Here is a 56969-nt window from a genome sequence, read left to right on the forward strand (position 1 = left end):
CCCCAGGTCGATACCTACAAATCTCTTCTGTTCCATTTTTTACCCCTTATATGATAAAATGGAATCAGGAGTAAACGCTGGTAGTGGTATACCGTGCTCCTATCCGAGGTCGTGGGGAATGCCCCCACGCCTCATTATGGCGTACGGCGGTCGGCTTTGATTAATCTTAAACCCGAAGTAAGCGGCTGCCATTCACGCAGTGGCTTCTTCACCAGTAGTTAGAACCTTCCGCCGGCTCTCTGATTCCGTCAAACCAGAGTACCACTTTTTCCCAGCCTTTTATATCATGCCATCTTAAACGGTTTAAGGATGATCCGACTTATGTTCGTGAAGTATTTGGTTATAATTTCTTCAGAAAGAACGGAATTTGGACTGCTCCTCGTGCAGGTTATACACGGCTTTTCATCAATATTATAGAAGAAGACGGAAAACCAACTGAACTTGATTACGGCGTTTATGCAATGATTGAAGAAATCAACAAGCAGTTTTTGAAAGAGCGTTCAGAAATTACTCCGCAAATCGGAACAAAATTTAACGGCAATAAAGGAAATCTGTGGAAATGCTGCTGGCAGTCGTCATACGGTGCTTCAATGGCAACTGATTTTGATGCATACCGTTCATTTGGCGTTGAAGAAATTTTCCTTGATGAATCAAAAAGCATGCGCTATGACTATGATTTGAAGACTAACAAAGATGACTTGATTTCTGCACGCAATGAATTCATTGATTTTATTTATGAACTTAATAAACTTTTTACGGCTGAAGAAATAAAGGCTTTCTATAAAAAAAGAATGGATGTTGATTTGTTCCTTAAAACTTATGCCTGCAATGTTCTTTTGGGAATGGATGACGACTATTGGAACAACATGAACAACTACTATTTCTATTTTGACAAAAAAGGAAAGTGTTATTTCATTCCGTACGATTACGACAATATTCTTGGAACAAACTGTACTAAAAACGACGACACTGCAACAAGAAATCCTTTAGAATGGGGAAGAGACGGTGCAAAGGCTCCGCTTATAGAAAAACTTCTTTCTGTTCCTGAATACAAAACAATGTACATCGGTTATCTTCTTGAATTAAGTGAAGAAAGTTCTTTTATAGATGGAAGCAAAACTGAAATTCAGAGGTTGCAGGCAATGGTAGAAGATTATGTTTATAGTTCTGATTTGACATATACCAATACATCTTCTTCCATTGAAGATAATACTGCATCTTGGTGTACAAACTACGGAAAATATAAACTTCTTTCAGACGATGACACAAATTATTTCAAGACCAAGGCAAATACAGTAAAAGATTATACAGCCTCACAAGTTACATTTAACTTTAATGCTTCAGACGGAACGATTGTAACTTTGATTGACAAAAAGGGTATTCCATATTATGACGGATATTTTGCAGTTGGTTCAGTAGGTACTAGTATTGATGAATTTTATAGTGATATTTATAGTGAAGTTTATGAATTTGAAGGTTGGTATGATGTTGCTGATGGCGGAACTCTTGTTTATACTATGCCTTCTGGTAAAACTACATTGTATGCTCATTGGAGTCCAAAAGATGTTTATCAAATTACATTTAAATTGAATGGCGGAACAAGTTCTTCTTCTATCACAGATGGTGAAACTCAGTCTTTATATGATGGTGATTATCTTCCTAATTTTGGAATTACAAAAGAAGAAGATAATGAATTCTTTATCGGCTGGTATGATGCTGCTGACGGCGGAAATCAAGTTGAATTTGCAACATCTGATATGACAGTTTATGCACATTATCATGAGTTTCCGTATAAATACTGGACTGATAACTCTTCTGTAACTCATCTTTCTTTTGCGTTTAATCCAGAAGATTTTGGTTGGTCTGCTAAAGAAAATTATACCGTTATTCATGCCTGTGAATTGTCCGGCTGGAATAAATCAACAGTTGTGATGACAAAAGGTGTTGACGGAATATACCGATGTGAGTATACAAGTGATGTTTATCCTGAGATTTCAGCGATGTGGCCAGGTTATAAATTTATTATTGTAGGAGAAAATTCAGAATATATATGGATAGGTGCGTATGATGGTTATAAGTATAGGTCTTATCTGACAGCCGGAGAAACTTATGAAGATGAGCCTAGTTATAATTTCTTAGTCAAGGAACTTATGTCTAATGATAAGTAATTATTAAAAACTAATCCACAAAAAACGCCTGTATCTACGCAAAATGTTAGGTGCAGGCGTTTTTGTTTCAGAATTAAAAAACTCCGTTAAAAAAAATCGGCAGTCCGTACGGACTGCCTTTTTTACGTATGTTTGTTTCTATTCGATTACGGCGATGATGTCTGCCATTTTCAGGATAAGATGGTCTTCTCCGTCGATTTTTACCTGTGTGCCGGCATATTTGTCATACATAATTCTGTCGCCTGCTTTTACGGTGATTTTTTCCTCTTCAGTTCCCGGTCCTACAGAAACAACAGTTGCTGTCTGTGTTTTTTCCTGTGCAGCTTCCGGAATGATGATTCCGCTTGCTGTTTTTGTTTCTGCTTTGTCGTTCTTTACAAGAACACGGTCTGCCAATGGTTTTACTGTCATATTATATACCTCTGTTAGTGTTTATTTGTTTTTGTTTGCCTTTAAATATAAGAAAAAAACAGTACAGTCGTCAAGAAAAAAATATATTATGCTGGTTAAATAATCGGGGAATTTTGACGCAGGTTTTCCGTCAATGACAGCAGCTGGGTAAAAATTACTCACAAAAAACTTCTTCCTGAATTATTATTTTTATTTCCGCCTTTGTTTTATTTAATCAGCATTTTTGTTTTTCAGATGGAAAAATGCTAAATCGTTATAAAATAATGATTTGTTCTTAAGGCTGTAAAAAAATCCTGTAAAAAATCCGCTGTTCTAAAAAGTTGGCACGGAACTTGCAAAATAATAGGTATAGCATATTTTTACAGGAGGCTTGCTAGTATGAAAGATGATGATGTTTTGGGAATGTATCTGCGTGATATAAACCGTATCCCCCTTTTGAGCCGCGAAGAAGAAACTGATCTGGCAGTAAAAGCAGCTGCCGGCGATAAAGCCGCTAAAGATAAAATTGTACGTGCAAACCTGCGTTTTGTCGTTAATATTGCAAAGAAATATCAAAATCACGGACTTGATTTGACTGATTTGATAAGCGAAGGAAATATAGGTCTTATGACAGCCGTCGAACATTTTGACGTAAACAAAGGCTATCATTTTATTTCTTATGCTGTCTGGTGGATTCGCCAGACAATCTTAAAAGCCATCTGTGAAAAGAGCCGCGCTATCCGCCTTCCGCTGAACCGTGCAAATGAACTTGTACGCATTGAACATGCGCGAAAACTTATTGCCGGCAACAAGACTGAAGACCAGGAGTTTGAGGAAGTTGCCGAAATGCTGAATATGGACAAAAAACACGTCCGCGAAATGATAAATATTTCCCGCGAAATGGTAAGCTTTGATGCACCAGTAAAAGGTTCTGACCGCGACGATACTACGTTCGGTGATTTTGTTGAAGATTCCTATTCTGACGCTCCTGATACCGGGGTAATGACAGAGGCTTTTGAAAATGAACTGAATGACGTTATAAGCACCCTTAAGCCGAATGAGGCAGCAGTTCTCAAAATGCGCTACGGAATCGGAGTTGAAAAGCCGATGTCCCTTCGTGAAATCGGCGAAGTCTGCAATCTTACAAAAGAGCGCATCCGCCAGATTGAAAAGCATGCGCTTGTACGTATGCAGCACCCTACAAGAAAATCCCGGCTTGAATCGTTTGTTGCCTGATTTTTGCGTAATTCGTCCGCGCTTGCGGACAGTCCGGTATGCAGCTTACGGGGCAACTTTTGTCCGTATGTAGTCGAATGCGTCTGTCCGCGCCTGAACAAGTATGTCGTGGTCGCGTACGATGTCTGCAATTCCAAGAGTAAGGTTTCCTGCCTGTGCGGTTCCGGTAATTTCGCCGGGACCGCGAAGTTTTAAATCATATTGTGCGATTGCAAAACCGTTCGTATTCTGCCGCATTACTTTCATCCGTTCTATGCCTGTTTCCGTTATTTTACTGCTGTATATCAAAAAGCAGAACGACTGTTCCGCGCCGCGCCCCGTGCGTCCTCGCAGCTGGTGAAGCTGGGCAAGACCGAATCTGTCTGCCTGTTCGATTACAATGCATGTTGCGTTTGGAACATCTACACCTACTTCAATAACCGTTGTGGCGGCAAGAATTTGTACTTTACCTGCGCGGAATTCCTGAAGCGCCCGGAGCTGTTCTTCTTCCGGGATTTTTGAATGCAGCAGTGCACAGCGGTATTCCGGAAAGACGTTTTTTGAAAGATTTTCAAACGCTTCTTCCGCACTTTTAAGTTCCTGCGTAATGTTTTCGCTGTCTATCGCCGGGTATACAAAATATGCCTGACGGCCGGCTTTAAGTTCCCTGCGGACTGCTTCATATGCATTCTGTTCGTTTCCCTGTTTTACAAGATACGTTTTTATCGGTTTTCGTCCGGCAGGCATTGTCCGTATGGTGGAAATGTCAAGGTCGCCGAATGCAGTGAGCGCAAGCGTCTGCGGAATAGGAGTTGCACTCATCATAAGAAGGTGCGGCTCAAACGACACGGACGGCTGTTCTTCCGTGTGCCTGCCTTTGTCGATTATAGACTGGCGCTGGATTACGCCGAAACGGTGCTGTTCGTCAATGACGGCAAGCTGAAGGTCTTTATAGACAACCTGTTTTGAAAAAAGCGCGTGCGTTCCGATTACGATGTCTATTTCTCCGGCTTTAAGCGCTTTTAAAAGCTGCGTTCTTCCCGATGCCTTTACGTTTCCTGTAAGAAACGCCGTCCTTATGCCGAGCGGTTCTAAAAGGCGCGCGGCGTTTTCTGCGTGCTGGCGCGCGAGTATTTCTGTAGGTGCCATAACGGCACACTGACCGCTCCAGTCCTTTACGCGAAGGCAGGCGAAAAATGCCACAAGCGTTTTTCCGCTTCCTACATCTCCCTGTAAAAGCCGCTGCATTGTAAACGGCGTTTTACGTGCGCCATTTCCTTTTGTAAGAAGTTCGTTACGCTCTACGTATCCGCGGTCAATATCCGCATTCATCTGAAGAATGACGGCGCGCTGGTCGGGTGTAAGCATAAAAGTCAGCCTGTCATAAAGCTGTTTTTGTGAGGGTGAAAGTGTTTTTACAAAATGTGCTGTTTCATCTGCATCTGGTTTCTGCGCCGTATTCTGAACGTTCTGGAATGACGGTGTCTGTTCCGGTTCGTCAAGCCGGGCGTCAGGAACTGCACCTTTGTGCCTGTAGGCACGCAGGGCGATTGTGCTTTGAAAGTTGAACAGTTCTTCGTAGATAAGCGTCTGTCGCGCCTTTTGAAGTTCCTGCGGCGTTTCCGGCTGGTGGATGAATTTGATTGCCTGTGTTTTTGGTAAAAGTTCTCGTTTTTCAATAATGTGCGCCGGAAGTTCCGTTTCAATTCCCCTGTCGTACTGGCTTATTGCCGCCGCAACTGTTTTGCGTACCTGTTTTTGCGTAAGTCCTTCCGTAAGCGGATAGACCGGAACAATGCCGGAATTCGGGAGCGGCATATTCTCAAAATCGCTGAGTGCGCCTGATTCTGCAAGTTTTGTAACGTCAAAAGCTGTGCTTTGAATTTGCCCGTATTTTACGGTGAACGTTCCTGTTACGACGATAATACAGCCTACCGGAAGCGATTTTTCAAGGAACGCACGGTTAAAGCAGATGAGTGCGGCGGATGCCGTTCCGTCAGAAATAATCAGTTTAAGAGTCCGCATTTTTCCGTAACCGAACCATTCGTGGGCAGTTACTGTTGCGGCGGTGTGTACTTTTGCTTTTTCAAAATCAAGAATCGGAATGTGCTTTCGCCTGTCTTCATAGTCACGCGGATAAAATGAAAGGATGTCTGCAACGGTGAAAATGTTTAGTTTTGAGAACAGCGCGCTTGCCGCAGGACCTACACCGGGAAGTGACGAAACCGGTGATTTTATTTCCGAAAGTTTCATTTTGCCTAGAACGGTATTTTTGAAAGAAGTCCGATGAAGATTTGCATAATAATTCTTCCGCAGGCAAGCGCAAGTATTACCTCAATGATTGCAATTCCCAGCGCTTTTTTATAGCTTACCGGTTTTGAGCCTGAAATGATGCCTGCAATCTTGAATACAAGAGGACTTATCGCACTGTCAAAATATGACCAGATTGAATTGTAGCTTGTGCTGTTTCTGCTGAAAATCAGAACGCAGTAGCGAATGATGATTGTAATCAGCAGGATGCCAAGAAGCGACGAGAATACCGACCAGATAAGTGCCACAAGATAGGCAAGAATTCCGCCGATGTAAATTCTTCCTGTCTGCGCCGTATTTCCCAGAACGGAAGAAAGCAGTGAAAGAAGTCCGATTGAAATCATCGGGGAAAAATCAAGTCCTCCTATTCTTAGCGGAAGCCTTGAAAACAAAGTCAGGTACGGATCGCAAAGCGTAGAAAGAAATCTTCCGAATGCCGAATACTGTACTCCGGGAATCCAGGTAATGATTATTCTTATAAAGCACAATGTCGTGTACAAAGAAACAAGAGCCGCAGCTGTCTGAAATATTGTTTGCATTGAATCCATCCTTCTAAAACGTTTATGAACATTTCTTATTCGCACCAGACATCTTTTACAAGAGGCAGGTCTTCTATTTGGGAAAGAACTTCCTTTGATGAAGAAACTGTCAGCTGGCTGTTTGCCTTTACGATAAACGGGCCTGATGCTGTGTCTATATGAAAATATAATGAACAATTACCGTTCTGAGCAAATAAAAAATCTTTTATTTTTGAAACTTCCGCTTCTGACTGAAAAGAATTTTCTATTTCAATGTGAACTTCCTTTATGGAACGTTCTTTCAGCACGGACGGATCTTCTATGCTGTCTACAATAAAGGAAGGCTGTTCGCGCGAACCGTCAACTTTTCCCTTGAATGCAGCGATTTTTCCGTCCTGAACCTGCGTTTTCAGCGTTTCCCACGTTTTTGAAAAGAACGTAAGATCCATTTCTCCGTTGTAGTCGGAAAGTTTCGCAAACGCCATATCAGTTCCTTTTTTTGTCCTGAACGGATGAAGTCCGTGTACAAATCCAAGAACGGTGTATGTTTTTCCGGTGTTTCGCATCTGCCAGGATGACTGTCCGCTTGCGGCAAGAGCCGCTTTTTCTGCCTGAGATTCCTTTGCGGCCCGGTCCATGTTGTTTGAGGTAAGCGTAACGCAGTTTTGTATTACTTTTTTGTAATCATCAAGCGGATGACCCGATACATAGCAGCCGATTACTTCCATTTCATCATTCAGTTTTTCCATTGTAGGAAGGTCATCAAGCTGGTTAAATACAAAATCAGCGTAGACTTTTTCGTCCGTATCGCCGAACAGGTCGCCCTGTCCGTTTGTGGAACCGGAGATTTTGTCCTGAACGTAGCGGACGGCTCTGTCCATATCGTTAAGAAGCGTAGGGCGGTTCTGTCCCAGCTTGTCGAATGCGCCGGTTCGTATGCAGACTTCAATCGCCTTTGAGTTTATGACGGCACGCTTAAGTTCCTTGCCTTCGTCATTTTTTGAAACGACCTGAAGCGGAACGACGCGTTCAAGAAAATCCATGAAGCTCTTGTAGTCGCCGTGTTCCGTTCGTTCCTGAACGATTGCTTTTGCAGCTTCTTCTCCCATTCCTTTAAGTCCCATAAGCGCAAAGACGATGTGACCGTCTACGACGTCAAAGCGTACGTCAGATTTGTTTATGTCCGGCGGGTCTACAGGAATGCCCATACGGCGCGCTTCTGCAATGTAAAACGGAACTCCGTCTGTAGAAGTAAGTTCGTTTGTAAGGTTTGCTGCCATAAATTCAGCAGGGTAGTGGCATTTTAGCCATCCTGTGCGGTATGCAAGAACGGTGTATGCCGCTGCGTGCGATTTGTTAAAACCGTAGCCGGCAAACGGAACCATGATTTCAAAAATATCGGCTGCGTGCTGTTCGGTAAAGCCGTTTTTAAGCGCGCCTTCGATAAATTCTTTCTTTTTTCCCATAAGGACTTCAGGTTTTTTCTTTCCCATAGCACGGCGAAGCATGTCTGCACCGCCTAAAGAAAATCCTGCTATTTTCTGGGAAACCTGCATAACCTGTTCCTGATAAACCATAACGCCGTAAGTTTCTTTTAAAAGTCCTTCAAGGCACGGGTCAGGATAGTGTACGGTTTCAGGTTTCCATTTTCCGTCAATATATTGAGGAATGTAGTCCATAGGACCAGGACGATACAGTGCGTTCAAGGCAACAAGTTCTTCAATGCATCGCGGCTGTACCTGACGCAGGATTTTCTGCATTCCCGGCGATTCAAACTGGAAAACGGCTACGGAATCTCCGCGCCCGAACATATCAAAAGTTTCAGAGTCTGTTTCGCTTACGTTTTCCGTTTTGAAAACAGGTTCGTCAGGCTTTTTGTGCTTGTTGATGATGTCTTCTGCATAGCGGATAAGCGAAAGCGTTTTTAATCCAAGGTAGTCGAATTTTACAAGTCCGCACGGTTCGATTATGTCCATTGTGTACTGCACGGCAACTTCCCCTGTCTTAGGGTCTTTGAAAACCGGTGCCCAGTCTGGAAGGGCTGTAAGTCCGATTACCATACCGGAGGCGTGAAGACCGGTGTTTCTGTTTACGCCTTCAAGCTTGAATGCAAGGTCAAAAAGCCGTTTGTACCGCGGCTCGTCCTTGTACGGAATGAGTTTTCCTCCGTCTGGAAATTTCTCTGTTGGTTCACTAAATGCATCCTTTAGTTTTGCTTTAGGATTGTCAGGAATGCATGCTTTAAGCATGTTTACTTCGCTTAGAGGAATGCCAAGTACGCGTCCTACGTCTGCAATGCATTGTTTTGGCTTAAGCGTACCGAACGTAACGATATGTCCTACCTGAGGATCGCCGTACAGTTCACGGGTGTGCTGGATGATAGTCTGGCGGTAATCGAAGTCCATATCAATATCAAAATCCGGCATAGAAACGCGCTCAGGATTAAGAAAGCGCTCGAAAATCAGGTTGAACCTGAACGGATCGATGTCCGTAATTGTCATGCAGTATGCAACAAGCGAACCTGCGCCGGAACCTCGTCCCGGACCGATAGGAATTTCGTGTTCTTTTGCCCAGTTGATGAATTCCCATACGATAAGGAAGTAGCCGGAAAATCCCATCTTGAAAATGATTGCAAGCTCGTATTCTGCGCGCTCGCGTATTTCCGGCGTAATTTCCTTGTAGCGCTGGCGAAGTCCTTTTTCTACAAGATGACGTACAAAATCGTCCTGGTTCTGTGAATAATCTTCATGACGCTGGAATTCCTTAGGAAGTTCAAAACGCGGAAGACAGCCTTTGAGTTCCGGCGTTGTATACTGATGAATGGTAAGGTTGCACATATTTGCAATCTTTATTGTATTTTCGTAAGCTTCAGGGTGGTTAGGGAACAGACGGCGCATTTCTTCTTCTGTCTTGAAGTACCACTCCGTGCGTCCGTCGCCCATTGTCTGATGCGGTTCGTCCAAAAGACGCTTGAATCCTATGCAGCGAAGTGCATCCTGAGCTTCCGCATCGTCCTTGTTGCAGTAGTGGATGTCGTTTGTAACTACAAGCGGCAGGTTAAGTTTTTCGGCAAGTTTTATCATTTTTTCCGCTGCAATTTTCTGGTCAGGAAGGCCGTGATCCTGAAGTTCTATATAGTAGTGGTCAGGACCGAAAAGGTCTGCGTATTTTCGTGCAACTTCTTCTGCCCATTCGTCATCATCATGAAGAAGTGCCTGCGGAACCTGTCCCTGAATGCAGGCAGAGAGGCAGATAAGTCCTTCGTGCCGTTCTTTAAGCATTTCAAAGTCGATGTTAGGTTTTCCGTAATGCAGTCCTTCTGTGTAGGCATTGCTGCAAAGCCAGCTCATGTTTTTGTAGCCGGTTTCGTTTTCGCAAAGAAGAATAAGGTGATAATATTTTCCGCCGTATTTTGTGCGTTCCTGGACTTTATGGTCAGTTTCCGTTACGTAGAATTCGCAGCCGACAATCGGATTTATACCGTTTGCGTGGCAGATATGTTCAAAATTCAGCACGCCGAACATATTTCCGTGGTCAGTAAGCGCAAGGGCCGGCATGTTAAGCTCCTTTGCGCGTTTTATGAGCGTTGTGATTTTAGAGGCACCGTCCAGAAGCGAATAGTCTGAGTGGACGTGAAGGTGTACGAATTGAGAAACGGGAGTTCCCTCCGGCGGATCGTCAAAATGCGGTATGTCTGCCATTTTTTACCTCTGCAAAACTTTATGAAAACAGTGTACAGGAAAAAATGAATATCCTCAAGGAAGTGAGGATTTACATTTGAAGCAATTACTCAGCACTTCCCGTCAAATTGCCGTAAGTCATTGATTTACGGCATGACAATGTTCATGCGGTAAAATTTAAGAAAATTTGATAAAATTACCTTGTTTTTATTGACAAAAATCCGGTGGTCTATTATATTATTGGAACATTACATTCCCCGATTGTGTAATGGTAGCACTTCAGATTCTGGTTCTGACTGTGGGGGTTCGAATCCTCCTTGGGGAACTAAAGGCTGAACAGCTGTTTCAGCCTTTTTTTTGTGGAATTCCATATTTTACAGTGTTTGTCTGGTTCCTTCGTCTATCGGTTTAGGACGCGACCCTCTCAAGGTCGAGAGACGAGTTCGACTCTCGTAGGAACCGTAAAAATCCTTTCGTTTGCTTCAAGCGAAAGGATTTTTTGTTTTAACGGAAAACGTCTTTTTTGTTCCTGCAGAAATCATGCGCTGTAACGATGCTGTGATTTACTGTTCGCTTATCATTGCCTTTGCAAGCTGGTCGGCGCAGGAAGTGCCTTTCATTCCGCAGATGTTTCCGGCGCATTTTGCGTTGATTTCTTCTGCCGTCATTCCGTCCAGCAGTTTGGAAATCATTTTTAGGTTTCCGTTACATCCGCCGTTAAACTGAATGTCATAGATTTTTCCGTTTTTTGCCGTAAATGTGATTGTTCTTGCGCATACTCCGTGCGTCTGATAGGTGTGTGTGCCGTCTTTCATAATGCGTTTTTGCTGCTTTTGTGCAGCATCCTCCGTCTTTTAAAAATCAAAAGCTATTCCGATGTAGCCGTTAAATGCAAGGTTCAGAAAATTATTGTTATTCGAATAATACCATTTGCCGGACTCTTTGGAAAGTTCAAGCCAGTATGGATCTAAAGAAAGCGTAAATCCTGCCGCCGCGCTTATGAAATGCCACAGCCGCACTTTTGCCTGCAAATCGCTTCCAAAGCCGATGTACGTATTGTTGTAATATGTTCCGTTTTTTGAAACTGAATTATTGTACAGGTGGAACGCAGGACCTCCCTGAATGCAAACTTTAGGTGAAAGTTCGGCAGCGGCGGCTATTCCGATATTTGTGTCTAATGAAAAATCGTCCTCAAAAAGAAGGTGGACTGTTTCAAAAATGCCGAAATGATTTTTGAAAAGGAAAAGATTGTAGTTTGAAAGCGTGATGCTTGCGGAAGGTGATTTTTCCATGCGGTAAGATTTTGTGCCGTCTTTTGACCAGTACTGCAATGCTGTATTTATATTGAAGAAAACGCCTGCGTCACTTTTTGCGTACAGACTGAACGAAAGAAACATAATTAGCAGTGCCGGAATTGTTTTTTTCATATCAGTAGTGTAGACAGATTTTTCCTGTTTGTAAATGATGATGAATTGCTGTATAGTAATATGTATGGATACAGTATTTACATCTTACCTGGAAAAAATTGAGGAAGCGCTGCATTCGTATCTTCCTGAACATACAAATCCTTCGTGGCAGAAACAGTCTTTTTCTGAACTTTCTTCCTGCGTCAGCGAAGCGCATCTTGAAAACCTTATAAAGCCGTGCCGTTCCCTTATGGACTTAGGCGGAAAGCGCTGGCGTCCGCTTCTTATGGTGCTTTGTGCAGAACTTTCTGCCGAATGCGGAAAAAAAACGGAACTTACTGACGGCGGAATTTTTGCTCTTACTCCGCTTGTTGAGTTTGTTCATACGGCAAGCCTTATCCACGATGATATAGAAGATTCTGCAGAAGTCCGCCGCGGAAAACCGTCTGCCTATATTCAGTACGGTCTTGATACGGCACTTAACGCCGGTTCCTGGCTTTATTTTGAGGCGGCTGTGTGCATAGACTCCCTTTCCTGCCCGGATGCGTTTAAGAACAGCCTGTATTCGCTTTATGCGCAGGAACTCCGCCGCCTTCATTTAGGTCAGGCGATGGATATTTACTGGCACAGAAACCCAGAGCTTGTGCCGTCTTTGGAAGAATATGCGCAGATGGTTCACTGTAAGACTGGAACGCTTGCAAGTCTTGCCGTTCAGACAGGAATTATCGGCGGCGGAGGAACGCGTGAAGAAGCTTCCCGTGCCGGAAGTATTGCTGCCTGTGTGGGCGAGGGATTTCAAATTCTTGATGACGTTCAGAATCTTACTACGGGAAATCCGGGTAAAAAACGCGGCGATGATATTGTTGAAGGGAAGAAAAGCCTTCCTGTCCTTCTTCATATAGCAGAAAATCCTGGTGACAAGGCTTGTATTGCCGAATGTTTCCGGAAAGCCGGTAAGGAAGGAATAGAAAGTCCTGCGGTGGAAGAGTGCATTGCGCTTTTAAATTCGCGCGGTTCTATAAAAAAAGCAGCGGAAAAAGGAAAGGCGTGCATTACGGAAAATGCGGAAAAACTTGCTTCCGTTTTTGGAAATTCCGGCGCGGAAAAAAGTGCTGTTCTTATAAAGAAACTTTTTGCGGATATGATTCCGCAGTAATCAGGCAGAAAAAGCCGGTTGTTGCGGCAAGGTTGGTGTTTTATGGTAGAGCGGGTTGATGTTTTAAATGAAAGGGCTATTCAGCTTGCACGCGCCGGCTCTGTAAAAGAAGCGCTTGCGTGCCTTACACGCGCCATTACAATAGAAAAAAACAACTATCTTTTGTGGTTCAATCTTGGAATTACGTACCGGGATGCCGGAAATCTTGCAGAGGCGCGTAAGGCTTTGGAGAAGGCGTACGAAATCTGCGAAGAGGATGAAGATGTTGTAGAAACGCTTGCGCTAATCTGCTTTGATATGGGAAACTTTGAGGACGCGCTTGTATATTGCCGCGAAGGACTTGATTTTAACGTTCAAAATCCGCACCTGTGGAATACTACGGGAGTTGTGTATTTTAACCAGAAAAAGTATGAAGATGCAGCAGAAGCGTTTGAAACGGCAGTCATGCTTAATCCGTATTATTACGATGCGCTTTTTAATTTGCGCGATACGTACGAAGAACTTGGAAATAGTAACGGTGCGGCGGATGTTGCAGCGCGTATGAAAGAAATTGAAAAGGCTGGTGTAAAATGAAAGGCGTTTTTGTCGTTACGGAAGTCAATGAAGACAGGATTATGGTTTCGCCGTATCAGGAGGGCGGTTTTTCTACAGGGAAGACTGTCCTTTCACGCATAGAAGTTATGAATCCTAAACGTTTTAATATTGAAGAAGGAACTAAAGTTTCCATAGGATTTTCAAAAGGACTTGAGAACGTTCAGGGAGTATGCACGCTTGTTTTTCCGGTTTTGTGCTGTGCACTGGGACTTTTCCTTTATCCGAAGGCGGTTTCTGCGTTCGGTATGGAGTATTCGGAAATTGCAAGGTTTGTTTTCGGGGCAGTTATGTTTCTGTGTGCGTTTGCAGTCGTAATAAAACTTACGCGCTGCTCCTACACGGTTATTACACCGCGAATTACGGGGCTTTGCTGATTTTTGCGCGTATTTTCAAACTTTACTTTTTTACCGTTATTGTATCAGACGGTACATAAATCCGTCGTCCAAAAGCATTCCGTTTTCAAGTTTTTGTGAAAGAAGGACAGTTCCGTCATTTCCGATATTTACTGGTTTTTCGCTGCAGTTTACGATGACTTCGATTTTTTCGCCGCCGTTTTCTGCCGTTTTTGTATAGCGGATAAGCCGTTTTGTACCGTCAGCATTTTCGTTTCCGTAATTAAACTGAATGATGCTGCTTCTGAGTGCCGGATGCGTTTTCCTTAGCAAAATCAGTTTTTTCATAAATGAAAGCGTTTCGTCAAAACGACCTGCCTCTATTTCTTTCCACGGCATACACCTGCGGTTATCAGGGTCGTTTCCGCCTTCAAGCAGTATTTCCGTGCCGTAGTAAATGCACGCCGTTCCCGGAACGGAAAAAAGCAGTGCGAGTGCCTGTTTTGCCCGGTCTGCGTTGCTTTCAAAACGTGTAATCATCCTCATTGTATCATGGCTGTCCATCTGATTGAAAAGGACTCTGTTTGTCTGCCGGCTGTACATTGAATAGCAGCGGTTTATGGCAAATTCAAAATCTTTTGCATTTGTATGACTGTCTTCGCAAAAACCAAGGATTGCATTCTGCAGCGGATAGTTCATTACAGAGTCAAATTCGTTTCCGCGAAGCCACGGCTGTGCGTTGTGCCAGATTTCTCCTATAAAGTAAAAGTCTTTTTTTAGCGCAAGCATTGCCTTCCGCATTTCCTGAACAAAAAGATGCGATACTTCATTTGCAACGTCCATACGGATTCCGTCTATGTCATAATCCCTGACCCATTTTTCGCTTACGCCGATAAGGTATTCGCGGACTTCTGGATTATTCGTGTTCAGCTTGGGCATAAAGTCTGCAAAGGCAAACGAAAAGTATTTTTTATCCCAGGAATTGTGCATTTTCCAGTAATCTTCATGAAGTTCAAAGTTAAAGTCGTTTATCATAAACCATGAAGCGTATTTTGAGTTCTGCCGGTTTTTAAGTACGTCCTGCCATGCAAAAAAATCCCAGCCGCAGTGATTGAATACGCCGTCAAGAACGATTTTTATTCCGTGTTCGTGAGCTTTTTTTACAAGTTCCCGGAGAGTTTCGTTTGTACCGAACGATTCGTCAACTGTAAGATAGTCTTTTGTGTCGTATTTATGCTGGGAACGAGCCTGATTTATAGGCGTCATATAAATTCCGGTAATTCCAAGCGACTGAAGATAGTCCAGCCGGTCTATAATTCCCTGAAGGTTTCCGCCGTAAACATCGTTCCACCCTGCCTTTTCACCGTATTTTCCCCACGGCTTAAGACCTTCCGGCTGAAAACTGCTTTTTCCCCGGCAGAAGCGCGACGGAAAAATCTGGTAAAATACGGCAGATTCTGCCCATTCGGGAGTACGGTTTACGTCTGCCGGATTCATCCACGGAAAGGTAAAGCAGCCTGTAAAATCCCGAATCCGGCTGAACTGTTCTTCCGTGTAAAAGCCAGTTTCAAGGAAATACGCCGTTTCGCCTTGAGATTCCATCGAAAAGAAATAACGGCAGCGTTTTGCAGGCGGAGTTACCGTCGCGCTCCACAAAAAATGTTCCTGAAGTTCGCGGCGTTCGGTCATTTCCACACAGTTACTTTTCCATATAAATTCACCGTCGTGCCTTTCGCCGTTAAAAGGGTCTGCCCAATGCAAAAAGACGCGCTCAACGTCTTTTCCAGTTTTAATAGTAATTTCCAGATTGTTGTTATCCAGCGGATAACAGAAAGCATCAAATGCCTGATGATAGATAGCAGATAAATTCATTCAATTACTCTACCATTATTTTTGGTAAACTTCTATAAAAAAAATCCCGAAAATCAAGATATGGCGAATAATTACGAAAAACCTGACTTCTGGTCACGGAAAGCATTTTCTGAAGGATATCCGGCGCGTTCGGTGTATAAACTTCAGGAAATTGACCAGCGTTTTGGAATGATAAAGAAAAACGGCACGGTGCTTGATTTAGGTGCTGCGCCTGGCAGCTGGACTACGTTTCTGCTGCGTAATATCGGCGAGGGCGGAAAGGTCGTTTCCTGCGATTTAAATCCGCTTGCAAAATCTGTGCGGGCTGATAACCTGACTTTTTTGCAGGGAGATTTGAATGATGCGGAAATCCGTAATAAAATCCGTGAACTGGGGCCTTATGACCTTGTTGTGTGCGATGCAGCGCCCCTTACCACTGGTAACAGGACTGTAGATACTGCACGTTCCCAGCAGCTTGTAGAAATGGCTGTCTGGTATGCAAAGGCAATGCTCAAGCAGGGCGGTAATTTTGCGGTAAAGATTTTTCAGAACGGAGACCAGCAGATGTTCCTTAAGGCTCTGCGTGAAATTTTTACGACTGCAAAAGGATTTAAGCCGGAAGCATGCCGTGCAGAATCTTTTGAAACGTATTTAGTTGGAATTTCTAAGAAATAAAGGTATACTATGTTGCAATTTGAGAGATATAAAAATAATTATTTCATAACAAAATTGAAGAATTTTTATTATATGATTTTTAGGACTCGTGTAAGACGGATTATCATAACATCTCTGGCGGCGTTTGCAGTCGGTACAGGCGTAACATCACTTTCTCTTATTGCAGTAGATAAATTCAGCGTAAAGAACGGCGTGGGCGGTCTTGAAACTGCCGGTGTTCCAGAATTCAAGGAATCAGATTTGGACAGGGCAGAAGCCCTTTCTTCTGCGGGGGAACTGTCTGAAATTTCTGCGGACTTTGTAAGCGATGCCGGTGCAGATAACCTTGATTCTGCAGCTGCCGTTTATTCACAGGATTCTTCTTCCGAAGAACTTGAACTTTGCTATTACACATACCGCGTAAAAAAAGGCGATATGATAGGCTTTATCGCCGATTCGTTCAACATTACGCAGGATACTATCATAAGCGTAAACAACATTCATCAGTCGCGCCTTTTGCAGATAGGGCAGTACCTTAAAATTCCTTCTATGCCGGGAATTATCTACACCGTGCGTAAAGACGGCGAAACGGCAGAATCCATTGCAGAAAAATACGAAGTCAGTGCAGAAAAGTGTGCAAGGGTAAATTCGGTTGCCGTAAGTGCAAAACTTCCTGCCGGTGCTGCCGTTTTTGTTCCTGACGCACAGCTTGACTGGGTTACGCGCCAGGAAATTAACGGAGATTTATTCCATAAGCCGATTCGGGCGCGCTACTGGCTTTCTTCCTATTACGGATGGAGAAGTTCTCCGTTCAACGGAAAGCGCTCCTACCATTCTGGCGTTGATATGGCATGCCCTACGGGAACTTCCGTATATGCGGCACTCGGCGGAACAGTAACGTCTGCCGGATTTAACAACGTATACGGAAATTACATAATCATTACGCATCATTCCGGCTATAAAACTCTGTACGGTCATCTTAGCGCAATTCTTGTTACGCGCGGCCAGTACGTAGACACGAATACCCGCATTGGACGTGTAGGAAGTACAGGAATGAGTACAGGCCCGCACCTTCATTTTACTGTTTATAAATTCGGAAAGACCGTTAATCCTTTGGGATTGTGGAAATAACGGTTTATGAGCGTACTTTTTGTAAATGCCTGCGTCCGTTCCGGGTCAAGAACGAACCGTCTTGCGCGTTATTTTCTTGAAAATATTTCCGAAAAGGTAGAAACGGTAAACCTTACGGAAGAAAATATTTTGCCTTTGGACGGAGCGCGCCTTTGCGAGCGCGATTTGCTTTTGAAAGAAGGCAGGACGGACGCGCCGCTTTTTTACCACGCACGCAAGTTTTCCAAGGCTAATACAATTGTAATTGCAGCACCGTTCTGGGATTTATCTTTTCCTTCGCTTCTTAAACTGTATCTGGAAAATGTTTCTGTTTCTGGAATTACGTTCCGGTATGAAAACGGCCGGCCGGTCGGACTGTGCAGGGCGGAACAGCTTGTGTATATTACTACAGCCGGCGGTCCGATGTTTTCTGATTTTGGATTTTCATACATAAAGACTCTTTGCAATGTTCTTTTCGGCATAAAAAAAACTTTCTGCTTTAAGGCGGAAAACCTTGATATTGATGGCGCAGATATAGAATCTCTTTTAAAAGCGGCGGAAGAAGAAATAAATCACTTTTTTGCCCGGTAATTATTTTGTTCATTTACTTCTTAAACTTTCTATAAAAAAGTGGTATATTTATAAAAGGCATTTGAAGCAGAGGAGGAGAAATATGTTTGCTACTACAGGAATAATTCAGGGAAATACAGTTCTTACAAATGATTATTCTCTTGAGCATTATAACGGCAGAAAAGTTATAATTACAGTACTTGACGAAGATTTTTCGGCTGGCAAAACAGAAAAAACTTTTCAAACAGTTTCAGACGAAACCCTTCTTGCCGCTTCCGATGCCCTTATAAATCAGAATATGGAAGCATACAGAGAACTTGCAAAATGATTTTCTTTGATTTAGAACAAGTTATGAATTTGCACAGTTCTCTTATTGCAAAAACTGGCGGAATGGATGGAATTCGGGATAAAAATCTTTTGGATTCCGCCTTAAAATCTCCGTTTCAAACTTTTAGCGGAAAAGAACTTTATCCGAGTATTTTTGACAAAGCCGCTCAATTATGTTATTCGTTAGTTGAAAATCATCCGTTTGCAGATGGCAATAAAAGAACAGGAGTTCATCTGACTTTGTTATTCCTTCAACTGAATGGTGAAAATATCAAATATACTCAAACTGAACTTATAGATTTTGGACTTAGCATTGCCTCTGGAAAAATGAATAAGGACAACATAAGAGACTGGCTTTTAAATCATAAAAAATAATTTGTTTCTTATAAGATAATATCGCATTAAAAATGGGAAGTTCTGAATTCCATGTATTCAGAATAAAACCTGGCTATTCGACAGAATTTGTATTTGATTATTTGAATCGAGCAGAAATTCGTAATGAAGCTCAAAAAAATATGACTGGTGCAAGTGGTCATCGTCGTGTTCCTATTGCTTTCTATGAAGAATTAATAATCCCCGTTCCCCCTCTAGCCGAACAGCAGAAAATCGTCGCCCAAATTACCGCCCTTGAAGAAAAAATCACCGCCGCAAAACGCACAATGACAGAGTGCCCAGAGAAAAAGCAGGCAGTTCTGGACAAGTGGCTTAAATAATGTTTTCTGAATGTTAGTAATTGTGATATATTATTAAGAGGAGGTTCGTTATGACTGTAACATTACAAAATGTTGATGTGCCGTTTCTTGAGGTGTTAAAAAGTCTTGTAAAATTGCGGAAGAATGTAGTGATTCAGGAAGTGAACGATGATGATAAAGAAGTTTCATCGGAGGATCATATAAAGCAAATTAATGCAGTATACGATAAAGTAGATTTAAAAGAACAGACATTTACCTGCGATGCATCAAAAGCGGCTGTTTGGGAGATGATTAAGAATGACACGTGGTGAAATATGGCTTGTAGACTTTGGCGTGCCTTCTGGAAGCGAAGCTGGTTATCGCCGTCCTGCTGTTGTTATTCAAAACAATGATTTTAATAAAAGCAATATCAGCACTTGTATTGTGGTTCCATTGACAAGCAATATGATTCTTTCGGAATATACACCAAATGTTATTGTTCCTAAAAGTGATTCCGGTCTGTCTAAAGATTCAGTTGTGGTAATTCCTTTGGTTACCACTGTAAATAAATTTGCACTTATCGAAAAAATGTCCGTGATGCCGAAGTCATATATGAAAAAGATAAGTGCTGGGATTATAAAAGTTCTTGAATTAAAAGAAGGCATGTAAACTATTTCTTATTCTTTTTATACACAAACCGAAATGCGCAAGGGATAGTAGCGGCGGCGAAGCCGTTCCGTAGCGTAGCGGAGGAATGAAGCACGAGAGTGCGTAACCGCGAATAGCCCGACCCGAAGCGAGCCTGTTTGCAAAGCAAACTGCGTGAGCGTAGGGATGCGCCCAAAATAGAAAAGGAAAAAGTTATGGAAAACGAAGTCATAGAATCACAGCATATTGAGCTAAAGCGGATTGGCAAGTAAATGAAAAACTAAAACTTGACAGGGTTATTAAATTCTCATAAAATTAGAATTATTCTAATTCTAATAGAATTGAAATTCGGAGGTACTATGACTAAAAATGCCGAGTACATTCTGGAAATTATCAATAATTCCAAAAATCATCCGACTGCGGAGCAGATTTTTCTTCTTCTGAAGGAAAAGAACGAAAAAGCGGTTCTTGCCACCGTGTACAACAATCTTTCGTGGCTCTACGGGCAGGGGCTTATCCGCAAGATTTCCGCAGAGGGAAATCCGGACAGGTACGACAGGACGGAACGGCACGATCACTTGATATGCAGGTGCTGCGGCAGAATTACTGACGTAATGCTGGGTGATTTAACGGCAGAATTGCAGGCGCAGCTGGGAGTTCGTATGCTTTCGTATGATTTACGAATGAACTGCATCTGCCCGGACTGTCAGAAAAAAAGCAATAATGCTCCGTAGCAGTGCGGAGTAAAATAAAAATAAATGAATGGAAGGAACTATTATGGCACAGTGGAAATGTAAAGTATGCGGACACATCTATGAAGGTGACAGTCTGCCGGAAGGTTTTGTCTGCCCTGTATGCAAGCAGCCGGCTTCGTCTTTTGTAAAGGTTGAAGAATCTGCAAGTAAATATGCAGGAACAAAAACAGAGAAAAATCTTGAAACGGCATTTGCCGGGGAATCACAGGCACGCAATAAATATACATATTTTGCGTCAGTAGCTAAAAAAGAAGGATTTGAGCAGATTGCTGCGCTTTTCCTTGCTACTGCTGACAATGAAAAAGAACACGCAAAAATGTGGTTCAAGGAACTGGGCGGAATAGGAAATACTGCAAAAAATCTTGAAGCGGCTGCTGCTGGTGAAAACTATGAATGGACTGATATGTACGACGGCTTTGCAAAAACAGCAGAAGAAGAAGGATTTAAGGAGCTTGCTGAAAAATTCCGTATGGTTGCTGCAATTGAAAAACGCCACGAAGAGCGTTACCGCGCGCTTTTAAAGAACGTAGAAACGGCTGCCGTTTTTGAAAAGAGTGAAGTAAAAGTGTGGGAATGCCGCAACTGCGGACACATTGTGGTTGGAACAAAAGCGCCGGAAGTTTGCCCGGTATGCAGTCATCCGCAGAGTTATTTTGAAGTTCACGCAGAAAATTACTAGATTTTAGGAAACACTGAGTAAATCCTATTGAGGATTTTTCAGTGTTAATCTTGAATGCACCTTAAAAATCCGGCTGACTTTTACCGGTAAGAAAATGCGCAGGAAAACGGAATGTATTTTTCCTGCGCATTTTTTTTATGCATTTTAGTTTTTTCCGAGTTCGGAGGATGAATTGTTTTTAGGAATGTTCTGCGCGATACGGAAACCGAATGCAAGTCCTACAAGGGAGCCTCCTTTGTTGCCGGAACAGCGGCTTCCTACAATTTCATTCAGGTGGTCTCCGCCGCGAAGCACACGAGCCGTAGAAAATTTATACGAAGAACCATAAGGTAAATCATAATCAAAACACCATTCAGGAACATTTCCTGACATATCATAAAATCCAAGGTGATTCGGAAGCTTTCCGCCTGATAAATGCATTCTTCTGCCGGATATGCTTTTTCCAGTAAGTTCAGAAAGTTTTTCATTTGTATCGTCTTTTTTTGTTGCTGTTGAACTAGGTCCGTTCAAAGCACTGTTTCCTCTCTGCCAGCAGTATTCATTCTGTCTTGTTGATATTGGAAAATCAAGGTTGTTCATTTTTTCTGTTGCAGTTGTATCGATTGCAGAGCCTGTTTCATCTCCTGAAACATTGCGGCCGGAAATAAATCCGCCGTCTGTCTTTTTTCGCGCGGCATATTCCCATTCTTCTACATAAGGCAGGCGAAATCCGTCTGCACTTTTATTTACATACGGATTGTCAACCTGCCCCGGTTTAATTGCATAATTATTTAAGTCGTCAAATGGAGTTCCTGTTGAATCCCGAATCGGCGTTTTAAATTCCGGGTCAGTGCAGTATACAGGTGAAAGTCCGCACATTTCGCTAAGTGCATTGCACCAGACCATAACGTCACGCCAGGTAAGACGGCATACCGGCATTTCAACCAGTTTAGGTTCACTTCCGGGATCTGACATATTATTTTCTTTTTCAACTTCGCCATACACGCCTTCAACGCCTTCGTTTACTATCGTATACCCCTTATTCTTTGCCCATTGCAAAACTGCATACCAGGTATTGTAGCTTGTTTCGTAGCGGGCAAGTGAAAATTCGTTTACAGTCGTCCTGTAGGGAACTTCAATCAAATCTTCGCCTAAAATGATTTCGTCAGTGTTGCCGCCTCCTGTAAGATGAACGTCAATCATAACGAAAGATGCCGTGCTGTATGCGCCTGGAATAGTTATCGTTCGGTTTGCCGTAGAAACTGCATTTCTGGCAAGGGAGCTTTCTTCGTCCTTTACCGGCCATAATTCATTTTTGCAGGAAACAGCCGGAATCAGCGCCAGGAAAATTAAAATAAGTGTGTGTATAAATTCAGTCGTTCTTTTCATTTCAGTGTATCCTTCCAGACTATTTTATCACGTGATTTGGAATTTGTCTTTTATTCGTACAAAAAAATCTGCCTGATAAAATTTTGTTTTTTCAGTTCTGTAAGAAAATCATGCCTTTTTTTACTATTTGGCGCATTTTACGGTAACAGATTTCCGTTTTCCGCGTGTTCAAATCTATGAATAGCTATTCAACAACAGGACATCAGTCCTTTATTCACAAGTTCGCGTTGTGAACTTCCTCATTGACTTTTTATGGGAGGGTGTAATAAAAACTTTGCCTGAAATGGCGTCAAAGTTTTTATACACAAGTTCGCGTTGCGAACTTCCTTATTGACTGCTGTTCCTCATTTCATTGCGGAACAGCGTAAAAAGTCAAATCGGAAGTTGAAACTTCCTCATTGACTTTTTATGGGAGGGTGTAATAAAAACTTTGCCTGAAATGGCGTCAAAGTTTTTATACACAAGTTCGCGTTGCGAACTTCCTTATTGACTGCTGTTCCTCATTTCATTGCGAAACAGCATAAAAAGTCAAATCGATTGTTGAAACAATCTTCTTGACTTTTTATAGGAGTATGTATGAAAAACGGATTTAGTGTTATTGAGCTTTTTAAGCTGGGCGGACCATTTATGTGGATTTTGCTTTTGTTCAGCATTGCAACACTTGCAATTATTATCGAGCGGTGCGTCTACATTTTCTGGCACGACTGCCGCGTAGACAGCCTTAGCGATTCTGTAAAAGCGCTGCTGGTTCAGGGAAAAAAGCGCGAGGCAGAGCAGATGCTTTCCTCGTTTTCTCATAAAAAGACGGCGGCATCAATTCTGCTGTGCCTTTTGGAAAATGCGCGCTACGGAGAAAGCCGTATGGAAAAAGCGGCCGAAGCAGAGGCGCAGGAACGCATCCGCCGTATGGAAAACGGCTTCAACTATCTGACTGCGCTTTCTTCACTTGCGCCGCTTACAGGTTTTCTTGGTACTGTTTCTGGAATGATAGGCGCATTCAAGTCCATTGCAGAGGCTACCGACGTAAACGCACAGCTTGTTGCCGGCGGTATTTACGAGGCGCTCATTACTACTGTATTCGGTCTTATTATTGCAATCGCGGCGCTTGTTGCGTATAACCTGCTTGTCCAGAAAATAGATACGTTCGCTGCAGAAACGGCACGGTCAATCAATGATCTTATTCCGGAACTGATTGAGGCACAGGCAGTATGATAAAGCGTTTTATGAAGCATCCGGTCGATGATGCCGGAAGTTCAGGCTCGCTTCAAGATTTGTCGTTCCTTCTGATTGTTTTTTTTATTGTAATTGCCGGCTTCAACGTGAACAAGGGATTTCTTCTTCACCTTCCGTCAAAGGAAAAGCCTGTCATAGTCCGCACGGACGACCTTATGAAATGCGCCCTTAATGCAGATGGCTCTCTTTCTGTAGACGGAAAGCCTGTTGCGGTAGAAGAACTTGCAGATGTTGTGGCAGAAAAGAAAAAGAGCTGGCCGAATATGACATTTCTTCTTACGATTGATGCAGAAACGCCGTATCAGAATGTAATCAACGTTATATATGCGGTGCGGAATACGGAAGTGGATAATTTTTCGTTCAGAATGGCGGAACATACGGAGTAAGTTATGGTTTCATTAAAGCAGAGGCGCAGAAGACCCAGCATTGCTACTTCATCAATGTCAGACATCGGATTTCTGCTGCTGATTTTTATTATGCTGATTTCTCTTATGAACCAGCGGCATGAGGAGCATATTGAATACTCCGAGGCAAAACAGTTTGAAAAGACGCAGGCGGAAAATAATTTTGAAATATGGATTCAGCGGGACGGTACGATTTCCGTTGATAATGAGTGCGTGAGCCTTGAAATTCTTGAAGCACTTGTAGTTTCTGCAACAGCGGAAAATCCTGACGTCCGCGTTCATATCATTGCGGACAAAAATACTCCGTACAAATTTGTGGACAGTGCTGTAGGTGTTCTTCAGACGCTTCAGCACCGCACGGTAAGTTTTGTCGTAAAAGAAGAATCAGGGGGAGTTTGAAATGGAGTCGAAAAACAGTTTTTTTGACCTTGCTGTAGAACAGTACCAGACGTGGTCAAAACCGGCGTTTTTCCTGCTTGTAGTTTTTATTCATCTAGCTGTTTTTCTTTTGGGAAGCCGTGCGCCAAGGCAGACGGTAACTGAACCTGATTTTACGGAAACAAAACTTTTTAAGCTTGTTGATGTTCAGGAGTATATTCCGCCGGCACCAGTACGGAATGTGCGTGCCGCTTCGGAAGACGAACCGCCTAAAGAAGCAGAACCGCCGGCTTCGGAAAACGTACAGGAGTCAGACGACGAGCCGGAAGAAGAGGCGGCTTCTAAAAGCGAGGAAGAGTATGTTCCGCAGCATAAAATTTCTGCAAAGCCGGTATTCCCTGCACGGAAAATCCTTTCCAGACTGGAATATCCGGCAATGGCAAAAAAGCAGGGAATAGAAGGTGTTGTTCTTCTTGAACTGTGCATAGACAAAACAGGAAAGATTCGGAAAATTACCGTCCTTAAAGACCCAGGTTACGGCTTTGCAGAATCGGCAGTAAAGGCAATGACCGGCGTTCAGTGCGTTCCGGCATTGATAAACGGCGAGCCATGTGCCGTGCGTTTCCGCTATCCGGTAAGGTTCAAGCTGAGCTGAAAATTAGTGAAAACCTATGGAAATCACTGAAAACCAATGGAAATTATATTGCGAATAAATATATAGAATAAAAAGAAGAGGGATTCTTATGAAAAAAATCAAGCGCATTTTCGGGCGCACTTTTATAGAATGCGGCGCACGCGTTATGCTTTGCGCGGCAGTTTTTATGTCTGCAAGCGGATTTTCCTATGCGCAGGAGACTGTCGGTTCTGCAAATGCGGACGCTTCTTCACCGCTTGAACAGCAGGAAGAAGCAGACGATGAGGATTATGACGACATAATGGAAGGCGAAGGACTTACGCTTGAATCAAAATCTGACCCTGCAAAAGAAGCCGTAAGCGGCGTTTCCGTCGTTATGACAAAGGAAGAAATGCAGACGACTTCGCAGATTGGTCTTGTTGAGGACGTAATGTCTTCCGTAAGCACAATGCCGGGCGTTTCCTATTCCGGCGGATGGGAGTCTGAACCGTCTATACGCGGCGGCTATCCGCGTGAAATGACTACAGTTCTTGACGGCGTATACCTTCTGTTTCCCTGGCACTGGGGCTGTGCGTACTCAATTTTCAATCCGCATATGGTAGACACGGTAAAAATGTCGAACGGCGTTTTTTCTTCCCGGTACGGAAGGGCGCTTTCAGGACTTATGGAAGTAACGACCGTTCAGCCTGAACCGGGCGAATTCCACATTGACCTGAACATCACCACGATTGCAACCGATATGTTCGCCCAAATTCCTCTTGGCAAAAAAGCAGGTCTTTTTGTCGGCGGAAAATGTACTTATATGGAAGGATATATCGGCGCGTTCCGTGCGCTTACTACAAGCGATGCCACCGATATGATAAAAAAAGTTCCGTATATCCGCGACTTTTTTGCAAAGGCGTATTTTAATCCGACTGATGAACTCAGCTTTACGCTCAGCGGATTTTTCGGAAGCGACGGAATTTCCCTTTCTACAGACGAAACGGACGATGGATTTCGCGAAACGTCTGATTTTGACTACGACATTTATCAGGGATTTACAAGCCTTAATATGAAGTGGCTTGTAACGGATGATGTTCAGATTCATGCGCTTGCTTCCTATAATTTTCTTGTTGAAGACCTAAAAATGGAAACTTCTGCAGAAGGTGAGCAGAAATATAACGATGATTTTATCGCACAATACGGACATCTTCTTGATGAAAATTCCCGGGCAGCAAAAAAATATTACCTTCAGAAGCAGACCGACTATATGTCAGAAAAAATTACTGACCACATGTTCCAGGGAAAACTTGAAAGTGACATACAGATTCCCGGCGGAAGTACGATTGCATTCGGTGCGGAAGAAGTTATGTCCAGAAGCGATGCCGACGACAAAATGGATATGTGGATTGAACAGAATATTTCTGGAAATCCGTACCCTGACTTCCGCCGTACAGAAGCCGGAATCAGTTCCCGCGGAACAAACTGCCTGAACAGCGCAGGATTTCTCTTGTGGAATTTCGGAGGAAGTACATCAGTCCTTTCCGGCGAAATCGGCGCGCGAGTAGACCACCTTTATATATGGAACAGCGACGACTGGTTTGACCTGAATACAAAACCTGTCTTTAATCCGCGTGCAAGCGTTCAGTTTACGCCGTGGCGGAACAAAGGCATTCTTGAAAAGGCAACGTTCTCTGCCGGCTCAGGAATTTTCTCAAGCGTTCCTCTTGAAATGATGATGGTAGAAAAGAAAATGAACGTTGACGAAGACGATGTAGCACCTAACCGTGCAGTATTTGCCGTTCTTGGAACAGAAGTTCAGCTTGACGGCGGCTGGAACTGCAAGCTTGAAGGTTATTACAAGCATTATCTTACGCGCCTTTACATCGTTACGGACGACAGAAATCCTGTTGATGTAAAATACATTGCAAAAAGCGACGGTGAAGGCTATGCTTACGGCTTTGACCTTATGCTTGAAAAAAAAGCCGGCGGATTTGCTGACGGATACATTTCCTATTCGTTCGTAAACGCACGGTATAAAAATCCGTTTGCACCTCTGTATGACGGTCAGACTTCAACGTATGACGATCCGCTTGACGAATGGTACTACCCGAGTTTCCACCGGTTCAATACGCTTAATATCGTAGCAAACCTTCACCCTACGTCACACTGGACGTTTACCATAAAGGGAACGCTTGCTACCGGTACTCCGAAAAAAGACGAAGGAGACATTTATTGCTATCCGGTAAAACTTGATGACGGAACTGTAATTCAGCGGTATACAAGAAGTTCGTTCTACAGCGATACGCTCCGCACGCAGATTTCCTGCCCGGTTGATATCCGCATAGGGTACAAAAACAAGCTTGGAAAGACGCGCGGAACGTGGGAATGGTACGTAGGTGCGGAAGATATTTTCCTTAACCTGTACACTCCAGAAGGAAGCCGTCAGTTTGACCGCAGAACAGGCGAAATGAGCGACCAGAAAACAAGTGCCGACTTCAATATTGGAATTCCGATGATTTCAACCGGCTGTAAGTTCAGTTTTTAGGAGATTTTATTTGTGAGTGCGTGCTGAATTAAGCTAAGGAAACACTGAATAAATCCTAATGAGGATTTTTCAGTGTTAACCTTGAATGTAGCTAAGTTTGATACAGGATTTTCTATTTGATACTATGTTTATAAACTAAACATTTTTCGGAAAAGCTGAAAGTGGAAAAAAACGAACTTACGCGACAATGCAAATTCCGTAAAATTTACAGGCACTGCCCTTGAAGAACTCAAGCTTTTCATACACAACGGCGAGCACTGGGGCATATCACAGTTTCAGTTCCTACCAGAAAAAAAATCCGAGTGATTTCAGGCCCGCTTGCCGGACTGGAAGGAAACATTTATAAGGTAAACAAAAAACGAATTACGATTATGTCCTCATTGTCCCCTGATGGAAAGCATTTTGACCTTTTTTACGAAAATGTTGAGCCGGTGGAGTAGTGGAACACCTTGAGGTTTCCTGAAAATTTGAAACCCCAAGGTGAATTGTTTTTTTTATGCTACCGTTATTTCAGAATCAATATTTGCGGTAAAATATTTGTTGCCGGGTTTTGTTACAATGCTTATGCTGTAACTGCCGGCGGCGAGACTTGCAGGAACTGTAAAGTCCACGATGTTTGTTCCGCGCCTTGCGTAGTTTTCCATTCGTGAAAGGCCGTTTTCATTTTCCAGAAAAACACCCTGTTCCGCATCTTCCATATTAAACGAAAGGTTTCTTCCGTGAATGCGGAGTATTTTTCCTTCGCTTGCACTTAGCTCGGTGCTTTCGCTTGCATCGCCTTTAAGTACGGTAACACGGTAGATTTTTGCTTCTCCAGTGATGTCCGGCGGAATCTGCTTGTATTCAAGCTTTTCTTTTACGCTGGCTGCGGCAGCAGCGCTGGCGGTGAACAAAAAGCCTAAGGTGTGGTTTCCGGTTCCCAGTGTGAATCCGTCCTGAATGTTTGCGCAGGTTCCTGTGGCATTTGCACGGAGCGTTCCGAACGGAAGCTCCACGCTGTAGCCTTTTGCAAGATACTTTACAACGATTGTTTCCATTACAGAAAACATGCCCAGATAGTCTGCTTCTGTAAAAGAAGAGTTCCAGTCTGCCATCTCTTTTGCAAGCTTGGCAGTTTTGAGTGCCTGTGAGCACGAACTTCTGAAGCAGAAGCCGTCTTTTGATTCATCCGTAACAAGTACGTTCTTTGTTGTTTTGATATTCAGCATAGTTTATGCCCTCCTGTGTAAGCCTGCCGGTCAGAGCGGGCGGTGTTAGATAGCAAAGCGTTAAAAAAAATTGCGATGCAGCAATTTTTTAGCTTTACTCTTTAAACTGTCACCCAGCGGGTGTTTTTTTTCACTCTGAAGAGTGCATGGCGGAATAATCTCCGCCTGCGATTTTTTTTGACAAGGAGAGCCAAAATGTGATATAATCTTTTTATTCAATTTTAAGAGATTCACATATATGGCTCTCGACCGAAAAGCCTTGTTCAGCAAGTGTTGGCGCACTTCCTGAAAGGGCTTTTTTTATGCGTATATGCTTTTCATACCACCTCCTTTTGTTTTATTGCATTCCTGATAGTCTGTACAAGGAATGGTTTTCCTGCGGCATTTACAACAGTCCTTCCCACATGGAACAGCTGTTCAAGGAGCAGGAATATAGTCATGGCAAGGGCAAAGCAGGTTGCTTCTACCTCGCCGTTTATGCTCTGCTGAGTGTGGTGCAGTTTGATATGAGCGTACTCATGGAAAACAATCTGCATGCACTCAATGGAGTTTCGGTTTTCGTTGTAGGCAATCATGCGGCACTGTTCCCCTGTAACAGGATGCGGAAATAGGGCGCAGATGCCTTCTTCCCAGCGGCTCAATGAAATTTTTCTGAATTTTTCAAGATTGTCAGGAGAAAAAGCAGAAAACTTTTTAATCTTAATTCCCTGCTCACGGATCATCTTTTTGTAGTCAAAGTCGTCCCTGTAGTAGTCAACATCGCTCAGCGTTTCAATGGCCAGAAGTATAATGTCGTTTACTCTCCACGGCGGAAGCACGTACGGCGTTCCGTCTGCCATTGATGCCTTCAGCGCGTTATCCGGCAATTCCCTGCCAGTAAAATGTTTCATATTTTCAGTTTCTTCCATTAAGCCTCCCTGCTTTTATTCATCCTCCGGGCGGCTGTATTCGTCCATGAGAATTTTCATCAAGCTGATTTTCTGATTTTTGCTTAAGTCATCCTTGCTGCTTGCAAGCAGAATCTTAAGCTGGTCGTAACCATAGTGGGCATCGTTACCCAAAAGATAGTCACTTGTTGTGTGAAGTGTGTTTGCTATGTTTGCAAGCACATCCGTTCTCGGCATCCGGCCGCTGGTCATGTAGCGGCTGAATGCTGCCTCTGTAATACCGCAGATTTCGCAGAGTTTTTTCTGTGAATAGCGGTTTTCCTTCATTAAATCCTTAACCCTCCTTGCAAAAATGTTTTCCTTTTCTTCTGCCATAGTAAGCCTTCCTTTTTTTAGGCTGAAATTAGAACCGTTTTATAGCGGTCATTTTTTTTAGGACTGGAGCAGTTTTAAGTCCTGTATCTGTAATATAACAGCCTATTGATTTAAAGTCAATAAAAATTAACCAAAAATATAATTAAATGCAGCGGATTTTGTCATATCAAGAGGCGCGCTGAAAAAAGCCTTTGGACGCCGAGGAAAATGTTTTTGGTCGTACAGGATTTTACGGATGGACGCAGAGGAAAATGTTTTTGGGCGTGCAGGATTTTACGGATGGGCGCAGAAGAAAATCTTTTTGGGCGTACAGGATTTTACGGATGGACGTAGAAGAAAATCTTTTTGGGCGTGCAGGATTTTACGGATGGACGTAGAAGAAAATCTTTTTGGGCGTGCAGTATGGAGCGTAATTATTAAAAAGTGGGGTAGGTGGCGTAAAATCGGTTGATTAAATCATTGATTTTTACGCACTTTAATTTTATAAAATGCCTTCAGAGTACTTCTGGGGGCATTTTTTGTTTTATGATAACACATAAAGTATATGAAATACTTAAAACCTATTGACATAATAGGTAATAAATATTATAACTGTTTCATAACCTGCTTTACTGCTAGGTAATACCGGCAGTGCTGAGCAATCGCTTCAGGTGTTAATCAGCACTATCTTAATTCTCATATTATGGGGGTCTATATGAAAAAAATTACATCAGTTGTTTTGGGCGCGCTCGTTGTAGTTGCAGCTCTTTCTCCGCTTTCTGCAAAATCTACGGCACGTACCGTTGAGCAGATAAAAAAGAGTAAGACAATCAAGATTGCCGTGTTCAGTGACAAAAAACCGTTCGGCTATGTTGACGAAAACGGCGAGTATCAGGGGTACGATGTTTATTTCGGAAATCGCATCGCAAAAGATTTGGGCGTAAAGGTAAAATACATTCCTGTTGAAGCTGCAAGCCGCGTAGAAGTTCTTGCTACCGGCAAAGTTGACCTTGTTCTTGCAAACTTCACCGTTACTCCGGAGCGCGCAGAAAAAGTTGATTTTGCCCTTCCGTATATGAAAGTTGCGCTCGGCATTGTTTCTCCAGAGTCTGCGCTGATTACTGCGCCTGAACAGTTGAACGGAAAGACTCTCATTATTGCAAAGGGAACGACTGCCGAAACTTATTTTACAAAAAATTACCCGGAGGTAAAACTTCTTAAGTTCGACCTTTACTCCGAGGCATACAACGCGCTTCTTGACGGACGCGGAGATGCACTTTCTACGGACAACACTGAAGTTCTTGCATGGGCGATTGAAAACAAGGGATTTGCCGTAGGCGTTGACTCTTTGGGAAGCCTTGATGCAATTGCGCCTGCCGTTCAGAAAGGAAACACTAGTCTTTTGAACTGGCTGAACGATGAAATCAAGTCGCTTGAAAAAGAGCAGTTCTTCCACGCAGACTACGAAGCTACACTGCGAAGCGTTTACGGTGCATCTTCCGATGCAGATTCGCTTGTCGTAGAAGGCGGAAAACTCTAGCCGGACGGCAGGATTCAGACAGATTTTCTGCTGATTATTCCATAACCATATAGAATTTGGTATACTTACAGCGGTTTTGAGCAGTTCAAAACCGCTTTTTTAATTATGAACATTGAATTTATAAAACAGATTATTCCGCTTTACGCAGATGCTGCGCTTCTTACAGTCCGAATCGGTCTTATCGGAATAGTGCTTTCTGTCTTTGTAGGAATTGTCTGCGCTGTCATACGCTGGTGGAAAATTCCGATTCTCCACATAATTGTGCGTATTTACATAGAACTTTCGCGTAATACGCCGCTTCTTATCGACCTGTTCTTCCTGTATTTTGCGCTTCCCCGTATGGGAATAAAACTGTCCTCCGAACAGTGCGGCATTATCGGTCTTACGTTCCTTGGCGGAAGTTATATGGCAGAAACGTTCCGCAGTGCGCTTGAAACAGTCGGCCGCACGCAGCTTGAAAGCGGAATGTGCATCGGGCTTAATAAAATGCAGCTTGTGCGCTATATCGTTCTTCCTCAGGCTCTGGCAGTTTCTGTTCCGGGGCTGTGCGCAAACTGTATTTTTATGCTTAAGGAAACGTCCGTGTTCAGCGCGGTTGCGCTTGCCGACCTTATGTATGTTGCAAAAGATTTAATCGGTTTGTATTACAGGACGCAGGAAACGCTTTTTGTTCTTGTAATTGCGTATTTTATCATTCTGCTGCCGGTGTCCCTGCTCGGCTATTTCTTGGAAAGGAGGCTGCGTTATGGACAGTTCGGTGCTTGATGCAGTAACGCAGGCGTTCGGCGTTCTTTTTAAGGGGCGGAATTTAGTGCGCCTTTTGGGTGGACTTGGCGTAACGGTTCAGATTGCTGCCGTTTCAGTGATTTTTTCACTGTTTTTCGGATTTCTTTTTGGAATGGTGATGACAGTTAAATTAAAGCCTCTGAAAATTGCGTGCAGGATTTATCTTGAGTTTATGCGGATTATGCCACAGCTTGTCCTTCTGTTTCTTGCGTATTTTGGGCTTACGCACGCATTCGGACTTTCGATTTCCGGTGAGGCGGCGTCAGTGCTGGTGTTTACGATGTGGGGAACTGCAGAAATGGGCGATCTTGTGCGCGGTGCACTTGAGTCAATTCCGCGCCATCAGTATGAAAGCGGACGTGCCGTAGGACTTACGGAAAAACAGATTTTCTGTTATGTGGTAATTCCGCAGACTATCCGCCGCCTTGTTCCGCTCAGCATGAATCTGATTACGCGTATGATAAAAACAACATCGCTGATTGTGTTCGTCGGCGTAATCGAGGTTGTAAAAATCGGTCAGCAGATTATCGAGGCAAACAGGCTTACCGTTCCGACGGCTTCAATCGCCGTGTACGGAGTTATTTTCTTTATGTATTTTATCGTGTGCTGGCCGCTTTCTATGCTTGCAGACGCAATTGAAAAAAAACAGAGGTCGTAAATTATGGCAGTGCTTGAAATTAAAGATGTGCGGAAAGAATATAAAGAAGCCGGCGGAATTCTTAAAGGCGTATCGCTTTCGGTTGAAAAGGGCGAAGTCGTCGTTATTTTAGGACCGAGCGGCTGCGGAAAAAGTACGCTTCTCCGGTGCATAAACGGTCTTGAGGCAATTCAGGGCGGTGAAATTCTGCTTGACGGCGAAGTAATCAGTAACCGCAAGAACGATATGCATCTTATCCGCCAGCGGATAGGTATGGTGTTCCAGAGTTACGACTTGTTTCCGAATATGACGGTGCTTAAAAACGTTATGCTTGGTCCGCTTAAGGCACAGAAGCGAAACCGTGAAGAGGTAAAAGCCCAGGCGGAACAGCTGCTTTTGCGCGTAGGGCTTATAGACAAAAAAAATGCCTATCCGCGCCAGCTTTCCGGTGGACAGAAACAGCGTGTTGCGATTGTACGCGCGCTTTGTATGAATCCAGAAGTCCTTTTATTTGATGAAGTTACGGCTTCCCTTGACCCGGAAATGGTACGCGAAGTTCTTGACGTTATGATGGATCTTGCAAAGGAAAAGCGGACTATGCTTATCGTTACTCATCAGATGGAATTTGCAAAAGCAGTTGCCGACCGCGTTATTTTCATTGATGACGGCGTGATTGTAGAGGAAAATGCTCCGGAAACGTTCTTTACAAACCCTAAAACTGAACGCGCAAAGCAGTTCCTTCAGGCATTTACGTTTGAGCGCCGCCATAGTTAATAACATTCGCTTGCTTTTTTTTTGCCGTTAGTATACAGTTTGACCGTTGGATTTGTACAAGTCCGGCTTGCGCAGTTTATGATTCCTCATAACTCTCCTGCGCATAATAAATTAAAATTCTTATGGAGGGCGGCGGACTGTAGTATCTGTTCTGCTGCATCATTTATGAAACACTCTTCTTTTTTACGCCGGTGTTCTGATTCATTCACCGACTTCAGAATTCTTCTTCGGAGCATACCGGCTCCGGCAGTATCACTTTTTATCCTTTCAGTTGTATGTGCAAACCTTATGGCGAATAAGGAACTTGTAAGTTATAAGTACCTTGCGCTTGACTGCGGTTTTGCATTCAGCTGGATAATGTTCCTTTGTATGGACATTATCTGTAAGCGCTGGGGCGCGCGTGCTTCCGTAAAGGTGTCCGTGTTCGCACTTCTTGTAAATCTTGCCGTCTGCCTGAGTTTTGCTATTCTTTCGCGCGCGCCGGGAATGTGGGGCGAGTTTTACGCCGCAGAAGATTATGCCGTGGGAACAGAAATTAACGCCGCGCTTAACAGAACGTTCGGCGGTTCCTGGTATGTGGTGCTTGGTTCTGCCCTTGCATCTTTTTCTTCATCCGTGGTGAATGCGTTTTTCAATCATCTGCTTGGTACTGTGGTAAAGTCAGGCGGATTCAAGTCGTTTGCTTTCCGCTCATACCTTTCTACCCTTATTGCTCAGTTTGCGGATAACTGTATTTTTGCCCTTGTAGTTTCAAAAGTATTCTTTGGCTGGACGTGGACTCAAGTGTTCGTATGTTCCGCCGTTGCCGCTGTATTTGAACTTTTGTGTGAAGTTGTTTTTTCAGGTTTGGGCTGGCGCGTTGTCTGCGGATGGGAAAAGGAAAACGTTGGTGCAGAATATTTTGATTATAGAAAAAAAATAGCAGGAACTTACGCAGAATGAAAGTTTTGATTACTGGAACTAGCTGCGGAATCGGAAGGGCGGCGGCAGTTCGTTTTCTCAGTTCCGGTCATTCCGTTACAGGTATCGACATTCTTGGTGATACAATTACAGGAACTTCTGGTATTCCGCAGGAAAGTTCGTATAAACATTATATTGCAGATATTTCCAGAAAAGAGACTCTGCCGGATGAAGACGGAATTGAAATTCTTATAAATAATGCAGGAATTCAGACTGGTACTCAGAAAGACATCGATGTAAACCTTATCGGTACGATGAACGTTACGGAAAAATACGCTTTTCAGAATAAGATACGTTCCGTGCTTTTTAACAGTTCGGTTTCAAGCCTTACCGGTAATGAGTTTCCGGAGTATGTTGCGTCAAAGGCGGGCGTTACCGGTTATATGCGTAACGTTGCAATCCGCCTTGCCAATATGTACCGCGCCACCTGCAATGCTCTGTGCTTCGGCGGCGTTACTACAGATTTGAACAGGCTTGTTATGGAAGATGCGGAAAAATGGGCGCGGATTATGGACGTTACGCCGCTAAAACGCTGGGCTACGGCAGAAGAAGCCGCGGAATGGTGCTATTTTATGACGGTAGTAAATACGTTTTGCACTGGGCAGGCAATTGATATTTCCGGCGGTGAACGTAACTGTGCAGACCTCTTTGTGTGGGACTGATTTATTTGTGCGGCGGTTATAAAATCCTAGCGGCGGTAATCCGGGTGGGCTTTGTACAAGGCTTCTTTATTTCTGTACATTTCCATTTCGGCAACTTTTACCATCCGGGTTATGTCAGGAGAACCCGGCATCCAGCAGCAGCCTACGGATGCGTAAGGAATTTCATTCTGTTCATTTAAAAAATGGAATTCTTCTACCTGCTGGAAGAAAATATTCCGGTCTTTGTTTTCTGCTATAACGATAAATTCATCGCCGCTAAGCCGGCAGCAGATTTCTTCCGGGAATTTGTTTTTCAGAATATCGGCAAATGTTGCAATCAGTCTGTCTCCGGCTTCATGACCGTGAGAATCATTTGTCCTTTTCAGTCCGTTTATGTCGCAGAATAAAACGCCTGTATTTCTGTATGTCAGTCCTTCGTGGTCAGCACAGAACTGGGTAAAAAAATGTCTGTTGTTCAGACCTGTAAGGCTGTCTGTATAAGCAAGCCTGTTAATTCTTCTGTTGCTTTTGTCTACGGTTTTTGCCGCCTCGCTCAGGGTTTTTGCCAGCATTCCTATTTCATCATTTGATTCACAGCTTATTGCTACGTTGTAATTTCCTTTTGAAAGTTCTTCTGCTGACTGCGTAAGGTTTATAAGTGATTTCTTTAAGTTTCCTGTAAGGCGCACGCTTACTACCAGTGAAACTGTAAGTCCTGCAGCAAGAATAAGCAGGCATTGAATTACAAGCTGGTTTGTCGTACTGTTGATTTCATCAGCAGGAACAATTATGATAAGCGTCATTTCATTTTGAAGGCTGCGGAAGGCAAGAAGACGTTTTTTTCCTTCCAATATATAGGAATGTATTTGTGATTCCGGTTCATCTGAAGACATTTGTTCTTTTATTTCGGTAATGTTTGTGTCAAATTCTTCTGCCAGAAGTCCCTGCGGATACTTTTTTGCATATACGATATCGCCTTCAGCACTAACAAGCATTGCATTTCCTGTCTCATATACAGTAATTGCTTTTGTTTTCTGCTTAAGAAGGTTCAGATCAATATCCATTCCTATAACGCCGATTGTCATGCCGTTTCTGAAAATAGGAATGACGTATGAAATCATTTCTACATATATATTCTGATTTTCGTATGGTGAAACCCACGTTGGCCTTCCATTCTCAATCGGTTCGTAGTACCAGCATACATGTTCTCTGTCCTGCGGACTGAAAAGCGAAAGGTCTGTAATGGTTGTATCTGCAAATGAGCCGTTTTTCTGCTTTACAAGAAAAACTCCTGATGTGGAAGAAAGCAGGTCGGGATTAAAACGCAGATATACGCTCATTGCACAGTCAGTGCTGATAGCCGCATTTTCCATAACGGCACGTATTCTGCGCGTGTATGTCTGCATGTACGTTTCGTCCGTCCACTTTGTATTGTCTTCTGAAAGCTGGTTTATGGAAAAACGGTACAGTGTGTTTACCGTCTGTTCAATTGATAAAAGCCATGTATTTATTTCCTGAGCTTTTGAGTCGCAGGTAAGGTTCATTATTTTGCGCGAATCTTCTTTTATAAGCCGTGTAGCGTTCAGAAGACCCGCAATGCTTGCAAGTGCCGTTGTAAATATTATGCTCCCCGACAGAAGCAACAGGATTTTTCTTTGTAAAGACTTCATACTGTTCTCCGTTTTTTATTGTATCACGATATGTACAAAAATGTGAAGTTTTAAAAAGCGACGAAACGTAAAAAAAATTATTTCTACCTGCTGTTTACAATCTGTACATATTCGCTTTCTGGAATCATGGGGATTTCAAGCAGTTTTTGTGTCCGTCCGCTGATTTTTCCGGTGAGTGCGTATTCGCTTCCTGCTGTGCGGACTGCATTCAGCATAGGTTCCGTAACTTCTTTTGCGTCAGGTACGTTAAAAAGAGGAGATTCGGGAATTGTTACTATGCAGTTGTCCGTGCGCGGAAAGCAGCGGTTGAAATGCGCAACAGCCGGCTCAAAATTATTTTTTGTACCGGGAAAACCGCATCCGCTTATCATTACGTAACGCTGGTTTGAAATGTCTTTCTGTCCTAAATGTTCGTATCGTCCGTCAACTTCCTGCATTGCCATAGAACTTAGCGCAAGCAGTCTGTCTGTAACGTTTTTTAATGGTGCCGGCATTCCGTAACAGTAAAGCGGGAAACTGAATATGACAATGTCGCTTTTTATCAGCAAGTCAAGAATTTTTTTCATATCATCTTTTATGATGCATGTGCCGCCGTTATTCATGCAGGAAAAACAACCCCGGCAGAATTTTATATCTTCTTCTATTATATTGATGATTTTTTCATTTACGTCAGAAGTCTTTTTTCATTCCGTCAAGAAAGGCCCGCGTGATGTGCATTGTGTCGCTTTTCTGCGCTTTTGGGCTTCCGTTAAGGACAAGGATATTCATACTGTTTTCTCCATTCAAAAAAGTATAGCGCAGTCCGGTGGAAAAAAAAGTGTTTTTTCAGAAGGTGCAGAAGATAAAAAAAACAGCACGAACTGAAATGCCGTGCTGTTTTTATGAAAGTTTTTACATCTGTCCGAGCATTGCCTGGACGCAGAATGAAACGACGACTACCAGAAGCGAGATGATAAAGCCGTGAATCATAGGTTTTACGCCGCTTTTTGCAACTTTTGTAAACGGCGTTTTAAGTCCGATTGCACCGAGTGCCATAACGAACGCAAACTTGCTTATTTTGGAAATCAGGGCTGCTGCTGTCTTTATGCTGTTTTCATCAAAAACTGAAGGAACAAGAATATCTGCAATACTTCTTAGTGCAACAAATCCAAGGAATGCAAGGATGAACCACGGGAATATTTTTGCAATGGAAAAACTTTTTTTTCCGTTCGTTTTGCTGTCTGCCGTTATTGCATCTGTTCCGGCTTTCTGCGCCGCGATGGTACGCTGGTTTATATATCCGAAAAGAAGTACAATCGGAACGATTGAAAGGGTGCGCGTAAGCTTTACTATTGTTGCAAAATTTCCTGCCGTTTCGGAGAAAGCATATCCTGCTGCAACAACCGAAGACGTGTCGTTTACGGCCGTTCCTGCCCAAAGTCCGTAGCCTAAATCTGTCATTTCAAATGCGCGGCCCATAATAGGGAAGGCGATTACCATAATAATGTCGAACAGGAACGTTGCGGAGATTGCATATGCAATATCGCTGTCCTCTGCGTCGATTACAGGAGCGATTGCCGCGATTGCAGAACCGCCGCAAATTCCTGTTCCTGCGGAAATCAGGTTTGAAAGTTTCCAGTTCATCTTAAAAAGCCGTCCGAAGAGGTTTCCGAATCCGAATGCGGCTACAAGCGTGAATGACATAACGATAAGCGAGAATTTTCCGACGTTCAGAACCTGCGAAAAGCTCAGTGTAAATCCCATAAGCACGATTCCTGCTTTCAGGATTGTTTTTGAAACGAATGCAAGTCCTCCTGCAAAACCGTCGCTTCCGTCTTTTGTGCAGACGCGGTTAAGGAGTTTTTGAATCAGCGGATTAAGTGCCATTCCAAGAAGCATTGCGAAAACGCCGGCTGAAATCAAATGATAAGGGATAAATCCTGCCATAAAGTTTGACGCTGCGGCAAGGATTACGGTAGATGCAAGTGCGATTACGAATAATGCTGTATTCTGTATTGAAATAAATCTTTTCATAGCTTGAATCTATCATAAAATTGTAATAAGGTAAAATTATAATTATTTATTGATATATAAATAATGTTTATAATGCGCAGTTTCGTGCAGGGAGGACCTTATGCTTGATTTCCGGTTAAAAACTTTTCTTGCCGTGTGCCGCCATTTAAACTATACGCGTGCGGCAGAGGAAGTTCACGTAACTCAGCCGGCTGTTACCCAGCACATAAAGTTTCTTGAAGGCGAATACGGATGCACCCTTTTTGAATACCACGGAAAACAGTTGCTTCTTACAGAAAAAGGGCGGCTTTTGCAGCAGCTTGCAAACCAGCTTCTTCAGAACGAACGGTATGCCCTGCGAAAAATGCAGGAGAAAAAAGAAAGCCGTCCTTTCATTAAAATCGGTGCTACAAAAACAATCGGAGAATACTGCCTGCCGTCAGTCATTGTTCCCTGGCTGAAAAAAGGCGGTTGCCGCATACAAATCGACAATACGAAAAACCTTCTTTCTTCTATTAATAACGGCGGAATTGACATTGCGTTTATCGAAGGATTTTTTGACGGTTCGCAATATGAAACAAAAATCTTCCGGTCTGATGTTTTTACCGGTCTCTGCGCTTCATTTCATCCGTTTGCAGGAAAAACTGTTAAACTTTCGGAACTTCTGAATCAGCCTGTCTTTCTGCGTGAAGAAGGTTCAGGAAGCCGCGCAATTTTCGAGTCCTTTCTTGCAATGCAGAATATTACGCTGGAATCGTTTTCTCAGGTGAATGTAGTAAACAGTGTTCCGCTTATATCGTCGCTTGTTGAACTTGGTCTTGGAATAAGTTTCGGTTATAAAGCGATTGCAGAAAACAAATCGTCTTTGTCATGTTTTACGGTAGAAGGACTGAACGGTACTCATGATTATACTATTGCATGGCTTAAACAGTCCGTAAATTCTGTGATACAGGAATTCCTTGAAAGTTTTAGCGTAGAATAAGGAAGAGCTGATTAACACTTGAAGCGATTACTCAGTACTTCCTGCTAATTGTCCGTAAGTCATTGACTTACGGACTGTTAACTGCATTAGGGGGGCAAACCTATGAAATAACCTCTTTTGTGTGGGGCTAAAAAAATAAAGTACTGTTTTTTTAAGCATTGTGATATAATGACTGAAAGTCTGATGTTTTTGCAGGAAAAACGTGCGGCTCAGCATTGCGAGGTTTGATAGATTCTATGGAATACATTGGAGATGATGAAAACGAAATTTGGGATCTTGTTGATGAAAACAGAATGCCGACGGGAAAAACGCACAGGCGCGGAGATCCGCTGCCGGAAGGTGCGCTCCGTCAGGTAATTCATATCTGTATATTCAATAAAAAAGGTCAGATGCTCATACAAAAACGCCAGCCGTGGAAAAAGGCATTCCCGGGAATGTGGGATGTATCTGTCGGCGGTTCAGTAATTTCTGGTGAAGACAGTCGCACTGCAGCTGCCCGTGAAACCAAAGAAGAACTCGGACTTGATATAGATTTTTCACATATACGACCTAAATTTACGTTTAACTACGAACACGGTTTTGATGATTTTTATCTTATTGAACAGGACGTTGACATTTCAAAACTGCATTTGCAGGAGTCAGAAGTGCAGTGCGTAGCGTGGGCAACCATTTATGACATTCACAATTTGCAGGCTAAAAAACAGATGGTTCCGTATGCGTATATTGATTTTCTTTTTGACTGTCGTCAGGCAAAAAACGTATTTTCTCTGCCTCCGATGAGAAGAAAGCGCTAGTTTTTTGGAACTAGCCGCAAATTTCGCTCTTCTTAAAAATTGTCCTGTCTGCTAAACTTGTTTGCGTGCGTTTATTTTTGTTCTCTTGAATTTTTAATACAATTTACGTATTCTATACACGTTTCAGATATTCAATTTTTACTACCACAGAGGCGTTATTATGAGTTTAAAGGTGTTCAATACAATGGGGCGCGAAATGCAGGAATTCAAGCCGATAAAAGACGGTTTTGTCGGTTTTTACGGCTGCGGTCCTACCGTCTATAACTATGCGCATATCGGAAATCTGCGTGCCTATGTTTTTCTTGACACTTTAGACAGAACGCTCACGTTTTTAGGCTATGACAAAAAACACGTAATGAACATAACTGACGTAGGTCACCTTACTGGTGATAGTGATGCTGGCGACGATAAAATGGTAAAGTCTGCGGAAGAACGCCATCAGTCCGTCCTTGAAGTTGCTCAGTTCTACACGGATGCTTTTTTGAAAGACATTGATTCGCTGAACATTATCCGACCTGACGTTATCTGCAAGGCAACGGAGCATATTCCTGAAATGATAGACCTGATTAAGCGCATCGAAGCGAACGGACATACGTATATGGCAGGCGGAAACCTCTACTACGACGTTACTACTTATCCTCATTACGGAGATCTTGCTCAGCTTAATCTTGACGAACTGCGTGCCGGTGCCGGCGAGCGAGACGTTGTCGTTGTTGACAAGAACAAGCGCAATCCTGCCGACTTTGTACTGTGGTTTACAAAATCAAAGTTTGAAAATCAGGCGCTTACCTGGGATTCTCCGTGGGGAAGGGGATATCCTGGATGGCATATAGAATGTTCTGCAATGAGTATGAAATATCTTGGCGAGCATTTTGACATTCATACCGGCGGAATTGACCACGTTCCTATTCATCATACGAACGAAATTGCCCAGAGCGAGGGTGCTACAGGGCACAAGTGGGTGAATTACTGGCTTCACAACGAATTTCTTGTCATTGCAAAAGATAAAAAGGCTGCGGAAAACGGCGGTGCGGAAAAAATGTCAAAGTCCAGCGGAAACTTCCTGCGCCTTCAGACGCTTATAGATAAAGGTTACAGTCCTCTTGATTACAGATTTTTCCTTTTGGGGGGACATTACAGAAAGCAGATTTATTTCAGCTGGGATGCAATGGACAGTGCAAAGAACGGGCGGGCAAGCCTTGTTCAGAAAATTGTAAAGCTTGCGCAAAAAGCAGGCGGTGAAAAGGCGCTCTCTGCAAAAAAATATGCAAAAGGAGAGGCGAACTGCCGCACCGGACTTTCGGAAAAAGCATGCGCTTATCTTGATGCGTTCCAGTCTGCGCTTGAAAATGATTTGCTTACGCCGGTCGCCCTCAGCCAGATTTCAAAAATAGTAAAGGATTCTTCTGTTTCGCCGGCAGAGGCGCTTGACGTAATTGACCGTATGGACAGTGTTATCGGTCTTTCCCTCATAGAAAGTGCTGCTGCCGCGCTAAAAGAAGCCGGAACTGCTGCTGTTTCTCTTATGCCTGACCATTCCGGCGACCCGGAGGCTTCGGAAATAGATGCACTTGTTTCGGAACGCGCTCTTGCCAAAAAGAACAGGGATTTTGCGCGCGCAGACAAAATCCGCGATGAACTTGCTTCCCGCGGAATTACTATTATTGATACTCCGGCCGGTCCTGCATGGAAAAGAAATTAGGGAAGTGCTGAGTAATACTTGAAGCGATTATTCAGCACTTCCCCGTCAAATTGTCGTAAGTCATTGACTCACGACAATTAGCTATATTAAGGGGGTAAAACAAACCCTTAGTTCAGACCGCTGTTTTTCTTAAAAATAATATGTAACTTTTTTCTGAAGTTGAGGTTTGTATTGTATGGAAAGTCAGGCAGAGATTCAAAGAACGTTAAATGCAGCAGACTCTGCTGACTTTAGGACGATTTATGATGCAACGATGCAGATGCTGTACCGGATTTCTTACCGCATTGTGAACGATGAGGAAGCAGCTGAAGATCTTGCACATGACTCACTTATAAAAGCAAATGAAAAAAAACTTGTGTTTCCGTCTATAAATGATGCGAAGTACTGGCTCATTCGGGTTGTAAAAAATGCTTCACTGAATTATGTGAAGCGGAAGAACCGTGAGCGCAAGGCGTATGAAAAAGCTTTGTATGAAGATCACCGTGTCGTTCAGTCAGGGGAAGCAGAACTTCTTGCAGCAGAATCTATCAAGATTGCAAAAGATGCACTTGATAAATTGCCGCAGAAATTAAAGGAAGCCATCGTACTTAAAGAGTACAGTGACTTGAACTACAAAGAGATTGGAAAAGTGCTCGGAATTTCGGAAGGAAACGTAAAAGTCCGCATATTCCGTGCGCGAAAACTTTTGGAAGAAATGGTAGGAGCCGAAAATGTATTCTTGCCCAACTGATGACATTCATTCAATTTATCTCGATAAAGAACTGCCCTCTGAGTATCAGAAGCTGTATGAGGAGCATATTAGGGGATGCCCGGAATGCAGCCGTAAGCTTGAACGCATGAAAAAAATAAAAGAATTTCTTTCTTCTGACTGCCGTAATTGTACGCCGGACGAAAATTTTACTGAACAAAGTTTTGAGCGCCTTAAGACTAAAATGCGATATTCTAAAAATACTCAGCGCGTAATCCAGTTCCCTGCTCAGTATGCCGGCTATGGAATTGGTGCTGCTGCCGCCGTCCTTCTTGCCGTTATCATTCCTGTGCGTGCTGGTTCTGTGCGGAATGTTTCTTCTGCGGGACAGTCTGTTTCGCAGATTACGCCGATAGAACGCCCTGTTGCAGCATCAATTTCAAACAAGAATATTGTAATAAATGGAAATATCAACGATAATCTTGCACATAACGTAAGTTCAGGAAATTTTGAGAATCCACGTTTTGCAGACGTTGATGTTTTTAGGCCGGAATTTGCCGACTTAAATGCCGTTCATTTTCAAATGGAGATGCCTGATTTTGAAAACGGCAGGCCTCCGCGAATGATACGGTATCACCGGTATTCAGGCGTGGATATGGAGCTCGGATTCCCTGTGACTGACATACAGGGTAGTTACCGTGAATAAAATTTCTTCATTCAGTTATTTTCTCAGAAAATCTCCGGTTGTGCGGACAGGGGGATGGATTTGTGCCGCACTTCTGTTTGTTATTGTATCCGTTATTTTTGGGATGCGCATTCAACAGAAACCGGAAATTGAATCTATTGTTCCGCCTGTTGGTTCCCCAGGTGATTTAATAATCATTACAGGCAGGGATTTTGGCGCAGTCCGTGATACAAGCTACGTTGAATTTGGAGGAAGCCGCCTTACGTCAAGTTCCTATATTTCCTGGACTGATACTGAAATAAAGGTTATTTTGCCGCCGAATATTCAGGACGGACTTGTTTTTGTCGGCGTGCAAAATGTCCGCTCAAAACCTGCGTTTTTTGCAAATGCTACTACTGCGCCTGTTGCAGTTACGGCTTCCGTGCAGACGACCCTTCCTATAATTACAGGTATTTCACCTGAAAAACTTAGTCCCGGCGTTCTTATGACGATTTCGGGAAGCAATTTCGGTAATTCCCGCGACAAGTCAAAAGTCTATTTTTCTTCAAACCGCGAAAAAATGCAGGCTGAAGAAGGGGCTGCCGACGATACGTTTGAATTCATCTGTGCAGACGAAAATGATTTTGACTATCAGTACTGGAGCGATTCTGAAATCCGCGTATATGTTCCTGACGGTGCAAGTGACGGCGTTGTGTTTGTTCAGACATCGCGCGGAAAGTCTGCACAGCGTACTGTTGCGGTTGACAATAAGGCTGGTGCGAAAAGTTTTATTACGCCTAAAACATATGTCATTCAGGTTTCTGCTGACATTGAAGATAATTCAAGTGACAGAGATTCTTCCATAATTTTGCGTGTTCCGCGTCCGTTTGAAAGCGCCGCGCAGCCTTCTGCCACATTGATTGAAAGCAGTCCGGAACCTATTATTCCGGATTTTCAGCATACTGTCATTCATCAGGCGCAGGGCGGAAAGTATGCGCCAGGGAAGAGGCGCTTTACCCAGAATTTTGCCGTTACTGTGTATGAAACGCGTACGAATGTTGTTGCGGCGCGTCTTAATCCGATTAGTTCCGTAAATAAGGAACTGTATTCCGCTGCAACTTCGGCGGATGAGATTGTTCCGTCTGCAAATGAGGAAATTCGCGCGCTTCTTTCGTCCGTCATCGGAAAAGAAAGAAATCCGTATAATATCGCCGTTCTTGTTTACAATTATATGATTCAGAATTTTGAGATTTTGAATACCGTCCGTACGGGGCGCGTTTCTCCGCTTGATATGCTTGACTCAAAGAAAGGCGATGCGTATGATTTTGCTGTTGTATTTACGGCATTAATGCGCGCCGCTGGAATTCCTTCGTATACGGACAGCGGCGTTCTTGTCGGCGTTGATTTACGCGCAAAAAATCACTGGTGGTGCGAGTTATATCTTCCGGGATTCGGCTGGTTTCCTGTTGACCCGGCGCTTGGTGCAGGTATGGAATATCAGGGCTGGAAAAAAGATGTGGACGCCGCTACTTTCTACTTTGGAAATCTTGACGGACAGCACATTCTGTTCAGTCGCGGCTTGAATGAAATAAAGTCAAGTTCTCCGAACAGCAAGACAGTTCAGAAATCAAGAAGTTTTGCCCTTCAGTCAGTGTGGGAAGAGGCTTCGGGTAAATCGATAAAATACAGTTCGTACTGGGCTGATCCGAGTGTAATCGGAGTATATTAAGTCGCAGACAGGCTGCCTGCGCAACAGCATAAAAATGACAAAGGAGTTTGTATGACAAAAGTATTATCTGTCGGCGGTTCAATCGTCGTTCCTGAAAAACCGGATACCGTGTTTCTTTCGCAGTTTGTTTCTATGGTAAAAGAATGGCTTTCTGAAGAGTCATCCCGTAAGCTCATTCTTGTTGTAGGCGGCGGCGCGCCGGCCCGCGTTTACCAGAATGCGTATGCGGAAGTTTCTGCACAGACCGGCGGAGATTCTGCCGGAGATTCTGCTGACTGGATTGGAATTATGGCTACACGCCTGAACGCGCAGCTTGTAAAGGCAAGTTTTGGCAGTCTGTGTCCGAATGAAGTTGTCTATAATCCTACGGAAGATATTGATTTTAAGGGGCGCGTTCTTGTTGCTGCCGGATGGAAGCCGGGCTTTTCTACCGATAACGATGCTGTTCTTCTTGCGGAAAAATACGGTGCAAAAACTGTAGTAAATCTTTCTAACATTGAAAAAGTCTACACCGACGATCCGCGCAAAAATCCTGATGCAAAGCCGATAGATTCAATTTCCTGGAAAGACTTTCGCAAGATGGTCGGTGACGAATGGACTCCTGGAAAAAACTGCCCGTTCGATCCGATTGCGTCAAAAAAAGCTGACGAATGCGGAATGACTGTCATCTGCGCAAGCGGAAAAAACATTGCGAATATCAAAGCCATTTTGAATGACGAAGCTTTTGTAGGAACAAAAATCGGCTGACAGGCTAATTATTCATAAAAATTACCTTGCGGCAACCGAAATCAATCATGTATATTTGCTTTATGCGGATAAGGGCTGTTTTTCTGGCTGCCGTTATTTTTTTTGGAACGGTATGTACATTTTTTGCGGAAGGGACGCTGCTTTTTGGAAATCCTGACGGTGCAAGGGCAGATGCTGAGTGCAGGGAGAACTATCTTCTGGAAAAAAAACAGTATGTGCTTTCGTACAATGTATCTCTTTTTATTCCGAACTGGGTTACCTGGCACCTGTGCAGTTCTGATTTGGGTGAATGTTCTCGCGGAAACGATTTTCGCCCTGACGGACAGCTTCCGGACGGATTTTATGCAGTAAAAAAAAGCGATTATCAGTATAAAATATATGGTTTTGACCGCGGACATATCTGTCCGTCTGCGGACAGGACGGCTTCAAAAGAGGACAACAGTGCAACGTTCCTTATGACGAATATGATTCCACAGGCACCAGACTGCAACAGGATTGTCTGGAAAAATCTTGAATCTTTTGAGCGAAGCCTTGCACAGTCCGGAAAAGAACTTTACATTATGGCAGGACCTTGCGGAAAGGGCGGAACAGGCGCTGCCGGCTATTTTGAAAAAATTGAACTTCCTTCTTCCGCCGGCGAAAATCTTTCTATAAACGTTCCTGCGTTCTGCTGGAAAATTATTCTTGTCCTTGATGAAGGCGAAGATGATTTAAGTCGCGTAACGGAAGAAACGCCGGTTATCGCCGTGTTTATTCCTAATGCACAGCGGAACGGAGCAGACTCATCGTGGGAAGATTACTTGACTTCGGTCGATTATATAGAAGAAATGACAGAATATGATTTTTTTACGGAACTTTCAGACGAAATTGAGAAAACTCTGGAAGCCGGAATATATAATATTGAGAGGTAAAATATGATAGGATTATTAGCCCGGCTTTTTATAAAGGACTATAATGACGTAAAAAATCCGGATGTACGCGGACGTTACGGCGTTCTGTGCGGAATTGCCGGAATATGCTTTAACTTTCTGCTGTTTTCGGGCAAATTTATCGCAGGCATTTTTTCAAAATCAGTTGCTGTAATCGCCGATGCGTTCAACAATCTTTCTGATGCGGCGGCTTCCATCGTTACTATCGTAGGATTTAAAATTTCCGGCAAAAAACCTGACGCTGACCATCCGTTCGGACACGGAAGAATGGAATATATTGCAGGTCTTGTAGTTTCTTTTCTCATTCTTGTAGTCGGCTTTGAACTTCTTATGTCGTCTATTGATTCTATAAGAAATCCAGAACCGCTTGATACGTCTGTTTTTACCGTTGTAATGCTTGTTGCGGCAATACTTGTGAAATTTTATATGTTTTTCTATAACCGCAGAATCGGAAAGAAAATTCTGTCCTCCGCAATGGAAGCAACGGCAAAAGACAGCCTGAATGATACAGTTTCAACTGCCGTCGTTCTTGCCGCCGTAATAATCGAACTGTTCTTCCCTGATTCAAAATTTCCGTTTGACGGTGTTGCTGGAATTTTTGTTGCCGTCTTTATTTTCTACAACGGCATCGAGTCAATAAAAGATACTGTAAATCCGCTCCTTGGAGTTCCTGCTGACAGGGAATTTGTAAAACAGGTTGAAGAAGAGGTGATGAAATTCAAGCCTATCTGCGGAATTCACGATTTGATTGTTCACGATTACGGTCCGGGCCGTGTTATGATTTCGCTTCACGCGGAAGTTCCTGGAAACATTGATATTTTTGATTTGCACGATGTTGTCGACAATGCGGAAGTGGCGGTTGCACAAAAATTCAACTGCGCGGTTACAATCCATATGGATCCGGTTGATCTGGAGAACAAGGAAATTCTTGTGCTTAAAAAGTATCTTGCGGAAGAGGCAGCAAAACTTGCGGACGGACTTACCGTTCACGATATACGGATGGTGCCGGGTAATTCGCATACAAATATTATTTTTGATGCCGTTCGTCCGCACGACTGCTGTTTTTCCGAAAACGAGCTTGTGCACCTGCTTTCAGAAAAAGTCCGTGCCTATAACGCCTCTTACCGAAGCGTAATTCATATTGACAATCCGTATTGCTAGGGAAGAAAAGAGGCGCGTTTTTCCAGGTGCTCATCTTCTCTTTTGCAGCGTGCGGTACGTAAAAAACTTGTGGTGCTCTGAAAATACTGTGTCGTACTGCGCTTCATCTACCGGCGGAAAAAAAACATCTCCGTCGTAGTCTGCGTCAATTTCCGTAAGGTAAAGGGTGGTGCAGTACGGAAGCGCCTCTTTGTAAATGGTTTCTCCGCCGCATATAAAAACGGTGGAAAAGCCGCGCTCCTTCGCTTCTTCAAGTGCGCGTTCCAGCGAATTTACCGTAATGCAGTTTTCTCCGGTGAATGTTTTTGTCCTTGAAATGACGATGTTCAGCCGGTCTGCAAGCGGTTTTCCAATGCTTTCAAACGTCTTTCTTCCCATTATTACGGCATTTCCTGTCGTAAGCCGTTTAAAACGCTTAAGGTCATCGGGAATGTTCCAGGGGATTTTTCCGTTCTTTCCGATGACCCTTGCGTTTTTTGTATATGCGGCGATAATCGCTATCATGCTATACTTCTACTGCTACAAGATTTCCCTGTGCAACTTTTTTTGCATAGACGCTTGATACATTCCTGTACGGATTTTTAAATTCGTCAAGCTGACGGCGTATCTGTACAAGATGTGCGCGTATTTTTTCGCGGTTCTTTTCGTTCTGCGCAAGAACTTTTGCCTGAAGCCTGTTAAGGTCTGCCTGAATTGCCGCAACATCTCCGTGTCTGTCAAGCGAACTTGCGGCGGACTTATACATTTCGGAGAACGGAACGATGACTTTCTGAAGGTTTGAAAGGCTGCCTGCAATCGCCTGTTCAAGTTCGGCGTGTGCTACAAGAGCCTCTGTGTCCTCTTCTTCAATAGAATGTTCCTGCTTTTCAAGAACGGCAAGATATTCCTGAAATTTTTTTCTCTGCTGCTCTAAAAGCGCCCTGAATTTTCTGAGGATTGCAACGCGTTCATCCAGTTCTGCCTGTGAAATTTCTTCCATAAAATATTCTCCCATAAAAAGTCAAGAAGATTGTTTCAACAATCGATTGACTTTTTATGCCGCTTCGCAATGAAATGAGAAGCGGCAGTTGATAAGGAAGTTCGCAACGCGAACTTGTGAATAAAAACTTTGACGCTATTTCAGGCAAAGTTTTTATTACACCTCCTGTAAAAATGCGGCTGTTTCGCTCAGCCTTCAATATTCAGTGCGGAACGTACTTCCTGTGCCGGAGCGTTTGCGGTGCTTGCAGCAGCCGTTTTCCAGGCGGAAAGCAGTTCGTTCAGCATATTCATCGTGCTTTCGATTTTTGCCCTGTCGTGCTTGAACGTTGCGTCAAGCAGTTCGCCGTTAAAGAAGATGTAAAGCGACATAAGGTTCTTTGAAATTTCGCCGCCTTTTTCCATATCTAAAGAAACCTGAAGTTCAGAGATGATTGCCTGCGCTTTCTGTATGAAATTTGAAAATTTCTCAATGTTGCAGGGTTTGATTTTGTTGTCTTCATCAAAGCAGGAAAGTGCGCTTTTCAGATTTTTAACGGCAGCTTCATATAACAGGACGATAAGGTGTCCCTGACTTGCCGTCGTAATGCTCGTTTTTTGATATGCCGAGTATGCCTGGCTGTATCCCATAATCGCCTCCCTGGGAAAAAAGAGTTATACGCTTTGAATATCGGTTTTTTATAAAAAAACATTACAAAAAAAGTGTTTGTTATCGACTATTTTATAAATTTTGCTTATATTTAAAACCGAGTTTATATATAAGGATAGGAATTGATGAGCGACGAAAAAAAGACTCCCGGGGATGAAAATCCGCAGGACAAAGATCCGTATAACTTTTTCAAGTTTGCAGGTCCTGAAAATAATGACGATGACAATAAAGATAAAAAAGACGGAAAAAAACGCTTCCCTTTCTGGGGCGTAATGCTGATTATTCTTGCATTGCTTGCACTTGCAGACGTTCTGTTTCTTGGAAAGCCGGACGGACTGATTGATTATTCGGAATTTAAGAACAAAATTGAATCAGGCGAGATTGTTTCTGTCGAAATCGGCGAAACGTATTTTATCGGATACGGACCGGCTGAAATTTCTGCTGTATCACCCTCCCAGAAAGGAATTACGCTTTTTAATTCCGGTGTGCAGAAAAACAGGACTGTTTACCGTACTGTCGGAATTCTGATGAGCAATTTTATCGAACTGCTTGATGAAAAAGGCGTTGAGTATAAATTCGTTGCAAAATCGAACAATTATCTTCTTCAGCTTCTGATGAATCTTATTGTTCCGTTCGGTCTTCTGTTTTTGATTTATTTTATTCTGTTCAGAAAAATGGGTGGCGGTTCTGGCGGCGGAATGGGAAGTCTGTTCGGAACAGGCGGAGTGCGTACAAAAGCAGTTGAAGAAGGAAAGGTGAAAACCCGCTTTGCAGATGTTGCCGGCGTTGACGAGGCTAAGGAAGAACTTGTTGAGGTTGTAGATTTTTTAAAGCAGCCGAAAAAATATACTGATATTGGCGGAAAAATTCCTAAGGGCGTACTTTTAGTAGGTCCTCCGGGAACTGGTAAGACGCTGCTTGCCCGCGCGGTTGCAGGAGAGGCAGGCGTTCCGTTCTTCAGGATAAGCGGTTCTGACTTTGTAGAAATGTTTGTCGGTGTCGGTGCAAGCCGCGTTCGCGATTTGTTCCGTCAGGCGCGCGAGAAAGCGCCGTGCATTATTTTCATAGACGAACTTGATGCAATCGGCAAGAGCCGTATGAATAATCTTGGCGGAAACGATGAGCGCGAGCAGACTTTGAACCAGCTGCTTGTTGAAATGGACGGTTTTGACAATGAAAAAGGTCTTATCATTCTTGCCGCTACAAACCGCCCTGACATTCTTGACCCGGCGCTTCTTCGTCCGGGACGTTTTGACAGGCAGGTTGTTGTAGACCGCCCTGACGTAAAAGGTCGCGAGGCAATCCTTCGCATTCACGCAAAGAACGTTAAGCTTGATTCAGATGTTGATTTCGGGGCGGTCGCTCACGCGTCGGCAGGATTTTCCGGCGCGGATCTTGCGAATATCGTAAACGAAGCGGCGTTGCTTGCCGTCCGGTGCGGACGTAAGAAAGTTACGATGGCGGATTTTAACGAAGCCATTGAAAAAGTGATGGTCGGACTTCAGAAAAAGAGCCGCGTAGTCAGGGAAGACGAGCGCCGCATTGTAGCGTATCACGAAACTGGTCACGCCCTTGCAGCTGCTTTTACTCCTACGGCAGACCCTGTCCATAAAATTACGATTATTCCGCGCGGAATGGGCGCACTCGGTTATACGATGCAGCTTCCTGAGGACGATACGTTCCTTTCCAGCGAGAAAAAACTGCTTGGTGATGTTGACGTTATGCTTGGAGGACGCGCCGCCGAGCAGATTATCTTTAATGAAATTTCTACCGGTGCGGCAAACGACATTCAGCGCGCAACTGATACTGTCCGCAAAATGATTACTGATTACGGTATGAGTACGCGCTTTAAGAATATGACGCTCGGAAAGGCAGGAAAAGGCTACGGTTCTGACAGTCCTGAACTTGTCCGTGAATATGCGGAAACTACGCAGCAGTATATTGATGAGGAAATTGCGCGCATTATCGACGAGCGCTATAACCACGTGCTTGAAATGCTCGGCGCTCATAAAGACCTTCTTGAATATATTGCAAAGCGCCTTCTTGAAATCGAAACGATGGAGGGAAAGGAATTTGAGGACATTATAAAAGGCGAGCGTCATTGCCTTGAACTAGCTGATGCTACGGCAAAAAATTCTTCTGCTCAGGAAGAAACTTCCCCTGCTGAAGAACAGGACTAAAACAGGTCTTTTAATATAAAAAGGGCAGTGCAAGACACTGCTCTTTTTTTTTAACTTGACCGTACATTATATCTTCAATAAAATAACCGTATGTCTAAAATTGTAAAATCTTCAATATTAGCAGCGTTCTGTCTTTATTTTTGCAGCGCACTTTCAGCACAGGGAATTACAACCGCAAGTGCTTATTTTAAAACGGTTTCTGATTATTATGCGACTTTAAAAGATTACGAGGCTGACGTAGAAATTTCTGCCGACAAGCAGCAGATGGCAGGGCGCGTTTCCTATAAGCGTCCGAATTTGCTGAGGATTGATTTTACAAATCCTCAGGAACAGGTAATTGTTTTTAATGGCGATATGCTTACTATCTATCTTCCGGGTGCATCTGCCGTCCTTCAGCAGGCAGTACAGTCGGACAGTGCCGGCGGCGCTTCTCTTGCTACACCTCAGGGACTTGCGCTGATGAGCCGCTATTACGTCATTGCGTATGAAATAGGACAGGAGCCTGTGCCGCTTGAAAACGGTTCTGATGAAATGGTGATTAAGCTTATTCTGACGCGCCGGAATACTTCCGAATCATTCAGATACATAAAGCTTGCAATCAATGCAGAAACAAAACTAATCAGACGGGTTGAGGCATCTACTACAAAGGCGGAAACATTCGTCTTTGACTTCCTTGATTACAGCTTGAATCAGGATATTTCAGACCAGAGGTTCATTTATGATGCTCCGTCCTCTGCAAATAATTTCAATAATTTCTTGTTTACGGAGTAATCTTTTATGGAAAGTTATGGAGAGCAGCTTCGCAGGGCACGTGAAGCGAAGGGCATTGACTACGAAACGATTTCTAATGAAACTACTATTTCTGCCCAGTATTTAATCGGTCTTGAACAGGAGGACAGCAGCGCCTTCCCAGGAGAACCGTATATGCTCGGCTTTCTCCGTAACTATGCAGAATATCTCGGCTTGAATTCCGAGTCGCTTCTCGGACTGTACCGTGCAAAAAAACTTCAGGAAGCGCCTGTGCCGGAGGGACTTATCGTTCACGAAAAGCCTGCGTATTTCTGGCCGCTTGTAGCTGGCGGAGCAGCGGTTTTTCTTGCAGCAGTTATTGTGTGTATTTGTATTTTTGTAAATCATAAAAAAGCAGAAAACGGCTCAGATGTTGTCATTGATAAAAATTCTTCAAAAAAAACGTACGAACTGACTGACAAGGCGTTTTCAAGCCGCGTATATGTGGGCGATCAGTTTGTTTATCATGCGGCGCAGGGCGATATAATTCTTACGGTAAGTGATACTCATTCAACTTTCGGGCTTCAGTGTCCTGTGGGAACGATATATACGGAACTGTCTGAAGAAGCCGAACTTGATGTTGACGGAGATGCAGTAACAGACCTCATTGTGTATGTTTCTGACGTTTCTGTTTCTGAAGAAAACCGCGGTGCAGAAGTTCGGCTTTTGCGGCGGACAGGCGGAAATTATGCTTCTTCCGTAAGCCACGACGACATTCCGTTTGCTACGGAAATTGCGTCTAATCATAAGCAGATTGTGATTTTTGAAGATAACCGCGCATATCCGTTTACGCTGAACGGAAGTTTCCGCGGACCGTGCGTGTTCCGCTACAAAGTTGACAGGCACGATCCCGTAGAATCATATTTTACCAGCGGTGAAGTCGTTACGATGACGGCAAATAACGGTATCCGCCTGTGGATGTCAAACTGCAATACGCTTAAATTCTCGATTATAGCAGACTCTAAGAGCTATGACCTTGAAATCGGCAAGGCCGGACAGGTTCTTGTTGAGGATATAAAGTGGATAAAAGATACTGACGGAAAATATAAACTGGTGGTTATAGAACTTGACTGATATTTTGACTTTTTTTATAGATCAGCATGGGTGTGCTAAAAATCAGGTGGACGGGGAATTGATTATTTCCCGTCTTTTGAATTTAGGTATGACCCAGACATTTGATCCTGCAGAAGCTGATTTAATTGTGATAAATTCCTGCGGATTTATTGAAAGTGCAAAAAAAGAATCGCTTGATGCAGTCTGTGTAGCGCACCGCGACTATCCGGATGCAAAAATCCTTTTGTGCGGCTGTCTTGCCGAGCGGTATTCACAGCAGTTGAAAGAATCTTTGCCAGAGGCAGACGGCATTTTCGGTAACGGTGACCTTTCTAAACTTGACGAAATTATTTCACAGCTTAGTGAAAATAAGCGCCCTGTAAACGTATATAATCAGGAAGGCGTGTGCTGCGGTGACCGCAAGGTGTTTCTGGGATTTCGCGGAAGTGCGTTTGTAAAGATAACGGAAGGATGCAGTAATCACTGTTCATTCTGTGCAATTCCGCTTATTCGTGGTGAGCTCAGAAGCCGCCCTGCATCGGAGATAACGGCAGAAATTGAAAGCCTTGTGTCGCAGGGAATTGTTGAAATAAATCTAATCGGTCAGGATCTTGCGGCATACGGTACAGGTGAAAATGATAATGTCTTTGGAACGGGGCGTTTTCCGCTTCCTAAGATAAACGATGACGGCGTAAACTGCGGAACTGAAACGCCGTCTGCCCTTTCGCTCCTGCTTGATAAAATTCGTGACATTCCGGGAACTTTTTTTCTCCGCCTTCTGTATATTCACCCGGATCATTTTAACCGGGATATTTTTAAATGTTTCCGCGAAAATCCAAGGCTTCTTCCGTATTTTGACATTCCGTTTCAGAGCGGTGATGATTTTATCATAAAGGCAATGAACCGTAAGGGAAGTGCAGAGGAATATAAACGTCTTGTTGCGGATATACGCCGTGAACTTCCTGAAGCCGTTTTGCGCACTACGTTTCTTACCGGTTTTCCAGGCGAAACGGCTGAAGCAGCAGCGCATACGGTTGAATTCCTTAAGGCAATAAAAAGCAACTGGTCTGGCTGTTTTCCGTACAGCAGGGAAGAAGATACTGCTGCATATAACATGAAGGGCAGAGTGAGTGCAAAAACTGCGCAGAAAAGGGCTGAAGAACTTGTTTCTGTTCAGGAAGAACTTACGCGTAAAAGTCTTTCCGGCTGGGTTGGAAAAGAAATTGATGTCTTAATAGAAGAAATTGTTTCCGGTGAAGACGGTCTTGCAATCGGCAGGGCGTGGTTTCAGGCGCCTGACGTTGACGGTTCTGTCGTCGTCCGTTATGAAAAGGACGATTTCGTTCAGGAGTCTGCCGTACGGACGGGGCGTTTTGTGCGCGTAAAAGTCGTTGCCTCAAGTGATGTTGATCTGGATGCTGTATTTATTCAGGGCTGCGGCAATATGCCGGATAATCCTTCTTTTTCCCTTCGTTTTGCGCCTGAACTGACGGACTGACGGTGAACTATGGCATTTGAGTATCTTGAAACGCTCAATCCTGAGCAGACGGAAGCCGTCGTTCATTCTGGAAATCCTCTTTTGATTCTTGCAGGCGCAGGTTCAGGAAAAACGCGCGTTATTACGACAAAAATTGCGTATCTCATTCAGCATGAAAATATGAATCCCTATTCGATTCTTGCCGTAACGTTTACGAAAAAAGCCGCGCGAGAAATGCAGGAACGTGCAGAACATCTTGAACCGCTTGCCGCGCGCGCACAGATACGCACATTCCACTCGTTCGGAGCGTGGTTTTTGCGCCGCTATGCAGAAGAAGCCGGACTTGAGCCGTCCTTTACCGTTTACGATGACGATGATTCTGCTTCGCTTATAATGAAGGCAATGCCGGGAATGACAAAAAAACAGGCGAACAGCGCGGCGCATAAAATTGCGCTGTGCAAGGATTATTGCCTTTCCCCTGAAGATGATTTAAGTTCGGTAGATTCGGACGGCGCTTTTTCGGAAGTGTATGCAGCCTATCAGAAGAGGCTTAGGGCTACTGGTAATGCGGACTTTGGTGACTTAATTATGCTTCCCGTAAAAATTCTTGAAAGTAATCCTGTAATACGTAGGGAAATGCAGTACCGTTTCCGCGTAATTATGGTTGACGAATATCAGGATTCCAATGTTGCGCAGTTCAAGTTGCTTCAGGCAGTCAGCGGCGTTCAGGAGAATTCGGGAACGTATGTGTGCGTCGTCGGTGATGATGACCAGTCAATCTATAAATTCCGTGGTGCTGAAGTTCAGAATATCTTGCAGTTTCCGGATTTCTTTCCGGGCGCAAGCGTAATCCGTCTGGAGCGCAATTACCGTTCCACCGGAAAAATACTTGCTGCGGCAGATGCAGTTGTAAGTCATAATGAAGACCGTCTTGGAAAAACTCTTGTTGCCGTTCGCGGCGAAGGAAGCCTTCCTAAACTTGTGTTTCTTGAAAGTCAGGACAAGGAAGCACAGTTCTGCGCATCACTCATAAAAAAAGCAGTTGAAGAAAAAGGCGACTGTTTGTACCGTGATTTTGCAATTTTGTACAGGACGAATGCGCAGTCGCTCGGCTTTGAAAGCGAATTTTTGCACAGGCAGATTCCGTACGTTGTCGTCGGTTCGCTGAAATTCTATGAGCGCGAAGAAATCAAGGATTCGCTTGCCTATCTTGCGCTTATTGCAAACGGCCGTGATGAAATTGCCTTTCAGCGTATCGTAAATAAGCCTGTCCGCGGAATAGGAGAAAAAACGCAGGAAAAGATAATTCTATCTGCACATGAAACTTACGGCGCGCTCATAGAAAATCTGAATTTGATTGATGCTGCGGAAAATGCCGCAGAGTCGCTTTCTAAAAAAGCGCGCGATGGAATAAAAGAAT

The 56969-nt window shown here is 43.6% G+C and carries 59 protein-coding genes and 2 tRNA genes (1 of these 61 running past the window's edge); 43 read left to right on the forward strand and 18 right to left on the reverse strand.

From position 1 onward, the window contains the following. The first annotated feature begins 281 nt into the window (after positions 1-281). Positions 282-2168, forward strand: a complete 1887-nt coding sequence (locus B5D55_RS05875; RefSeq protein ID WP_234975391.1) for a CotH kinase family protein — start codon at positions 282-284, stop codon at positions 2166-2168. A 138-nt stretch (positions 2169-2306) separates the two neighbouring features. On the opposite strand, the gene B5D55_RS05880 is transcribed toward B5D55_RS05875, so the two are convergent. Next, positions 2307-2579 (reverse strand): co-chaperone GroES, encoded by a 273-nt coding sequence (locus B5D55_RS05880; protein WP_078933080.1) that lies wholly within the window; start codon positions 2577-2579, stop codon positions 2307-2309. A gap of 378 nt (positions 2580-2957) precedes the next feature. Here B5D55_RS05880 and B5D55_RS05885 point away from each other — a divergent pair, with 378 nt between their 5' ends. Beyond that, positions 2958-3794, forward strand: coding sequence for a sigma-70 family RNA polymerase sigma factor (locus B5D55_RS05885; protein WP_078933081.1), 837 nt, complete (start codon positions 2958-2960; stop codon positions 3792-3794). Positions 3795-3839: 45 nt separating this feature from the next. On the opposite strand, the gene recG is transcribed toward B5D55_RS05885, so the two are convergent. From recG to dnaE, 3 genes are read right to left on the reverse strand one after another with little or no spacing between them, the layout of a single operon-like run. Further along, positions 3840-6026 (reverse strand): ATP-dependent DNA helicase RecG, encoded by a 2187-nt coding sequence (recG, locus tag B5D55_RS05890; protein ID WP_078933082.1) that lies wholly within the window; start codon positions 6024-6026, stop codon positions 3840-3842. Positions 6027-6031: 5 nt separating this feature from the next. After that, entirely contained in the window at positions 6032-6622 is a 591-nt protein-coding gene (locus B5D55_RS05895; protein WP_159446166.1) for a YggT family protein, read from the reverse strand. A gap of 35 nt (positions 6623-6657) precedes the next feature. Beyond that, complete coding sequence (gene dnaE / locus B5D55_RS05900; protein WP_078933084.1) at positions 6658-10302, reverse strand: DNA polymerase III subunit alpha; 3645 nt, start codon at positions 10300-10302, stop codon at positions 6658-6660. 233 nt (positions 10303-10535) lie between these two features. Between dnaE and B5D55_RS05905 the strand changes: the two genes are divergently transcribed. Together B5D55_RS05905 and B5D55_RS05910 are read left to right on the forward strand one after the other, a co-directional pair. Continuing rightward, positions 10536-10606: transfer RNA gene (locus B5D55_RS05905), tRNA-Gln, on the forward strand. A gap of 64 nt (positions 10607-10670) precedes the next feature. After that, positions 10671-10743: transfer RNA gene (locus B5D55_RS05910), tRNA-Glu, on the forward strand. A 101-nt stretch (positions 10744-10844) separates the two neighbouring features. Here B5D55_RS05910 and B5D55_RS05915 read toward each other — a convergent pair. Both B5D55_RS05915 and B5D55_RS05920 read right to left on the reverse strand, forming a co-directional pair. After that, the gene (locus B5D55_RS05915) at positions 10845-11096 is read right to left on the reverse strand and encodes a TIGR03905 family TSCPD domain-containing protein (protein WP_078933085.1); all 252 of its coding nucleotides are present in this window, start codon (positions 11094-11096) and stop codon (positions 10845-10847) included. Positions 11097-11135: 39 nt separating this feature from the next. Continuing rightward, positions 11136-11708: a hypothetical protein gene (locus B5D55_RS05920; RefSeq protein WP_078933086.1), complete on the reverse strand. Its 573-nt coding sequence runs from the start codon at positions 11706-11708 to the stop codon at positions 11136-11138. 64 nt (positions 11709-11772) lie between these two features. Between B5D55_RS05920 and B5D55_RS05925 the strand changes: the two genes are divergently transcribed. Genes B5D55_RS05925 through B5D55_RS05935 form a run of 3 tightly spaced genes read left to right on the forward strand, consistent with a single transcriptional unit; the run spans position 11773 to position 13811 of the window. Beyond that, positions 11773-12843, forward strand: coding sequence for an FPP/GGPP synthase family protein (locus B5D55_RS05925; protein WP_078933087.1), 1071 nt, complete (start codon positions 11773-11775; stop codon positions 12841-12843). Positions 12844-12885: 42 nt separating this feature from the next. Further along, positions 12886-13416 carry a tetratricopeptide repeat protein gene (locus B5D55_RS05930; protein WP_078933088.1) on the forward strand — a complete coding sequence of 177 codons (531 nt, stop codon included), beginning with the start codon at positions 12886-12888 and terminating at the stop codon, positions 13414-13416. Beyond that, positions 13413-13811: a hypothetical protein gene (locus B5D55_RS05935; RefSeq protein ID WP_078933089.1), complete on the forward strand. Its 399-nt coding sequence runs from the start codon at positions 13413-13415 to the stop codon at positions 13809-13811. Before B5D55_RS05930 ends, B5D55_RS05935 begins: the two co-directional genes overlap by 4 nt. A gap of 36 nt (positions 13812-13847) precedes the next feature. Here the strand turns inward: B5D55_RS05935 and B5D55_RS05940 are convergent, their stop codons facing one another. Then, a complete protein-coding gene (locus B5D55_RS05940; RefSeq protein WP_078933090.1) occupies positions 13848-15641 on the reverse strand; it encodes a glycoside hydrolase family 13 protein in 1794 nt (597 codons plus the stop codon). Positions 15642-15701: 60 nt separating this feature from the next. On the opposite strand from B5D55_RS05940, the gene B5D55_RS05945 reads away from it, so the two are divergent. The 10 genes from B5D55_RS05945 to rbr all read left to right on the forward strand — a co-directional run bounded on the left by B5D55_RS05945 (position 15702) and on the right by rbr (position 21034). Beyond that, positions 15702-16295, forward strand: a complete 594-nt coding sequence (locus B5D55_RS05945) for an SAM-dependent methyltransferase (protein ID WP_078933200.1) — start codon at positions 15702-15704, stop codon at positions 16293-16295. Positions 16296-16367: 72 nt separating this feature from the next. Then, positions 16368-17405, forward strand: coding sequence for a M23 family metallopeptidase (locus tag B5D55_RS05950; protein ID WP_078933091.1), 1038 nt, complete (start codon positions 16368-16370; stop codon positions 17403-17405). A 6-nt stretch (positions 17406-17411) separates the two neighbouring features. Continuing rightward, positions 17412-17975 carry an NAD(P)H-dependent oxidoreductase gene (locus B5D55_RS05955; RefSeq protein WP_078933092.1) on the forward strand — a complete coding sequence of 188 codons (564 nt, stop codon included), beginning with the start codon at positions 17412-17414 and terminating at the stop codon, positions 17973-17975. 82 nt (positions 17976-18057) lie between these two features. Beyond that, a complete protein-coding gene (locus B5D55_RS05960; protein WP_078933093.1) occupies positions 18058-18282 on the forward strand; it encodes a hypothetical protein in 225 nt (74 codons plus the stop codon). Continuing rightward, a complete protein-coding gene (locus tag B5D55_RS05965) occupies positions 18279-18656 on the forward strand; it encodes a type II toxin-antitoxin system death-on-curing family toxin (RefSeq protein WP_078933094.1) in 378 nt (125 codons plus the stop codon). The genes B5D55_RS05960 and B5D55_RS05965 overlap by 4 nt, the downstream gene beginning before the upstream one ends. A 32-nt stretch (positions 18657-18688) precedes the next feature. Next, complete coding sequence (locus B5D55_RS05970) at positions 18689-18994, forward strand: restriction endonuclease subunit S (protein WP_078933095.1); 306 nt, start codon at positions 18689-18691, stop codon at positions 18992-18994. Between the two features lie 50 nt (positions 18995-19044). Further along, positions 19045-19284, forward strand: coding sequence for a hypothetical protein (locus B5D55_RS05975; protein WP_078933096.1), 240 nt, complete (start codon positions 19045-19047; stop codon positions 19282-19284). Beyond that, positions 19271-19621, forward strand: a complete 351-nt coding sequence (locus tag B5D55_RS05980) for a type II toxin-antitoxin system PemK/MazF family toxin (protein WP_078933097.1) — start codon at positions 19271-19273, stop codon at positions 19619-19621. The genes B5D55_RS05975 and B5D55_RS05980 overlap by 14 nt, the downstream gene beginning before the upstream one ends. Positions 19622-19959: 338 nt before the next feature. Continuing rightward, positions 19960-20334 (forward strand): Fur family transcriptional regulator, encoded by a 375-nt coding sequence (locus B5D55_RS05985; protein ID WP_078933098.1) that lies wholly within the window; start codon positions 19960-19962, stop codon positions 20332-20334. Between the two features lie 43 nt (positions 20335-20377). Next, positions 20378-21034, forward strand: coding sequence for a rubrerythrin (gene rbr, locus B5D55_RS05990; RefSeq protein ID WP_078933201.1), 657 nt, complete (start codon positions 20378-20380; stop codon positions 21032-21034). 144 nt (positions 21035-21178) lie between these two features. On the opposite strand, the gene B5D55_RS05995 is transcribed toward rbr, so the two are convergent. Continuing rightward, on the reverse strand, positions 21179-22402 hold the full coding sequence (locus B5D55_RS05995; RefSeq protein WP_078933099.1) for a formylglycine-generating enzyme family protein: 1224 nt from the start codon (positions 22400-22402) through the stop codon (positions 21179-21181). Between the two features lie 576 nt (positions 22403-22978). Between B5D55_RS05995 and B5D55_RS06000 the strand changes: the two genes are divergently transcribed. The 5 genes from B5D55_RS06000 to B5D55_RS06020 all read left to right on the forward strand — a co-directional run bounded on the left by B5D55_RS06000 (position 22979) and on the right by B5D55_RS06020 (position 27578). Continuing rightward, the gene (locus B5D55_RS06000; protein WP_078933100.1) at positions 22979-23614 is read left to right on the forward strand and encodes a MotA/TolQ/ExbB proton channel family protein; all 636 of its coding nucleotides are present in this window, start codon (positions 22979-22981) and stop codon (positions 23612-23614) included. Beyond that, positions 23611-24021 carry an ExbD/TolR family protein gene (locus B5D55_RS06005; protein ID WP_078933101.1) on the forward strand — a complete coding sequence of 137 codons (411 nt, stop codon included), beginning with the start codon at positions 23611-23613 and terminating at the stop codon, positions 24019-24021. Before B5D55_RS06000 ends, B5D55_RS06005 begins: the two co-directional genes overlap by 4 nt. A gap of 3 nt (positions 24022-24024) precedes the next feature. Then, positions 24025-24438: an ExbD/TolR family protein gene (locus B5D55_RS06010; RefSeq protein WP_078933102.1), complete on the forward strand. Its 414-nt coding sequence runs from the start codon at positions 24025-24027 to the stop codon at positions 24436-24438. 1 nt (position 24439) lies between these two features. Continuing rightward, the gene (locus B5D55_RS06015; RefSeq protein WP_078933103.1) at positions 24440-25072 is read left to right on the forward strand and encodes an energy transducer TonB; all 633 of its coding nucleotides are present in this window, start codon (positions 24440-24442) and stop codon (positions 25070-25072) included. A gap of 88 nt (positions 25073-25160) precedes the next feature. After that, positions 25161-27578, forward strand: a complete 2418-nt coding sequence (locus B5D55_RS06020) for a TonB-dependent receptor plug domain-containing protein (protein ID WP_078933104.1) — start codon at positions 25161-25163, stop codon at positions 27576-27578. Positions 27579-28072: 494 nt separating this feature from the next. Here the strand turns inward: B5D55_RS06020 and B5D55_RS06025 are convergent, their stop codons facing one another. The 3 genes from B5D55_RS06025 to B5D55_RS06035 form a co-directional block, all read right to left on the reverse strand. Further along, on the reverse strand, positions 28073-28786 hold the full coding sequence (locus B5D55_RS06025; protein WP_078933105.1) for a DNA-binding domain-containing protein: 714 nt from the start codon (positions 28784-28786) through the stop codon (positions 28073-28075). A 317-nt stretch (positions 28787-29103) separates the two neighbouring features. Continuing rightward, positions 29104-29694 (reverse strand): hypothetical protein, encoded by a 591-nt coding sequence (locus tag B5D55_RS06030; protein ID WP_078933106.1) that lies wholly within the window; start codon positions 29692-29694, stop codon positions 29104-29106. Positions 29695-29709: 15 nt separating this feature from the next. After that, positions 29710-30048: a helix-turn-helix domain-containing protein gene (locus tag B5D55_RS06035; RefSeq protein ID WP_078933107.1), complete on the reverse strand. Its 339-nt coding sequence runs from the start codon at positions 30046-30048 to the stop codon at positions 29710-29712. Positions 30049-30283: 235 nt separating this feature from the next. On the opposite strand from B5D55_RS06035, the gene B5D55_RS06040 reads away from it, so the two are divergent. The 7 genes from B5D55_RS06040 to B5D55_RS06070 all read left to right on the forward strand — a co-directional run bounded on the left by B5D55_RS06040 (position 30284) and on the right by B5D55_RS06070 (position 35386). After that, entirely contained in the window at positions 30284-30499 is a 216-nt protein-coding gene (locus tag B5D55_RS06040) for a hypothetical protein (protein WP_078933108.1), read from the forward strand. A gap of 243 nt (positions 30500-30742) precedes the next feature. Next, a complete protein-coding gene (locus B5D55_RS06045) occupies positions 30743-31567 on the forward strand; it encodes a cysteine ABC transporter substrate-binding protein (protein ID WP_078933109.1) in 825 nt (274 codons plus the stop codon). A 105-nt stretch (positions 31568-31672) separates the two neighbouring features. Next, positions 31673-32332, forward strand: a complete 660-nt coding sequence (locus B5D55_RS06050; protein ID WP_078933110.1) for an amino acid ABC transporter permease — start codon at positions 31673-31675, stop codon at positions 32330-32332. Then, entirely contained in the window at positions 32313-33011 is a 699-nt protein-coding gene (locus tag B5D55_RS06055) for an amino acid ABC transporter permease (protein ID WP_078933111.1), read from the forward strand. Before B5D55_RS06050 ends, B5D55_RS06055 begins: the two co-directional genes overlap by 20 nt. A gap of 3 nt (positions 33012-33014) precedes the next feature. After that, positions 33015-33764, forward strand: coding sequence for an amino acid ABC transporter ATP-binding protein (locus tag B5D55_RS06060; protein ID WP_078933112.1), 750 nt, complete (start codon positions 33015-33017; stop codon positions 33762-33764). A gap of 165 nt (positions 33765-33929) precedes the next feature. After that, entirely contained in the window at positions 33930-34706 is a 777-nt protein-coding gene (locus tag B5D55_RS06065; protein WP_078933113.1) for a VUT family protein, read from the forward strand. Then, on the forward strand, positions 34703-35386 hold the full coding sequence (locus tag B5D55_RS06070; protein ID WP_078933114.1) for an SDR family NAD(P)-dependent oxidoreductase: 684 nt from the start codon (positions 34703-34705) through the stop codon (positions 35384-35386). The genes B5D55_RS06065 and B5D55_RS06070 overlap by 4 nt, the downstream gene beginning before the upstream one ends. Positions 35387-35412: 26 nt before the next feature. Here B5D55_RS06070 and B5D55_RS06075 read toward each other — a convergent pair whose 3' ends face one another. The 4 genes from B5D55_RS06075 to B5D55_RS06090 form a co-directional block, all read right to left on the reverse strand. Continuing rightward, positions 35413-37035: a diguanylate cyclase domain-containing protein gene (locus B5D55_RS06075; protein WP_078933115.1), complete on the reverse strand. Its 1623-nt coding sequence runs from the start codon at positions 37033-37035 to the stop codon at positions 35413-35415. Between the two features lie 83 nt (positions 37036-37118). Next, entirely contained in the window at positions 37119-37637 is a 519-nt protein-coding gene (locus B5D55_RS06080; protein ID WP_078933116.1) for a flavodoxin family protein, read from the reverse strand. Positions 37638-37704: 67 nt separating this feature from the next. Further along, positions 37705-37803 (reverse strand): NAD(P)H-dependent oxidoreductase, encoded by a 99-nt coding sequence (locus B5D55_RS11860; protein WP_143593241.1) that lies wholly within the window; start codon positions 37801-37803, stop codon positions 37705-37707. A 123-nt stretch (positions 37804-37926) separates the two neighbouring features. Next, a complete protein-coding gene (locus B5D55_RS06090) occupies positions 37927-39048 on the reverse strand; it encodes a YeiH family protein (protein ID WP_078933118.1) in 1122 nt (373 codons plus the stop codon). A gap of 100 nt (positions 39049-39148) precedes the next feature. Here B5D55_RS06090 and B5D55_RS06095 point away from each other — a divergent pair, with 100 nt between their 5' ends. The 9 genes from B5D55_RS06095 to B5D55_RS06135 all read left to right on the forward strand — a co-directional run bounded on the left by B5D55_RS06095 (position 39149) and on the right by B5D55_RS06135 (position 48423). Beyond that, positions 39149-40009 carry a LysR family transcriptional regulator gene (locus B5D55_RS06095; RefSeq protein WP_078933119.1) on the forward strand — a complete coding sequence of 287 codons (861 nt, stop codon included), beginning with the start codon at positions 39149-39151 and terminating at the stop codon, positions 40007-40009. A gap of 236 nt (positions 40010-40245) precedes the next feature. After that, positions 40246-40803, forward strand: a complete 558-nt coding sequence (locus tag B5D55_RS06100; protein WP_078933120.1) for an NUDIX hydrolase — start codon at positions 40246-40248, stop codon at positions 40801-40803. A gap of 160 nt (positions 40804-40963) precedes the next feature. After that, positions 40964-42505: a cysteine--tRNA ligase gene (gene cysS, locus B5D55_RS06105; protein ID WP_078933121.1), complete on the forward strand. Its 1542-nt coding sequence runs from the start codon at positions 40964-40966 to the stop codon at positions 42503-42505. A 175-nt stretch (positions 42506-42680) separates the two neighbouring features. Then, positions 42681-43235: an RNA polymerase sigma factor gene (locus B5D55_RS06110; protein ID WP_078933122.1), complete on the forward strand. Its 555-nt coding sequence runs from the start codon at positions 42681-42683 to the stop codon at positions 43233-43235. Beyond that, complete coding sequence (locus tag B5D55_RS06115; protein WP_078933123.1) at positions 43216-43899, forward strand: anti-sigma factor family protein; 684 nt, start codon at positions 43216-43218, stop codon at positions 43897-43899. Before B5D55_RS06110 ends, B5D55_RS06115 begins: the two co-directional genes overlap by 20 nt. After that, on the forward strand, positions 43892-45586 hold the full coding sequence (locus B5D55_RS06120) for an IPT/TIG domain-containing protein (protein WP_078933124.1): 1695 nt from the start codon (positions 43892-43894) through the stop codon (positions 45584-45586). The genes B5D55_RS06115 and B5D55_RS06120 overlap by 8 nt, the downstream gene beginning before the upstream one ends. A gap of 51 nt (positions 45587-45637) precedes the next feature. Next, positions 45638-46333, forward strand: coding sequence for a UMP kinase (pyrH, locus tag B5D55_RS06125; protein WP_078933125.1), 696 nt, complete (start codon positions 45638-45640; stop codon positions 46331-46333). Positions 46334-46395: 62 nt separating this feature from the next. Next, positions 46396-47244 carry a DNA/RNA non-specific endonuclease gene (locus tag B5D55_RS06130; RefSeq protein WP_159446168.1) on the forward strand — a complete coding sequence of 283 codons (849 nt, stop codon included), beginning with the start codon at positions 46396-46398 and terminating at the stop codon, positions 47242-47244. Between the two features lie 3 nt (positions 47245-47247). After that, on the forward strand, positions 47248-48423 hold the full coding sequence (locus tag B5D55_RS06135; RefSeq protein ID WP_078933127.1) for a cation diffusion facilitator family transporter: 1176 nt from the start codon (positions 47248-47250) through the stop codon (positions 48421-48423). Positions 48424-48453: 30 nt separating this feature from the next. Here B5D55_RS06135 and B5D55_RS06140 read toward each other — a convergent pair whose 3' ends face one another. The 3 genes from B5D55_RS06140 to fliS all read right to left on the reverse strand — a co-directional run bounded on the left by B5D55_RS06140 (position 48454) and on the right by fliS (position 50031). Continuing rightward, entirely contained in the window at positions 48454-48927 is a 474-nt protein-coding gene (locus tag B5D55_RS06140; protein ID WP_078933128.1) for a dihydrofolate reductase, read from the reverse strand. 1 nt (position 48928) lies between these two features. Further along, positions 48929-49402 (reverse strand): flagellar biosynthesis protein FlgN, encoded by a 474-nt coding sequence (locus B5D55_RS06145; RefSeq protein WP_078933129.1) that lies wholly within the window; start codon positions 49400-49402, stop codon positions 48929-48931. A 188-nt stretch (positions 49403-49590) separates the two neighbouring features. Beyond that, positions 49591-50031, reverse strand: a complete 441-nt coding sequence (gene fliS / locus B5D55_RS06150; protein ID WP_078933130.1) for a flagellar export chaperone FliS — start codon at positions 50029-50031, stop codon at positions 49591-49593. A 144-nt stretch (positions 50032-50175) separates the two neighbouring features. Here fliS and ftsH point away from each other — a divergent pair, with 144 nt between their 5' ends. The 5 genes from ftsH to B5D55_RS06175 all read left to right on the forward strand — a co-directional run. Next, positions 50176-52230, forward strand: a complete 2055-nt coding sequence (ftsH, locus tag B5D55_RS06155; protein WP_078933131.1) for an ATP-dependent zinc metalloprotease FtsH — start codon at positions 50176-50178, stop codon at positions 52228-52230. 90 nt (positions 52231-52320) lie between these two features. After that, positions 52321-53001, forward strand: a complete 681-nt coding sequence (locus B5D55_RS06160; protein ID WP_078933132.1) for a LolA family protein — start codon at positions 52321-52323, stop codon at positions 52999-53001. A gap of 6 nt (positions 53002-53007) precedes the next feature. Further along, a complete protein-coding gene (locus tag B5D55_RS06165) occupies positions 53008-54093 on the forward strand; it encodes a helix-turn-helix domain-containing protein (protein ID WP_078933133.1) in 1086 nt (361 codons plus the stop codon). A gap of 16 nt (positions 54094-54109) precedes the next feature. Continuing rightward, entirely contained in the window at positions 54110-55570 is a 1461-nt protein-coding gene (gene rimO / locus B5D55_RS06170) for a 30S ribosomal protein S12 methylthiotransferase RimO (protein ID WP_200805298.1), read from the forward strand. Positions 55571-55579: 9 nt separating this feature from the next. Then, a protein-coding gene (locus B5D55_RS06175; protein ID WP_078933134.1) for an ATP-dependent helicase crosses the window boundary here: on the forward strand, positions 55580-56969 show its 5' portion. 887 nt of this gene lie beyond the right edge of the window; only the first 1390 of its 2277 coding nucleotides appear in the window; the start codon lies at positions 55580-55582; its stop codon lies beyond the right edge, outside the window.

The sequence above is a fragment of the Treponema porcinum genome (assembly GCF_900167145.1).
In the GTDB taxonomy this organism is placed as follows: Bacteria; Spirochaetota; Spirochaetia; order Treponematales; family Treponemataceae; genus Treponema_D; species Treponema_D porcinum.

Coding starts and splice junctions, on each gene's coding strand:
- B5D55_RS05880 (WP_078933080.1), bottom strand. CDS start 2,579: ATGACAGTAAAACCATTGGCAGACCGTGTTCTTGTAAAGAACGACAAA.
- B5D55_RS05885 (WP_078933081.1), top strand. CDS start 2,958: ATGAAAGATGATGATGTTTTGGGAATGTATCTGCGTGATATAAACCGT.
- recG (WP_078933082.1), bottom strand. CDS start 6,026: ATGAAACTTTCGGAAATAAAATCACCGGTTTCGTCACTTCCCGGTGTA.
- B5D55_RS05895 (WP_159446166.1), bottom strand. CDS start 6,622: ATGCAAACAATATTTCAGACAGCTGCGGCTCTTGTTTCTTTGTACACG.
- dnaE (WP_078933084.1), bottom strand. CDS start 10,302: ATGGCAGACATACCGCATTTTGACGATCCGCCGGAGGGAACTCCCGTT.
- B5D55_RS05915 (WP_078933085.1), bottom strand. CDS start 11,096: ATGAAAGACGGCACACACACCTATCAGACGCACGGAGTATGCGCAAGA.
- B5D55_RS05920 (WP_078933086.1), bottom strand. CDS start 11,708: ATGAAAAAAACAATTCCGGCACTGCTAATTATGTTTCTTTCGTTCAGT.
- B5D55_RS05925 (WP_078933087.1), top strand. CDS start 11,773: ATGGATACAGTATTTACATCTTACCTGGAAAAAATTGAGGAAGCGCTG.
- B5D55_RS05930 (WP_078933088.1), top strand. CDS start 12,886: ATGGTAGAGCGGGTTGATGTTTTAAATGAAAGGGCTATTCAGCTTGCA.
- B5D55_RS05935 (WP_078933089.1), top strand. CDS start 13,413: ATGAAAGGCGTTTTTGTCGTTACGGAAGTCAATGAAGACAGGATTATG.
- B5D55_RS05940 (WP_078933090.1), bottom strand. CDS start 15,641: ATGAATTTATCTGCTATCTATCATCAGGCATTTGATGCTTTCTGTTAT.
- B5D55_RS05945 (WP_078933200.1), top strand. CDS start 15,702: ATGGCGAATAATTACGAAAAACCTGACTTCTGGTCACGGAAAGCATTT.
- B5D55_RS05950 (WP_078933091.1), top strand. CDS start 16,368: ATGATTTTTAGGACTCGTGTAAGACGGATTATCATAACATCTCTGGCG.
- B5D55_RS05955 (WP_078933092.1), top strand. CDS start 17,412: ATGAGCGTACTTTTTGTAAATGCCTGCGTCCGTTCCGGGTCAAGAACG.
- B5D55_RS05960 (WP_078933093.1), top strand. CDS start 18,058: ATGTTTGCTACTACAGGAATAATTCAGGGAAATACAGTTCTTACAAAT.
- B5D55_RS05965 (WP_078933094.1), top strand. CDS start 18,279: ATGATTTTCTTTGATTTAGAACAAGTTATGAATTTGCACAGTTCTCTT.
- B5D55_RS05970 (WP_078933095.1), top strand. CDS start 18,689: ATGGGAAGTTCTGAATTCCATGTATTCAGAATAAAACCTGGCTATTCG.
- B5D55_RS05975 (WP_078933096.1), top strand. CDS start 19,045: ATGACTGTAACATTACAAAATGTTGATGTGCCGTTTCTTGAGGTGTTA.
- B5D55_RS05980 (WP_078933097.1), top strand. CDS start 19,271: ATGACACGTGGTGAAATATGGCTTGTAGACTTTGGCGTGCCTTCTGGA.
- B5D55_RS05985 (WP_078933098.1), top strand. CDS start 19,960: ATGACTAAAAATGCCGAGTACATTCTGGAAATTATCAATAATTCCAAA.
- rbr (WP_078933201.1), top strand. CDS start 20,378: ATGGCACAGTGGAAATGTAAAGTATGCGGACACATCTATGAAGGTGAC.
- B5D55_RS05995 (WP_078933099.1), bottom strand. CDS start 22,402: ATGAAAAGAACGACTGAATTTATACACACACTTATTTTAATTTTCCTG.
- B5D55_RS06000 (WP_078933100.1), top strand. CDS start 22,979: ATGAAAAACGGATTTAGTGTTATTGAGCTTTTTAAGCTGGGCGGACCA.
- B5D55_RS06005 (WP_078933101.1), top strand. CDS start 23,611: ATGATAAAGCGTTTTATGAAGCATCCGGTCGATGATGCCGGAAGTTCA.
- B5D55_RS06010 (WP_078933102.1), top strand. CDS start 24,025: ATGGTTTCATTAAAGCAGAGGCGCAGAAGACCCAGCATTGCTACTTCA.
- B5D55_RS06015 (WP_078933103.1), top strand. CDS start 24,440: ATGGAGTCGAAAAACAGTTTTTTTGACCTTGCTGTAGAACAGTACCAG.
- B5D55_RS06020 (WP_078933104.1), top strand. CDS start 25,161: ATGAAAAAAATCAAGCGCATTTTCGGGCGCACTTTTATAGAATGCGGC.
- B5D55_RS06025 (WP_078933105.1), bottom strand. CDS start 28,786: ATGCTGAATATCAAAACAACAAAGAACGTACTTGTTACGGATGAATCA.
- B5D55_RS06030 (WP_078933106.1), bottom strand. CDS start 29,694: ATGGAAGAAACTGAAAATATGAAACATTTTACTGGCAGGGAATTGCCG.
- B5D55_RS06035 (WP_078933107.1), bottom strand. CDS start 30,048: ATGGCAGAAGAAAAGGAAAACATTTTTGCAAGGAGGGTTAAGGATTTA.
- B5D55_RS06040 (WP_078933108.1), top strand. CDS start 30,284: ATGGACGCAGAGGAAAATGTTTTTGGGCGTGCAGGATTTTACGGATGG.
- B5D55_RS06045 (WP_078933109.1), top strand. CDS start 30,743: ATGAAAAAAATTACATCAGTTGTTTTGGGCGCGCTCGTTGTAGTTGCA.
- B5D55_RS06050 (WP_078933110.1), top strand. CDS start 31,673: ATGAACATTGAATTTATAAAACAGATTATTCCGCTTTACGCAGATGCT.
- B5D55_RS06055 (WP_078933111.1), top strand. CDS start 32,313: ATGGACAGTTCGGTGCTTGATGCAGTAACGCAGGCGTTCGGCGTTCTT.
- B5D55_RS06060 (WP_078933112.1), top strand. CDS start 33,015: ATGGCAGTGCTTGAAATTAAAGATGTGCGGAAAGAATATAAAGAAGCC.
- B5D55_RS06065 (WP_078933113.1), top strand. CDS start 33,930: ATGAAACACTCTTCTTTTTTACGCCGGTGTTCTGATTCATTCACCGAC.
- B5D55_RS06070 (WP_078933114.1), top strand. CDS start 34,703: ATGAAAGTTTTGATTACTGGAACTAGCTGCGGAATCGGAAGGGCGGCG.
- B5D55_RS06075 (WP_078933115.1), bottom strand. CDS start 37,035: ATGAAGTCTTTACAAAGAAAAATCCTGTTGCTTCTGTCGGGGAGCATA.
- B5D55_RS06080 (WP_078933116.1), bottom strand. CDS start 37,637: ATGAATAACGGCGGCACATGCATCATAAAAGATGATATGAAAAAAATT.
- B5D55_RS11860 (WP_143593241.1), bottom strand. CDS start 37,803: ATGAATATCCTTGTCCTTAACGGAAGCCCAAAAGCGCAGAAAAGCGAC.
- B5D55_RS06090 (WP_078933118.1), bottom strand. CDS start 39,048: ATGAAAAGATTTATTTCAATACAGAATACAGCATTATTCGTAATCGCA.
- B5D55_RS06095 (WP_078933119.1), top strand. CDS start 39,149: ATGCTTGATTTCCGGTTAAAAACTTTTCTTGCCGTGTGCCGCCATTTA.
- B5D55_RS06100 (WP_078933120.1), top strand. CDS start 40,246: ATGGAATACATTGGAGATGATGAAAACGAAATTTGGGATCTTGTTGAT.
- cysS (WP_078933121.1), top strand. CDS start 40,964: ATGAGTTTAAAGGTGTTCAATACAATGGGGCGCGAAATGCAGGAATTC.
- B5D55_RS06110 (WP_078933122.1), top strand. CDS start 42,681: ATGGAAAGTCAGGCAGAGATTCAAAGAACGTTAAATGCAGCAGACTCT.
- B5D55_RS06115 (WP_078933123.1), top strand. CDS start 43,216: ATGTATTCTTGCCCAACTGATGACATTCATTCAATTTATCTCGATAAA.
- pyrH (WP_078933125.1), top strand. CDS start 45,638: ATGACAAAAGTATTATCTGTCGGCGGTTCAATCGTCGTTCCTGAAAAA.
- B5D55_RS06130 (WP_159446168.1), top strand. CDS start 46,396: ATGCGGATAAGGGCTGTTTTTCTGGCTGCCGTTATTTTTTTTGGAACG.
- B5D55_RS06135 (WP_078933127.1), top strand. CDS start 47,248: ATGATAGGATTATTAGCCCGGCTTTTTATAAAGGACTATAATGACGTA.
- B5D55_RS06140 (WP_078933128.1), bottom strand. CDS start 48,927: ATGATAGCGATTATCGCCGCATATACAAAAAACGCAAGGGTCATCGGA.
- B5D55_RS06145 (WP_078933129.1), bottom strand. CDS start 49,402: ATGGAAGAAATTTCACAGGCAGAACTGGATGAACGCGTTGCAATCCTC.
- fliS (WP_078933130.1), bottom strand. CDS start 50,031: ATGGGATACAGCCAGGCATACTCGGCATATCAAAAAACGAGCATTACG.
- ftsH (WP_078933131.1), top strand. CDS start 50,176: ATGAGCGACGAAAAAAAGACTCCCGGGGATGAAAATCCGCAGGACAAA.
- B5D55_RS06160 (WP_078933132.1), top strand. CDS start 52,321: ATGTCTAAAATTGTAAAATCTTCAATATTAGCAGCGTTCTGTCTTTAT.
- B5D55_RS06165 (WP_078933133.1), top strand. CDS start 53,008: ATGGAAAGTTATGGAGAGCAGCTTCGCAGGGCACGTGAAGCGAAGGGC.